Annotated in this window: 50 protein-coding genes (1 of these 50 only partly in view); 25 read left to right on the forward strand and 25 right to left on the reverse strand. The window is 72.1% G+C overall.

The annotated features are described in order from the left end of the window. Positions 1-71 precede the first annotated feature (71 nt). Positions 72-302, reverse strand: coding sequence for a M50 family metallopeptidase (locus BM085_RS09065; RefSeq protein WP_245789215.1), 231 nt, complete (start codon positions 300-302; stop codon positions 72-74). A gap of 74 nt (positions 303-376) precedes the next feature. Between BM085_RS09065 and BM085_RS09070 the strand changes: the two genes are divergently transcribed. From BM085_RS09070 to BM085_RS09080, 3 genes are read left to right on the forward strand one after another with little or no spacing between them, the layout of a single operon-like run. Further along, positions 377-916, forward strand: coding sequence for an amidohydrolase family protein (locus BM085_RS09070; protein WP_093886571.1), 540 nt, complete (start codon positions 377-379; stop codon positions 914-916). Between the two features lie 13 nt (positions 917-929). Then, the gene (locus BM085_RS09075) at positions 930-1,406 is read left to right on the forward strand and encodes a nuclear transport factor 2 family protein (RefSeq protein WP_245789216.1); all 477 of its coding nucleotides are present in this window, start codon (positions 930-932) and stop codon (positions 1,404-1,406) included. A gap of 10 nt (positions 1,407-1,416) precedes the next feature. Then, complete coding sequence (locus BM085_RS09080; protein ID WP_218158664.1) at positions 1,417-2,559, forward strand: magnesium and cobalt transport protein CorA; 1,143 nt, start codon at positions 1,417-1,419, stop codon at positions 2,557-2,559. Between the two features lie 257 nt (positions 2,560-2,816). Here the strand turns inward: BM085_RS09080 and BM085_RS09085 are convergent, their stop codons facing one another. The 3 genes from BM085_RS09085 to BM085_RS09095 all read right to left on the reverse strand — a co-directional run bounded on the left by BM085_RS09085 (position 2,817) and on the right by BM085_RS09095 (position 4,515). Next, positions 2,817-3,506, reverse strand: coding sequence for a hypothetical protein (locus tag BM085_RS09085; protein WP_093886574.1), 690 nt, complete (start codon positions 3,504-3,506; stop codon positions 2,817-2,819). A gap of 218 nt (positions 3,507-3,724) precedes the next feature. After that, positions 3,725-4,033: a winged helix-turn-helix domain-containing protein gene (locus BM085_RS09090; RefSeq protein WP_093886575.1), complete on the reverse strand. Its 309-nt coding sequence runs from the start codon at positions 4,031-4,033 to the stop codon at positions 3,725-3,727. Next, positions 4,030-4,515 (reverse strand): hypothetical protein, encoded by a 486-nt coding sequence (locus BM085_RS09095; RefSeq protein WP_093886576.1) that lies wholly within the window; start codon positions 4,513-4,515, stop codon positions 4,030-4,032. The genes BM085_RS09090 and BM085_RS09095 overlap by 4 nt, the downstream gene beginning before the upstream one ends. 177 nt (positions 4,516-4,692) lie before the next feature. Between BM085_RS09095 and BM085_RS09100 the strand changes: the two genes are divergently transcribed. Next, complete coding sequence (locus BM085_RS09100; protein ID WP_093886577.1) at positions 4,693-5,322, forward strand: TetR/AcrR family transcriptional regulator; 630 nt, start codon at positions 4,693-4,695, stop codon at positions 5,320-5,322. Positions 5,323-5,392: 70 nt separating this feature from the next. Continuing rightward, a complete protein-coding gene (locus tag BM085_RS09105) occupies positions 5,393-8,560 on the forward strand; it encodes a bifunctional cytochrome P450/NADPH--P450 reductase (protein ID WP_093886578.1) in 3,168 nt (1,055 codons plus the stop codon). A gap of 105 nt (positions 8,561-8,665) precedes the next feature. Here the strand turns inward: BM085_RS09105 and BM085_RS09110 are convergent, their stop codons facing one another. Continuing rightward, a complete protein-coding gene (locus BM085_RS09110; protein ID WP_093886579.1) occupies positions 8,666-10,876 on the reverse strand; it encodes a thiamine pyrophosphate-dependent enzyme in 2,211 nt (736 codons plus the stop codon). A gap of 207 nt (positions 10,877-11,083) precedes the next feature. Here BM085_RS09110 and BM085_RS09115 point away from each other — a divergent pair, with 207 nt between their 5' ends. From BM085_RS09115 to BM085_RS09135, 5 genes are all read left to right on the forward strand, one after another. After that, the gene (locus BM085_RS09115) at positions 11,084-12,475 is read left to right on the forward strand and encodes a hypothetical protein (protein WP_143120862.1); all 1,392 of its coding nucleotides are present in this window, start codon (positions 11,084-11,086) and stop codon (positions 12,473-12,475) included. Positions 12,476-12,768: 293 nt separating this feature from the next. Beyond that, a complete protein-coding gene (locus tag BM085_RS09120) occupies positions 12,769-13,473 on the forward strand; it encodes a hypothetical protein (RefSeq protein WP_093886581.1) in 705 nt (234 codons plus the stop codon). 209 nt (positions 13,474-13,682) lie between these two features. Next, positions 13,683-14,003 (forward strand): hypothetical protein, encoded by a 321-nt coding sequence (locus BM085_RS09125; RefSeq protein ID WP_143120863.1) that lies wholly within the window; start codon positions 13,683-13,685, stop codon positions 14,001-14,003. A gap of 163 nt (positions 14,004-14,166) precedes the next feature. After that, the gene (locus tag BM085_RS09130) at positions 14,167-14,529 is read left to right on the forward strand and encodes a TraR/DksA family transcriptional regulator (protein ID WP_037934716.1); all 363 of its coding nucleotides are present in this window, start codon (positions 14,167-14,169) and stop codon (positions 14,527-14,529) included. Positions 14,530-14,835: 306 nt separating this feature from the next. After that, positions 14,836-15,168 (forward strand): TraR/DksA family transcriptional regulator, encoded by a 333-nt coding sequence (locus BM085_RS09135; RefSeq protein ID WP_093886583.1) that lies wholly within the window; start codon positions 14,836-14,838, stop codon positions 15,166-15,168. A 68-nt stretch (positions 15,169-15,236) separates the two neighbouring features. Here BM085_RS09135 and BM085_RS09140 read toward each other — a convergent pair whose 3' ends face one another. Further along, the gene (locus BM085_RS09140; protein WP_093886584.1) at positions 15,237-15,836 is read right to left on the reverse strand and encodes an SACE_7040 family transcriptional regulator; all 600 of its coding nucleotides are present in this window, start codon (positions 15,834-15,836) and stop codon (positions 15,237-15,239) included. Between the two features lie 89 nt (positions 15,837-15,925). On the opposite strand from BM085_RS09140, the gene BM085_RS09145 reads away from it, so the two are divergent. The 4 genes from BM085_RS09145 to BM085_RS09160 all read left to right on the forward strand — a co-directional run bounded on the left by BM085_RS09145 (position 15,926) and on the right by BM085_RS09160 (position 21,695). Next, entirely contained in the window at positions 15,926-17,494 is a 1,569-nt protein-coding gene (locus BM085_RS09145) for a carboxyl transferase domain-containing protein (protein ID WP_012892862.1), read from the forward strand. Positions 17,495-17,549: 55 nt separating this feature from the next. After that, on the forward strand, positions 17,550-19,517 hold the full coding sequence (locus tag BM085_RS09150; protein ID WP_177245040.1) for an acetyl/propionyl/methylcrotonyl-CoA carboxylase subunit alpha: 1,968 nt from the start codon (positions 17,550-17,552) through the stop codon (positions 19,515-19,517). Between the two features lie 70 nt (positions 19,518-19,587). Further along, the gene (locus BM085_RS09155) at positions 19,588-20,535 is read left to right on the forward strand and encodes a hydroxymethylglutaryl-CoA lyase (RefSeq protein WP_031164312.1); all 948 of its coding nucleotides are present in this window, start codon (positions 19,588-19,590) and stop codon (positions 20,533-20,535) included. Between the two features lie 2 nt (positions 20,536-20,537). Beyond that, positions 20,538-21,695: an acyl-CoA dehydrogenase family protein gene (locus BM085_RS09160; RefSeq protein WP_177245024.1), complete on the forward strand. Its 1,158-nt coding sequence runs from the start codon at positions 20,538-20,540 to the stop codon at positions 21,693-21,695. A 107-nt stretch (positions 21,696-21,802) separates the two neighbouring features. Here the strand turns inward: BM085_RS09160 and BM085_RS09165 are convergent, their stop codons facing one another. Both BM085_RS09165 and BM085_RS09170 read right to left on the reverse strand, forming a co-directional pair. Beyond that, the gene (locus tag BM085_RS09165) at positions 21,803-22,387 is read right to left on the reverse strand and encodes a nucleosidase (protein ID WP_093886847.1); all 585 of its coding nucleotides are present in this window, start codon (positions 22,385-22,387) and stop codon (positions 21,803-21,805) included. A 131-nt stretch (positions 22,388-22,518) separates the two neighbouring features. After that, positions 22,519-23,508, reverse strand: a complete 990-nt coding sequence (locus BM085_RS09170; RefSeq protein ID WP_093886587.1) for an LLM class flavin-dependent oxidoreductase — start codon at positions 23,506-23,508, stop codon at positions 22,519-22,521. A gap of 219 nt (positions 23,509-23,727) precedes the next feature. Here BM085_RS09170 and BM085_RS09175 point away from each other — a divergent pair, with 219 nt between their 5' ends. After that, positions 23,728-25,062 (forward strand): glycoside hydrolase family 6 protein, encoded by a 1,335-nt coding sequence (locus tag BM085_RS09175; RefSeq protein ID WP_093886588.1) that lies wholly within the window; start codon positions 23,728-23,730, stop codon positions 25,060-25,062. Positions 25,063-25,492: 430 nt separating this feature from the next. Next, entirely contained in the window at positions 25,493-25,693 is a 201-nt protein-coding gene (locus BM085_RS09180; protein ID WP_177245025.1) for a hypothetical protein, read from the forward strand. Positions 25,694-25,772: 79 nt separating this feature from the next. Here BM085_RS09180 and BM085_RS09185 read toward each other — a convergent pair whose 3' ends face one another. Continuing rightward, positions 25,773-26,294: a MarR family winged helix-turn-helix transcriptional regulator gene (locus BM085_RS09185; protein ID WP_093886589.1), complete on the reverse strand. Its 522-nt coding sequence runs from the start codon at positions 26,292-26,294 to the stop codon at positions 25,773-25,775. Between the two features lie 79 nt (positions 26,295-26,373). On the opposite strand from BM085_RS09185, the gene BM085_RS09190 reads away from it, so the two are divergent. Further along, a complete protein-coding gene (locus BM085_RS09190; RefSeq protein ID WP_093886590.1) occupies positions 26,374-26,805 on the forward strand; it encodes a DoxX family protein in 432 nt (143 codons plus the stop codon). A gap of 187 nt (positions 26,806-26,992) precedes the next feature. On the opposite strand, the gene BM085_RS09195 is transcribed toward BM085_RS09190, so the two are convergent. From BM085_RS09195 to BM085_RS09210, 4 genes are all read right to left on the reverse strand, one after another. Beyond that, on the reverse strand, positions 26,993-28,738 hold the full coding sequence (locus BM085_RS09195) for a hypothetical protein (protein WP_093886591.1): 1,746 nt from the start codon (positions 28,736-28,738) through the stop codon (positions 26,993-26,995). A 64-nt stretch (positions 28,739-28,802) separates the two neighbouring features. Then, entirely contained in the window at positions 28,803-29,753 is a 951-nt protein-coding gene (locus tag BM085_RS09200) for a carbohydrate kinase family protein (RefSeq protein WP_093886592.1), read from the reverse strand. Between the two features lie 7 nt (positions 29,754-29,760). After that, positions 29,761-30,699, reverse strand: a complete 939-nt coding sequence (locus BM085_RS09205) for a pseudouridine-5'-phosphate glycosidase (RefSeq protein ID WP_093886593.1) — start codon at positions 30,697-30,699, stop codon at positions 29,761-29,763. Between the two features lie 117 nt (positions 30,700-30,816). Then, positions 30,817-32,019 carry a YeiH family protein gene (locus tag BM085_RS09210; RefSeq protein ID WP_093886594.1) on the reverse strand — a complete coding sequence of 401 codons (1,203 nt, stop codon included), beginning with the start codon at positions 32,017-32,019 and terminating at the stop codon, positions 30,817-30,819. Between the two features lie 70 nt (positions 32,020-32,089). On the opposite strand from BM085_RS09210, the gene BM085_RS09215 reads away from it, so the two are divergent. From BM085_RS09215 to BM085_RS09250, 8 genes are all read left to right on the forward strand, one after another. Then, complete coding sequence (locus BM085_RS09215; RefSeq protein ID WP_093886595.1) at positions 32,090-33,031, forward strand: LysR family transcriptional regulator; 942 nt, start codon at positions 32,090-32,092, stop codon at positions 33,029-33,031. 177 nt (positions 33,032-33,208) lie between these two features. Continuing rightward, a complete protein-coding gene (locus BM085_RS09220) occupies positions 33,209-34,699 on the forward strand; it encodes a phytoene desaturase family protein (RefSeq protein ID WP_245789217.1) in 1,491 nt (496 codons plus the stop codon). A gap of 72 nt (positions 34,700-34,771) precedes the next feature. Then, the gene (locus BM085_RS09225; protein WP_093886597.1) at positions 34,772-35,482 is read left to right on the forward strand and encodes a response regulator transcription factor; all 711 of its coding nucleotides are present in this window, start codon (positions 34,772-34,774) and stop codon (positions 35,480-35,482) included. Further along, entirely contained in the window at positions 35,479-36,873 is a 1,395-nt protein-coding gene (locus BM085_RS09230) for a sensor histidine kinase (RefSeq protein WP_093886598.1), read from the forward strand. Before BM085_RS09225 ends, BM085_RS09230 begins: the two co-directional genes overlap by 4 nt. A gap of 169 nt (positions 36,874-37,042) precedes the next feature. Further along, a complete protein-coding gene (locus BM085_RS09235; protein ID WP_425443261.1) occupies positions 37,043-38,239 on the forward strand; it encodes a bifunctional glycosyltransferase family 2/GtrA family protein in 1,197 nt (398 codons plus the stop codon). Next, complete coding sequence (locus BM085_RS09240; RefSeq protein WP_093886600.1) at positions 38,236-40,305, forward strand: glycosyltransferase family 39 protein; 2,070 nt, start codon at positions 38,236-38,238, stop codon at positions 40,303-40,305. Before BM085_RS09235 ends, BM085_RS09240 begins: the two co-directional genes overlap by 4 nt. A 129-nt stretch (positions 40,306-40,434) precedes the next feature. Then, positions 40,435-41,067, forward strand: a complete 633-nt coding sequence (locus BM085_RS09245) for a TetR/AcrR family transcriptional regulator (RefSeq protein WP_093886601.1) — start codon at positions 40,435-40,437, stop codon at positions 41,065-41,067. A 443-nt stretch (positions 41,068-41,510) separates the two neighbouring features. Continuing rightward, a complete protein-coding gene (locus BM085_RS09250; protein WP_093886602.1) occupies positions 41,511-42,428 on the forward strand; it encodes a class I SAM-dependent methyltransferase in 918 nt (305 codons plus the stop codon). Here BM085_RS09250 and BM085_RS09255 read toward each other — a convergent pair. From BM085_RS09255 to BM085_RS09310, 12 genes are all read right to left on the reverse strand, one after another. Then, on the reverse strand, positions 42,336-43,625 hold the full coding sequence (locus BM085_RS09255) for a lipopolysaccharide biosynthesis protein (protein ID WP_143120864.1): 1,290 nt from the start codon (positions 43,623-43,625) through the stop codon (positions 42,336-42,338). The genes BM085_RS09250 and BM085_RS09255 overlap by 93 nt on opposite strands. A 23-nt stretch (positions 43,626-43,648) precedes the next feature. Further along, a complete protein-coding gene (gene asnB / locus BM085_RS09260; RefSeq protein ID WP_245789218.1) occupies positions 43,649-45,508 on the reverse strand; it encodes an asparagine synthase (glutamine-hydrolyzing) in 1,860 nt (619 codons plus the stop codon). 47 nt (positions 45,509-45,555) lie between these two features. Continuing rightward, positions 45,556-46,692, reverse strand: coding sequence for a glycosyltransferase (locus tag BM085_RS09265; protein ID WP_093886605.1), 1,137 nt, complete (start codon positions 46,690-46,692; stop codon positions 45,556-45,558). 251 nt (positions 46,693-46,943) lie between these two features. Beyond that, positions 46,944-47,204: a hypothetical protein gene (locus BM085_RS09270; RefSeq protein ID WP_093886606.1), complete on the reverse strand. Its 261-nt coding sequence runs from the start codon at positions 47,202-47,204 to the stop codon at positions 46,944-46,946. Between the two features lie 67 nt (positions 47,205-47,271). Next, positions 47,272-48,186, reverse strand: a complete 915-nt coding sequence (locus BM085_RS09275; RefSeq protein ID WP_245789219.1) for a helix-turn-helix domain-containing protein — start codon at positions 48,184-48,186, stop codon at positions 47,272-47,274. Between the two features lie 81 nt (positions 48,187-48,267). Then, positions 48,268-48,474, reverse strand: coding sequence for a hypothetical protein (locus BM085_RS09280; protein WP_012892818.1), 207 nt, complete (start codon positions 48,472-48,474; stop codon positions 48,268-48,270). Positions 48,475-48,627: 153 nt separating this feature from the next. Beyond that, positions 48,628-49,656 (reverse strand): phosphotransferase family protein, encoded by a 1,029-nt coding sequence (locus BM085_RS09285; protein WP_093886607.1) that lies wholly within the window; start codon positions 49,654-49,656, stop codon positions 48,628-48,630. 217 nt (positions 49,657-49,873) lie between these two features. Next, positions 49,874-51,757 (reverse strand): acyclic terpene utilization AtuA family protein, encoded by a 1,884-nt coding sequence (locus BM085_RS09290; protein ID WP_093886608.1) that lies wholly within the window; start codon positions 51,755-51,757, stop codon positions 49,874-49,876. 157 nt (positions 51,758-51,914) lie between these two features. Then, positions 51,915-52,718, reverse strand: a complete 804-nt coding sequence (locus tag BM085_RS09295; protein WP_093886609.1) for an enoyl-CoA hydratase-related protein — start codon at positions 52,716-52,718, stop codon at positions 51,915-51,917. Next, complete coding sequence (locus BM085_RS09300; RefSeq protein WP_093886610.1) at positions 52,715-54,718, reverse strand: ATP-binding protein; 2,004 nt, start codon at positions 54,716-54,718, stop codon at positions 52,715-52,717. Before BM085_RS09300 ends, BM085_RS09295 begins: the two co-directional genes overlap by 4 nt. Positions 54,719-54,726: 8 nt before the next feature. Further along, positions 54,727-56,310, reverse strand: a complete 1,584-nt coding sequence (locus tag BM085_RS09305; protein ID WP_093886611.1) for an acyl-CoA carboxylase subunit beta — start codon at positions 56,308-56,310, stop codon at positions 54,727-54,729. A gap of 293 nt (positions 56,311-56,603) precedes the next feature. Further along, positions 56,604-56,873, reverse strand: partial view of a serine/threonine-protein kinase gene (locus BM085_RS09310; RefSeq protein ID WP_245789220.1) — the 3' portion only. The gene runs 1,527 nt beyond the window's last position; 270 of the gene's 1,797 nt are visible here — the last part of the coding sequence; its start codon lies beyond the right edge, outside the window — the gene reads right to left on this strand; it ends in the stop codon at positions 56,604-56,606.

The raw sequence follows: 56,873 nt of genomic DNA on the forward strand, positions 1-56,873 counted from the left end.
TTCACTGCCAGCACGCGCAAACTGACTCCTGGTGTCTGAGTGGTGTCACCAGGATATTGAGACGGTTTGGGCTATCGCAAGTCCGACGTGTCGGAGTGCAGCCGGATGCCCTGCAGCTTGCGCCGGGTGAGCAGCGCCGCCAGCGCGTGCCCGCCCTCGTGCGCGATCGTGATCAGACCCCGGGACAGCTGCCACGAGGCGGACCACGTCACCACGGCCAGCGCCGCCAGCGCGGCCAGCAGCACGATCCACAGCGGCGGCCCCGCCTGGGGCGTGGTCAGAGTGACCCAGACCTCGGACAACGATCACTTCTCCTTCACGGCGTCGGAGCAAAGCGTCCCATGACATCCGGTGTGCTGGCGATAAAGTCGTGGATGTGCAGAGCATCATTCCGGAACCGGTCGACGCCGACGTCCCCGCCTGGTGGCGAGGTCTGGGCCTGCCGGGTCTGGCGGACGTGCACGTCCACTTCCTGCCCGAGCGCATGGAGCGCCGGGTCTGGCACCACTTCGAGAACGGCGGACCGCTGATGGGGGCGGGGTGGCCGATCCACTACCGGATGCCCGTGGAGGAGCGGGTCGCGCGCCTCGGCATGCCGGAGTACGAGGAGTTCTTCGGGATGGCGGAGACCTTCGCGAACGTACGGCTCGACACCACGATGACCTTCACCGACTTCGCCGAGCGCCGCATGCCGTTCCCCGCTCGCCTCGGGCCGCGGCTGCGTGACCTCGGCCTGGCGGGTAAGGTCCTGCTCGGCAGCGACTTCCCGAACATCCCCCACCCCTACGCACACCAGATCCACGCGCTGAACCGCCTCGGCCTCGGCGAGGACTGGCTGCGGGCGGTGTGCTGGGACAGCGCCGCCGATCTGCTTGGTCTTTCTCCCGATGACACCCGGTCGCCGGGAGAACGATGATCGGGGGACCCGCGTGAACGACCAGAACGCCGTGCTCATCAGGACTTTCTACGACGCCTTCGGACGCTGTGACCCCGACGCGATGGAGCGCTGCTACCACCCCGAGGTCACGTTCGGTGACCCCGTCTTCCAGGAGCTGGAGGGCCGCGACAGGGTCATGGGCATGTGGCGGATGCTGCTCGGCCGCAACCGTGACATCGGGGTGGCCGTCCGGGACGTCAGCGCGCGCGACCACGACGGCTCGGCGCACTGGACGGCCCGTTACACCTTCGGCAGGACGGGCAGGGAGGTCGTCAACGAGATCGACGCGCTGTTCCGGTTCGAGGGCGGCCTGATCATCCGGCACCACGACGAGTTCGACTTCAAGCACTGGTCCAAGATGGCCCTGGGCCGGCCGGTGGGGCTCTTCTTCGGCTGGACCCCGATGTTCCGGGCGACGATCCGGGGTAGGGCGATGCGGTCGCTGGAGGAGTTCATGAACGTCGGATGAGGAGTGGGACGTGGCTGATCGGCGGATGAGGGGCGTGCGGAGCCTGATGCGCGGGCGTTCCGGAGCGGTGCGGGACTCTCCCGAACGGTCGATGGACCCGCGCTCCGCCGGCGACGAGCCGCCTTCGCCCCGGTCGCACGTCATCGACAACGCGATCTACGTGAACGGGCGGCGGACGGCCACCCCCGGATCGCTGCCCGAGGCGTTCGAGTGCCTGAAGAACACCCCCGACAGCATGGCCTGGATCGGCTTCTACCGGCCCGAGGACGCGGTGATCCTCAACGTCGCGGAGGAGTTCGACCTGCACGAACTGGCGGTCGAGGACGCCATCGTCGCCCATCAGCGGCCCAAGGCCGACCGCTACGAGGACACGCTGTTCGTGGTGCTCCGCCCGGCCAGATACGTCGACGAGGCCGAAGAGGTCGACTTCGGCGAGCTGCACCTCTTCGTCGGCCGGAACTTCGTGATCACCGTACGGCACAGCGAGGCCCCCGACCTGTCCCAGGTCCGCCGGCGCATGGAGGGCGATCCCGAGCTGCTCGGCCAGGGCCCGCAGGCGGTGCTCTACGCCATCATGGACGCGGTCGTGGACGGCTACGCCCCGGTCGTCGCGGGCCTGCAGAACGACATCGACGAGATCGAGGTCCAGGTCTTCGGCAACGAGCCCGGCGTCTCCCGCCGCATCTACGAGCTCTCGCGCGAGGTGATCGAGTTCCAGCGGGCCACGGGGCCGCTGCTCGGCATGATCGAGGGATTCATCGCGGGGGCGGCCAAGTACGGGGTGGACCAGGAGCTGCAGAGATACCTGCGCGACGTCGCCGACCACGCGATCACCGTGGCGGAGCGGGTCAGCGGCTTCCGCCAGATGCTTCACGACATCCTCGTGGTCAACTCGACCATGGTCGCCCAGGCCCAGAACGAGCACATGACCAATCTCACCGAGGCCAGCAACGCCCAGAACGAGGAGGTCAAGAAGATCTCCGCCTGGGCCGCCATCCTGTTCGCCCCCACCCTCGTCGGCACCATCTACGGCATGAACTTCGACGACATGCCCGAGATCCACTGGGATCTGGGCTACCCGTTCGCGGTGCTGCTGATGGCGGGCGTCTGCACGACCCTCTACGTGGTGTTCAAGCGCCGGGACTGGCTGTAGGCCTCCGCCGGGCCGTGGGTTCCGTCCGGGCGCGGGCCTGGGCTCCTCCCGCGTCCGCCGCGCACGCCGTCACTCAGGACACGCGCACGCCGTCACCCATGAGAACGGTGAATCGCAAAAATGCAAATACTGCATTTAGCTGTATTGCGGGCAGTCGGCGCTCTGTCGGCGAATGAAATGCCCTGGAATGCGATATGTCCAGGGCATTTCCGGGTCGCGCGGAGGGGTCTCATCGGACGCTCCTGACAGGAAGGCGGCTACCGCGTCTGGAAGTAGAAGCGGTAGTCGGTGCCGTCGTGCAACATCGCCACCCGGCCGGTGTCGCTGGTGTCGGGGAAGTCCTTCAGATTGAGCTGGGGAATCGAGTTGTGGCCGTACTGGTATTCCGCCGCGTCGCCGTTCCACGAGCCCTGGGAGATCCTGTCGTCGCACCCGTAATGGAAGGCGTAGATCCGGTAGGCGGTGCCGTCGTGCAGCATCGACCAGCGCGACCAGTCGGTGTCGGGCGGGAAGCCGGTGACCCGCAGGGCGGGGGCGTGCTCGCCGTAGGACCACTGGTAGGTCGCCGTGCCCGGCACCCAGACGAACTGGTACAGGGTGCCGGGGTCACCGAGCCTGTGCAGGTAGGCGTGGTAGGCCCCGCCGCTGTGCAGGAGCGAGACGCTGCCGCTGTCGGCGTCCGCCGGCACGCCCGTCAGCGTGAGCACCGGGATCGAGTGGTAGCCGTAGGCGTACGACGTGCCGTCCCAGGCGAACTGGTACAGCGTGTCGCGGCTGCTGCCTCGGAAGGCGTACAGGCGGTAGAGGGTGCCGTCGTGCAGCACTGACCAGCGCCGGAAGTTGGCGTCGGCGGGGGCGCCGGTGATCGGGAGGTTGGGGAGCGAGTTGTAGCCGTAGTGGTAATTGTCGCTGCCGGGAACCCAAGCTCCCTGATTGACGGAAACCATCGACCGACCCTCCGTGTGTGAAATAAAACGACCGACCCTCCATGTGCTTCGTCATGAAACAGTAAATCAATCTGTTGATTTTTTGGGTTGAATCATTCCGGGTTTCCCGGAGGTCCTCGACCGTTCCGGCGTCGGCGGCGAGTTTGGCGGCCAAAAGTGACCGTTCGGATATTTCCGAAATATGAGGCATGGGGGGCGGCAAGCCCGGCCGTGAGATCTCAGCCGGGCAGGACCGAGAGGCCGGACTGGGCGACGATGGCCTGGAGGGCGGCGACGTGGGCGGTGTAGGCCGCGCGCCCTTCGCGGGTGAGGCTGAACCACGTCCTCGGGCGCTTGCCGACGTGTCCCTTGCGGATCTTCACGTAGCCGGCCGCCTCCAGGGCGCTCGCGTGCTTGGACAGCACCGAGTCGCTGATGTCCAGGTTGTCGCGTACGAAGGCGAACTCGGCCTCGTCGGCGGCCGCCAGCAGCGAGACGATCTGCAGCCGGGTCGGCGCGTGGATCACCGGGTTGAGCTGCGGCGTCATCGCTGCGTCGTCCCTGCCCTGCGAGCGGTCCGGGTGGACATCCACCGGGCCAGGAGGGGGGCGGTGACCGCCGCGACCGCGGTCATGATCACGCCCATGAGGGTGCGCGGGTAGGCGATGTCGGTCCCCGTGAACCACCACGCCAGCGCGGCGCCCCCGGCGCCGGTGGCGATCATCCAGGCCGCGAAGCCGGCCCACGCCCATGGATCCACCACGGAGGGGTGAGGGCGCAGGTTCGCGTTCCGGACGTCTCTCACGAACTTGAGCACGGCGACGGCGAGGCCGGCCGTCAGGGCCGGCACGGCGATCCAGAGCCACCGCGCGGGCGTGACCTCGGTGACGAACTGCATGCCGGTGACGAAGAGCCAGACCGCCACCGGGTACCAGGCAGGGAACATCGGCGGTGCGGAGCGAAGGGCTCGGTGCTGCGTCTCGTGGACCTGGGCCAGCGTCCGCGCGGCGTCTTCGGGGGTGATGTGCATGATCTACTCCCTAGTTCTTTCCTGATTGGAAAGTACTTTCTACTTTCCAATCCGTCAAGTATTTTCCAGGGCTACCCCGTTCGAGAGTGCCGCCGATTTGCACATCGTTGAGCAATTTGGTTAACTGCACAGCAGTGTGCAAATACCGATATATGGGCAGTTGAAGGGGGTAGTCGCATGGCCGTCCTGGACACGGTCGCCACGGGCGGTGCCCGGGCGCGGTCGAACAGGCTGCGCATCCTGGCGGTCGCCGCACAGGAGCTGAGCCGTAACCCCCAGGCGAGCATGGACGACGTCGCCCGCGCGGCGGGGGTCGTCCGGCGCACGCTCTACGGGCACTTCCCCAGCCGGGACGCCCTGATCGACGGCATCGCCCAGCAGGCGGCGCGCGAGGTCACCGAGGCCTTCCACCGCGGCCAGGCCGACGCCGACTCGCCCGACGAGGCGATGGCCCGCTTCACGCTGGCCGTCTGGGAGGTCGGCGACCGCTACCGGCTGCTCATCGCACTGGCCCAGCGGAACCTGACCAGCGCCGGGATCCACGAGCTGCTCCGTCCCGTCCGGGAGAAGGCCGCCGAGCTGCTGGAGAACGGGCAGCGGCTCGGCGTGTTCAGCGACCACCTGCCGGCGCCGGCGCTGTCCTACGCCGTGGAGTCGATGACGCTGGGACTGCTCCAGGCGGTGAACGACGGGGCCTGGGAGAACGGCGGCGCCGTGGCCGCGGCGACCGCGTGCCTCATCGCGGCGGGCGTACCGGCCGGCCGGGCGGCCTCGGTGGCGGAGCGGATCGCCGCGGCCCGGGCGTGAGCGCGGCCGGCGTCCCCGTGACGTCGCCGCACCGATCACCACCACTTCTTTCCGGGGGAGAGAAACAGACATGACCGACCACGCCGGATCCACCAGGATCCCCCAGCCTCCGATGCGCCCCATCGTCGGCAACGCGCTCGAGATCGACTCCGACGCGCCGGTGCAGAGCATGATGAGGCTCGCCGCCGACCTGGGGCCCGTCTTCCGCATGAGCGTCCCCGGGAGGGAGATGCTCATCCTGAGCTCGCGCGAGCTGGTGGCGGAGGCCTGTGACGAGTCGCGCTTCGACAAGCACGTGCACGGGCCGCTGGAGCACATCCGCGACTTCGCCGGAGACGGGCTGTTCACCGCCTACGGAGAGGAGCCCAACTGGGCCAGGGCCCACCGGATCCTGATGCCGGCGTTCGGCCCCGCCGCGATGCGGAACTACTTCGACGACATGATCGACATCGCCGACCAGATGCTGACCAAGTGGGAGCGCCTGGGCGCCGACCAGGACATCGACGTGGCCGACAACATGACCCGCCTGACGCTCGACACGATCGCGCTCAGCGGGTTCGGCTACCGCTTCAACTCCTTCTACCAGCGGGAGATGCACCCCTTCATCGACGCGATGGTCCGGGCCCTCAGCGAGGCGGGGGGCCGGTCCCGGCGCGTGCCGCTGCAGAACAAGCTCATGTTCGTCAGCCGGCGGCAGTACGAGGCCGACGCCGCGCTCATGCACGACGTCTGCGACGAGCTCATCGCCCGGCGCAGGCAGGCCGATCCCGGCGAGGCCCCGCGCGACCTGCTCGGCCTGATGCTCAGCGCCGCCGACCCCAGGACGGGGGAGCGGCTCGACGACGCCAACATCAGAAACCAGCTCGTCACCTTCCTGATCGCCGGGCACGAGACGACGAGCGGCCTGCTGTCGTTCGCCGTCCACCTGCTGCTGGACAACCCCGACGTCCTCCGCCACGCCCGCGACGAGGTCGACCGCGTGCTCGGCGCGGAGACGCCGCGCTTCGAGCACCTCTCCCAGCTCGGCTCCATCGACCAGATCCTGCGCGAGACGCTCCGGCTGTACCCGACCGCGCCGGCGTTCGCCGTACACGCCAAACACGACACGGTGCTCGCCGAGCGCTACCCGCTCAAGAAGGGCGACGTGCTGTTCGTGCTCACGCCCTCCCTGCACCGTGACCCCTCCGTGTGGGCCGAGCCCGAGCGGTTCGACCCCGCCCGGTTCGCGCCGGGCGCCCGGGAGAACCTCCCCGACAAGGCGTGGCTGCCGTTCGGCAACGGCAGCCGCTCCTGCATCGGGCGGGCGTTCGCGCTCCAGGAGGCGACGCTGGTGCTGTCGATGCTGCTGCAGCGGTTCGAGTTCTGGACACCGCGGCCGTACGACCTCAAGGTCAAGGAGACGCTGACCCTCAAGCCCGAGGGGCTGCGCATCCGCGCCCGTGTCCGGCAGGCCGTCGAACGGCCGGCCCCCGCGCCCGAGCCGTCGGCCCCGCCGCAGGACAGGCCGGTCACCGCGCACGGCACCCCGCTGCTGCTGCTGTACGGCTCCAACTCCGGCGCGTCCGAGGCGTTCGCCCGGCGCGTCGCGGGTGACGGCGCCGCCCGGGGATACACCGTCCGGGTGGCCCCGCTCGACGAGCACGTGGGCAGACTCCCCGCCGAGGGGGCGGTAGTCGTCGTGACCGCCTCCTACAACGGCCGGCCGCCGGACAACGCGCGCGACTTCGTCGCCTGGCTCTCCGACGTCCCGCCGGGCGCGCTGGAGGGCGTACGGTACGCCGTCTTCGGGTGCGGCAGCCGCGACTGGCTGTCCACCTACCAGGCCGTCCCCACCATGATCGACGAGAGGCTCCGCGACGCCGGCGCCCAGCGGGTCGTCGCCCGGGGCGAGGCGGACGCCGGCGGCGACTTCTTCGGCGACTTCGAACGCTGGTACGCCCCGTTCTGGGAGAGGCTCGGCGAGAGCCTCGGCGTCAAGGAGGGCGAGGTCGAGACCGGCCCGCTGTACGAGGTCGAGGTGATCCCCTCGCCGAGCGCCGAGCTGGTGGCGCAGAACCGGCTCGGGCTGGCCACCGTCGTGGAGAACCGGGAGCTGGTCGACGTGGGATCCCCTCTGGGGCGCTCCAAGCGGCACATCGAGTTCGCCCTTCCCGAGGGCACGACCTACCAGACCGGCGACTACCTCACCGTCCTTCCCGAGAACCATCCCGAGCTGGTCGAGCGGGCGGCCCGGCGGTTCGGGATCCAGGCCGACGCCGCCGTCGTCCTGCACTCCAGCCGGGGCGCCATGGCCGCGTCGCTGCCGACCGGGCAGCCCCTCTCCGTGCGGGAACTCCTCGGCCACCACGTCGAGCTGTCGGCTCCGGCGACGCGCAAGGACCTCGAACGGCTCGCGGAGCACGCCCAGTGCCCGCCGGACCGCGTCCGCCTGTCGGCCCTGGCCGGCGACCCCGGACGGCACCGGCAGGAGATCCTGGACAAGCGGGTGAGCGTGCTCGACCTGCTCGACACCTACCCCTCGCTCGACATGCCCTTCGGGGAGTTCCTGGACATGCTGCCCGCGATGAGGGTCCGGCAGTACTCCATCTCGTCGTCTCCGCGCTGGAACCCGGCGCACTGCACCCTGACGGTGGGCGTGGTGGACGCCCCCGCCCTGTCCGGCGTGGGCAGGTTCCGCGGCATCTCGTCCACCTACCTCGCCCGGCTGCGCCCGGGAGACCGGGTGCCGGTCGCCGTCCGGCGGCCGAACGTCCCGTTCCAGCCTCCGGCCTCGAACGACACGCCGGTCATCATGATCGCCGCCGGCACCGGGATCGCGCCCTTCCGCGGCTTCGTCCAGGATCGGGCCCTGCGGAAGGCGGCCGGCGAGCCGGTCGGGGAGACGCTGCTGTTCTTCGGCTGCGACCACCCCGACGTGGACTTCCTCTACCGCGAGGAGCTGGCACGGTGGGAGGCCGACGGCGTGGTCCGGGTGCTGCCGGCCTTCACCCACCAGCCGGAGGAGGAGGTGACGTTCGTCCAGCACCGCGTCTGGCGGGAGCGTGACCGCGTCCGCGATCTCTTCCGGCGGGGCGCCACGGTCTACGTCTGCGGCGACGGCCGGCACATGGCGCCCGCCGTACGGGAGAACCTCGTCAGGATCTACCAGGACGCGACGGGCGGCACCGGCGAGGAGGCGACCGCGTGGATCGCCGAGGTCGAAAGGAACGGCAGGTACGTGTCCGACGTCTTCGGATGATCCCACCGTCGATCCGGCCGCGCCGACCGGCGGGTCACCCCGCCGGCGACGCGGCCGTGAGCCGGCGATCCCCGCACGACGGCCCGCGGCCCGCCTCGCGAGCGCTCAGCCCAGCAGCTTGCGGGCGGCGTCCTCGATCTCGCCCTCCGACAGCAGCACGTGCCTGGAGGCGTCGCCCAGCGGGATGAAGCTGTCGGCGGAGGTCACCCGGGCGATCCTGCCGGTGAAACCGGCGTCGAGCAGCTCGGCGACGATGCTCTCCGAGACGCCGCCGGTGCGCCGGGTCTCGTCGGCGATCAGCACCTTGCCGGTCAGCTCCGCCGCGTGCAGCAGGTCGTCGATCGGGAGCGGCGACAGCCAGCGCAGATCCAGCACCCGGCAGCTGTATCCCTCCGCGGTGAGCCTGACCGCGGCGCGCAGGCTCATCCGAACGCCGTTGCCGAAGGTCACGATGGTCAGGTCACGGCCGTCGCCGTAACTGCGGGCGCGGCCGATCGGGATGTGCGTCTCCGCCCAGCGGGCCGGCGGCGCGTACGGCGAGAGCCAGCCGTTGTCGCCGTCGTCGAACAGGTCGCGGGTGTTGTAGAGGGCGATCGGTTCGAGGAAGACGCAGACGCTGCCGTCGGTGCGGGCGGCGGCCAGGCAGGTGCGCAGCATCGAGGCCGCGTCGTCGGGGCGGGCGGGAGAGGCGACGACCAGGCCGGGGATGTCGCGCAGCGCGGCGACGGAGTTGTCGTTGTGGAAGTGGCCCCCGAAGCCCTTCTGGTAGGCGTAGGAGGCGACGCGGACCACCATCGGGTTGCGAAAGGCCCCTCGGGAGAAGAACGACAGCGTCGCGGCCTCGCCCCGGATCTGGTCCAGCGCGTTGTGCAGGTAGGCCAGATACTGGATCTCGGGCACCGGCAGCAGCCCGGAGACGCCCGACCCCAGCGCCAGGCCGAGCACGGCCTGCTCGTCGAGGAGCGTGTCGAACACCCGGCCCGCGCCGAAGCGTTTCTGCAGGCCGCGGGTGACGCCGTAGACGCCGCCCTTGCGGGCCACGTCCTCGCCGAAGACCAGCACGTCGGGGTGGGCGGCCAGGGTGTCGGCCAGGGTCCGGTTGATCGCCTGGGAGAGGGTCAGCGGGCCCTCCAGCTCGGGCAGCCTGCCGCCGAAGGCCTTCTCCCTCGAAGCCGCGGCCACGGTGCTGGCCGGGGCGACGGCCTCGGGGGTGCGGGGGGCGAGGGGCTCCATGATCTCGACGGCCGAGGTCAGCCGGGAGCGCCGGGAGCTCTCCATGGCCATCTTGAACAGGTGCTCGCGCGTCGTCTCGTAGCGGGTCAGCAGCTCGTCGGGCGTGGTCAGGCCCGCCTCGACGAGCAGGCGGGCGGTGGCGACGAGCGGGTCGCGCGCCAGGTCGGCGTTGATCTCCCGCTTGGTCCGGTAGGACAGCTCCACGTCGGAGCCGGCGTGGCCCATCAGTCGGACGGTGCCGATGCGCAGCAGGGCGGGGGAGCGGTGCCTGCGGACGTGCTCGGCGGCGGCTCTCGCCACGTCGTGGACGTCGGCCAGGTCGCAGCCGTCGGCCTCGAAGTATTCCAGCAGCCGGTGGCGGGCGGCCGCCACCCAGCCGTCCGGGGTCCGCACGCTGATGCCCAGGCCGTTGTCCTCGCAGACGAACAGCACCGGCATGGCCAGCCCCTGGTAGGAGGCGTAGGCGGCGGTGTTGAGCCCGGACAGGGCGCTGGCGTGGTTGGCCGAGGCGTCGCCGAAGCCGCACACCGCGATCGCGTCGCCGGGCCACGCGCCCGCCAGGCCGAGCTGCCGGGCGCGCTCGATGGCGAAGGCCACGCCCACCGCGCGCGGCAGGTGGCTGGCGATCGTGGAGGTCTGCGGGATCACCGCCAGGTCGGGGTGGCCGAAGACCTTGTGACGGCCGCCCGCCATCGGCTCCTCCGCGGAGGCGGTCAGGCCCAGCAGGACGTCGCGCAGCCCCTCCTCGGGCAGGCGCCCCGCCATCACGGACCGGGCCAGGTAGAAGGCCCCCGAGCGGTAGTGCAGCAGGGCGGGATCGGTGACACGGACCGCCGCCGCCACCGCGACGTTGCCCTCGTGCCCGGCCGAGCCGATGGTGTAGAAACCCTCGCCCTGCTCGCGCAGCCAGCGCGAGGTGACGTCCAGGAGCCTGCTGCCGAGCTGGAACTCGAACAGTTCGCGGCATCGGGCCCCGGTCAGGGTCGTCCCCTCCCGTACGGGCATGCCGGGATCACGCGGGGCCCCGGGGGAGAGGGCGGTCACCGCCTCGGCGAAATGAGTCTCAACAGTGTCGCGCGCCACAGCTCGATTATGTCCCCCCCGACGCTTCCCGTCCCCGGCGTTGAGGTCTTTCGGCCTTAAAGAGGCGATGGACCGGTCCTATTCGACAGTTATTAATAACAACTTGTCAGATCTATCAACCAATTGCCTTCTCTGTACGTCTACTTGAGAGAAGCAACGTGGCACCCTCATGCCGCGTTCAGCCAACGGGGAGGATGGACAACCCGAATGTTGCAACGCACCCGAGCCGTCATCGTCGCGGTGGCCATGGGAGCCGGAGCCTTCGCTCTCGCTCCTTCCGCGACGGCTGCGGCGGGAACCTCAGCGGATCCTGTCGTCTCCAATGTGGAGATCGCCCCCAACCCGGTCGTGGTGACCGGATCACCGGTCACGGCGAAGTTCAGCTTCACCACGACCGCCGCGGGCAAGGCCGAGTTCCAGATCAAGGCGCCGGGCGTCGGCGTCTGGACCTCGCTCGACCTGAAGCCCAGCCCGCACGGCACCGAGACCAAGTGGACCGCGTCCAAGACGTTCGACGCCAAGAGCACCGCCGGGCAGTGGAGCTTCCTCGCGATCGCCCACAGCGGCGACGGCAAGGAGGACTCGGCGCGCGGCAAGTTCGCCGTCGACGTCAGGAAGGCCCTCGACACCAAGATCGTCGACTTCGACGCCTCTCCCGACGACGTCGCCAAGGGCGCCGGCATCGAGGTCTCCGGCAAACTGCTGCGTGACAGCGGTGGCTGGAGCGGATACGGCGGCCAGTCCGTGACGATCACCTTCCGGGAGAAGGGCACCGACGCCTACCGGCACGTCGCCAAGGTCGGGACCGGCCGCAGCGGCTGGTTCAAGGCCAGGGTCAAGGCCGACGCCACCGGCTGGTGGCGTGCGGAGTTCGCCGGCAACGGCGGCGCCCGCGCCTCGGTGAGCGACACCGACCGGGTCGACGTCAAGGTCGCCCCCAAGGTCGTCGACAGCCGGATCGTCGACTTCGGCGCCCGGCCCGACCCGGTGGACGAGGGTGACAGGCTGAGCGTCCGCGGACGCCTGCAGCTCGACACCCGGCACGGCTGGGACGGCTACGCGGGCAAGAAGGTCGCCATCCTGTTCCGCGCCGACGGCTCGTCCCGGTGGGACGACGTGGCCCGCGACTGGACCGACCGCGACGGCCGCTTCGGCGCCGACGTGACGGCCAGGCGTTCCGGTCACTGGCGTGCCGTGTTCGCCGGCGACGACGATGTCAGGGGCAGCAGCAGCGGCGCCGACCACGTGACGGTCGCCCGGCCCCAGCCGGAGCCGGAGCGCGCCGCCAGCCGCGTCGTCAAGTTCAACGCCTCGCCGGAGCCCGGCCGCTACGGCCGCTACCTGAAGTTCACCGGCAAGCTCCAGGTGGACGACTCCTCGGGCTGGGAGGGCTACCGCGGCAAGGTCGCGCTGTACTTCAAGGCCAAGGGCTCGCACAAGTGGAGCTACGTCAAGACCACGCGGTCCAACGGCAGCGGCAACCTCTACACCAAGGCCAGGACCTACAAGTCCGGTTACTGGAAGTTCGTCTTCAAGGGTGACGGCGACTTCTACGGCGACTCCAGCCGGAGTGACTACGTCCGCGTCGTCAGGCGCTGACGGTGAGATCGGGACCCGCTCCCCGTGAGCGGGCCTGACAACAGACGGCGGCCCGGGTGCTCGAGCACCCGGGCCGCTCTCATGTCCCCGTGCGACTGGCCCCGTGCGACGGTGTCGCCCCCGTGGAACGGCATGTCCCGGGCGGCGCGCCTGACGGAAACCTCCGGTGCGACGGCGCCGAGCGGCTCTCGGCAAGCCATCCGGCTTGCTGAGATTCGCTTTGCCCGGAGCAGGCATGGCCGGTGCGAGCATCTCTCTGGAAGTCAGAGCCGATCATGACAACTGGGGGATAAATGCTGCGGAAAGTGATCCTGATCCTGGTCATGGGCGTCGCGGCCGGGCCGCTGACCGGGGTGACCGGCGCCGGGGCGGCCGGACCGCCGCCGGCCGCACCCGCCGAGGCCGTCGCGCCCGCTGAGCCTGTCGCGCCTGCCAAGGCCGCTGAGCCCGCCGTGCCTGCTGCGCCTGCCAAGGCCGCCGATCCTGCTGAGCCCGCCGAGCCCGCCGAGCCCGCCGATCCTGCCGCTGAGCCCGCCGGTCCTGCCGCGCCTGCCAAGGCCGCCGATCCTGCCGAGGTCGCGGAGGTCGCTGATCCTGCCGTGCCCGCTGCACCCGCCGTGCCTGCCGAGCCCGCCGCGCCGGAGGTCACTCCGCCCCCCGTCGCCCCCGCCGTCCCGGGGCCCGAGCAGTCGCCCGCCGCACCCGCCGTCCAGCCGGCCCAGCTGCCGGCCGTCGCCATCGGGTCCGTCTCCATCGGCTCCGTCACCTGGAAGGACATCAAGTTCGGCGGCGGCCTGTGCCCGCCCACGTCGCCGTGCGCGACGGCCGGCTGCGGTCCGGGCCACATCTGCGTGCCCTCACCCAAGCAGTGCGTCACCACGCCGTGCCCTCAGTACGACTGCGTGTCGCTGGTGCCGCTGCCCATGCAGCCCGCCCCGGCCTCCCGGCCGATGGCGGGGGCCCCTTCGGCGGGCAGCTCCGCCCCCCTGCCCATGTGACTTTTCCCTCAGGCTCACCTCCTCCGCGTGGCCGCCCGGGGCGCGGGGCGGCGATCCCCGTCATGTGGGCGCGGTGCCGGGCCGGGGCGCGGGAGAGGGGCGGGGAAACCCGGCCGTCGCGTGGAGTGCCCTTTCGCGGGGGGTGGGCTATGGTCGAGATGATGAGGGAACCGCGGTGGGTCACACCCAGGCCCACTGCCGCAGCGGCCGTGGTGGGCCTTGTTCTCGCGGTCGTGCTGTCGGCCGTGGCCCCTTCCTCGTGGTCCGGCGGGTGGCGTCCCGCCGACGCCGACACCAGCCTCTGGATTCCCCAGACCGCCGGCGCGCACCCGTCGACCGCGCCGAGGCTCGTCCCGGGCGGTACGGAGCACCTGCCGACGGTGGGACAGCTCCGCCATCTCCTCGGCGTGAGCGCCATGGCGGTGGCCTCCGTCCTCGTGCTGCTCGCCTGGCTGAACGCGGGCCCGGCGGCCAACCCCCGGCGCGGTGTCCAGCGGATCGTCACCCTGCGTAGCCCGCCGCCTTCCTAGACTCCCTCCCCTTTTCCGATCTCCGCCGGGCCGTGGGCCCGGTACAGGAGTTCCCCGGGTCATGCGCCGCCGTACGCCCGCGCGTGCCCGAGATCCGGCTTTCACCCCGGCGGGCCGTCACCGGCCCGCGCCACGGTGAGTCATTCAAGGAGTCGATGTCGTCATGGGTGACATCAGATCGGCAAGCAGGCTGCTGGAGGAGTACCGGCGGCACACCGCGCAGCTGGAGGAGTTGCGCGCCCTACTGCACGAGCGGCTCGCCGCCGCGCGGGCGGAGCGGGACTCCCTCACCGAGTGTGACCAGGTGCCGGGACCCGCGACGGCGGACGGGCCGGTCCCGCTCGCCTGGAGGCGTGCCGAGCGCGCCAGGAAGGCCGTCGCCGAGATCGAGGCGGCGATCGAACGGCTGGACTTCGGGCTCTACGGCACCTGCCTCCGGTGCGGGGCGTTCATCGCGCTGGAACGGCTGCGCCGTGCCCCCCATGCCCGGCACTGCGCCGTCTGCGGGCACACCGCGCGGCGCTGACACGCGGCGCTGACACGCGGCGCTGACCCAGGGCGCTCCCGGCCTGCCCGCGCCACAGCCCGTGGCCGGTTCAGACAGCTTCGAGTCGAGTCGAGTCGGTTCGGTTCGGTTCGGGCTGACTCGTGCTGGTTCATGTCGCCCCGGACCGGGGCGGGCCGGGTCTCATCGAGCCGGACCCCGTCCGGCCGGAGCGGTCCCGGCCTCCGAGCCGGTCCGCCGCTGCCGCCATGCCGCCGCCCGGCCCGCCGGCGCGCCTTCCCCACCTCACTTCCCGCATGCCCCATTTCCCGAAAGGACCAAAGCATCATGTCCGTCGACACCCACCTCAGCAGCGTCCAGCTCGACATCGTCCGCGAGGAACTGGAGGGACAGCTGTTCCGCTGGACCAGGCAGCTGACCGACCTGGAGACCGCGGTGAACGACGACGCGGTGGAGGTCTCGACGAAGTCGGGGATCCTCGCCGACATCGTCTCCGCCGAGCGGAACCTCGCCGTCGTGCGCCAGGCACTTCAGGACGTCACCGAGCTGACCTACGGCCGCTGTGACGGCTGTGGGCTGGCGATCCCCTTCGAGCGGCTGAAGGCCCGTCCTCTCGCCCGCTTCTGCATGCTGTGCCAGCGCCGTCACGAGACCCGCTGAGACTCAGGTGCCCGTGGCCGCCGGCGAGGCGGCCGCGGGCACCCGAGACCGATGAACGTTAAAGATCCCTAACTCTGGGCCCGCGCGAGCGCCGCGCGGGCCATGCTCCGCAGCAGCCCGGCCATCGCCTCCGGGTCGAGCTCGCCCGCACTGTGCGGGGTGGAGTTGAGCAGGCCGAAGACGGCGTGGGTGGCGGCGCGCAGGCGTGGCGGGGGGCAGCCCGGGTAGAGCTCGCTCAGCACGGTGACCCACTCCTCCACGTAGAGCCGCTGCAGGCGGCGGATCTGCCGGCGGGCGGGCTCGGGGACGTTGCCGAGCTCGCGGTCGTGCACGGTGATCAGCGCGGGGTGGCTGAGCGCGAACTCGATCTGACCGGTGAGCAGCGCGTCCAGGGCGTGCTCGGCGTCCGGAGCCTCGGTCACGCGGTTGGCCGCCGAGGTGTGCAGGCGCTCGCTGACGTCCAGCAGCATCTCCGCCAGCAGGGCCTCCTTGCCGCTGAAGTGCCGGTAGAGGGCGGGGCCCGAGGTGCCGACCGCGCCGCCGATGTCCTCGATGGAGGTGCCGTGGAAGCCGCGGGCCGCGAACAGCGCGGCGGCCGCCTCCAGGATCTCCGCGCGCCGTGATCCGCGACCGCGGGTGAGTGGCTGGGCAGTCGTCACACCTCGCATGGTAGACGGTGAGGTTAATGATGACTAACATCGGGAGCGGAGTTAGCAACCGTTAACCCACGGCGACGGAGCCGGACAAGGGGGCTCACATGAGTGGCTGGCCGGTGCTGCGGAGCGCCTGCGACCCGGGTGGCGAGGGGTTCAAGGGCAACGCGGAGGTCAACGAGCGCCTGGCCGCGGACCTGAGGGAGCGGCTCGCGGTCGCCGGGCTGGGCGGTCCGGAGAAGTCCCGGGCCAGGCACGTGTCGCGCGGCAAGCTGCTGCCCCGCGACCGGGTGGACGCCCTGCTCGATCCGGGCTCGCGCTTCCTGGAGCTCTCCCAGCTCGCCGCCACCGGGCTCTACGGCGACGAGGCCCCCGCAGCCGGGATCATCACCGGAGTGGGCCGGGTCTCCGGCCGCGAATGCGTGGTCGTCGCCAACGACGCCACGGTCAAGGGCGGCACCTACTATCCCGTCACGGTCAAGAAGCACCTGCGGGCCCAGGAGGTCGCCCTCCACAACAACCTGCCGTGCGTCTACCTCGTCGACTCCGGCGGCGCGTTCCTGCCCAAGCAGGACGAGGTCTTCCCCGACCGCGAGCACTTCGGCCGCATCTTCTACAACCAGGCCACCATGTCGGCGCGCGGCATCCCGCAGATCGCCGCGGTGCTCGGCTCCTGCACGGCGGGCGGCGCCTACGTCCCGGCGATGAGCGACGAGGCGGTGATCGTCCGCAACCAGGGCACGATCTTCCTCGGCGGCCCGCCGCTGGTGAAGGCGGCGACCGGGGAGGAGGTCACCGCCGAGGAACTGGGCGGCGGCGACCTGCACGCCCGCGTCAGCGGCGTCACCGACCACCTCGCCGAGGACGACCCGCACGCGCTCAGGATCGTCCGCGACATCGTGGCCACCCTCGCGCCGCGCCCCCCGTCCCCGTGGGAGCGCGTCCCCGCCGAGGAGCCGGCGCACGACCCGCGCGACCTCTACGGGATCGTCCCCGCCGACACCCGCACGCCGTACGACGTGCGCGAGATCATCGCCCGGGTCGTGGACGGCAGCCGGTTCCTGGAGTTCAAGGCCGAGTACGGCGCCACGCTCGTCACCGGCTTCGCCCACATCCACGGCCACCCGGTCGGGATCATCGCCAACAACGGCATCCTGTTCGGCGAGTCCGCGCTCAAGGGCGCGCACTTCATCGAGCTGTGCGACCGCCGCGCCGTGCCCCTGGTGTTCCTGCAGAACATCAGCGGGTTCATGGTCGGCAAGGCGTACGAGGCCGCCGGCATCGCCAAACACGGCGCCAAGATGGTCACCGCCGTCGCCTGCGCCCGGGTGCCCAAGTTCACCGTGGTCGTCGGCGGCTCGTTCGGCGCGGGCAACTACGCGATGGCCGGGCGCGCCTACTCGCCCCGGTTCCTGTGGATGTGGCCCAACGCGCGCATCTCGGTGATGGGCGGCGAGCAGGCCGCGAACGTGCTCTCCACGGTCGGCAACGCCGACCCCGACGCCATCCGCAGGCAGTACGAGGACCAGGGCAACCCCTACTACTCCACCGCCCGCCTGTGGGACGACGGCGTCATCGACCCTCTCGACACCCGCACCGTCCTCGGCCTGGCCCTGTCCGCCTCGGCCAACGCCCCCCTCGAACCCGTCGGCTACGGCGTCTTCCGGATGTGACCGCACCCATGACTCACCCACCCGCTCCCCAGCCGCCTCGCGGGGGCCGCTCATGATGTTCCACACCGTTCTCATCGCCAACCGGGGCGAGATCGCCCTCCGGATCATCCGCACGCTCAGGAAACTGGGCATCCGCTCCGTCGCCGTGCACAGCGACGCCGACGCCGGAGCGCGGCACGTCCGCGAGGCCGACATCGCCGTACGGCTCGGCGGCGGCTACCTCGACATCGACCGGATCCTGGACGCCGCCGCGGCGACCGGAGCGCAGGCCGTGCACCCGGGATACGGATTCCTGGCGGAGAACACCGCCTTCGCGCGGCGGTGCGCCGAGGCCGGGCTGGTGTTCGTCGGCCCGCCGCCGGAGGCCATCGAGGCCATGGGCGACAAGATCCGCGCCAAGGCCACCGTCTCGGCGGCGGGGGTGCCCGTCGTCCCCGGAGGCGCCGAACCCGGCGACGACCTGGTCGCCGCCGCCGAGCGGGTCGGCTTCCCGGCGCTGATCAAACCCTCGGCGGGGGGCGGCGGCAAGGGCATGGTGCTGGTGCGCGCGGCCGCCGAGCTGCCGGACGCGCTGGAGTCCGCCCGCCGTACGGCGGCCGCCGCGTTCGGCGACGCGACCCTGCTGATCGAGCGGTTCGTGGAGAACCCCCGGCACATCGAGATCCAGGTGATGGCCGACACGCACGGCAACGTCATCCACCTGGGCGAGCGCGAGTGCAGTCTCCAGCGCCGCCACCAGAAGATCATCGAGGAGGCCCCGTCCCCGTTGCTCGACGCCGCGACCAGGGCGAGCATGGGCGCGGCCGCGGTCGAGGCCGCCAGGTCCGTCGGCTACGTCGGGGCGGGGACGGTGGAGTTCATCGTCCAGGGCGCGACCGGCGACTACTACTTCATGGAGATGAACACCCGGCTCCAGGTCGAGCACCCGGTCACCGAGCTGGTCACCGGCCTGGACCTGGTCGAGCTCCAGCTCAGGGTGGCGGCCGGCGAGCCGCTCCCGCTCGCCCAGGACGAGGTACGGCTGCGCGGCCACGCCGTCGAGGCCCGCGTCTACGCCGAGGACCCCTCCCGGGGCTTCCTGCCGACCGGCGGGCGGGTCCTCGCGCTGCACGAGCCCGGCGACGTCCGGGTGGATTCCAGCCTGATGGCCGGCGGTGTGGTCGGCAGCGACTACGACCCGATGCTGTCCAAGGTCATCGCCTGGGGGCCGGACCGGGCGAGCGCGCTGCGCCGGCTGGACGGGGCGCTCGCCGCGACGACCGTGCTGGGCGTGCCGACCAACATCGCCTTCCTGCGCGCGCTGGTCACCCACCCGGAGGTGGCCGCCGGAGACCTCGACACCGGCCTGGTCGAACGTCACCTCGACGCGTTGGTCTCCCGCGAGGCCGTCCCCGGCGACGTCCTGGCCACGGCGGCCCTGGTCCTGCACCACGAGCGCGTGCCTGTGACGCCGGCCGACCCGTGGGAGGTGCCCGACGGCTGGCGGCTGGGTGAGGCCGCCTGGACCACCTGGCGGCTGGAGGGCCGCGACGGCGTGATCGAGGTCCGGGTGCGCGGCCTGCCCGGGGAGGGAGCCGAGGTGGCCCTGCCCGGAGACGACGCCCGGACGGCCCTGCGGGCGAGGCTGTCGGCCGACGGCGACGACCTGCTGGTCACCCTCGGCGGAGCCCGGCGGCGCTACGCCGTCGCCCGGGACGGCGACACCGTCTGGCTCGGCCGGGACGGCGACGCCTGGGCGCTCACCCGCCACCACCTGGGCGATCCCGGTGACCGGGCGGGCGCCGGCGGCGCCGGGGACGGGGTGGTCCGCAGCCCGATGCCCGGCACGGTCCTGGTGGTCAAGGTGAGCGCGGGCGAGCAGGTCGCCGAAGGGCAGCCGCTGCTCATCGTCGAGGCGATGAAGATGGAGCACACCGTGACCGCGCCGGTCGGCGGGGTCGTCGCCGAGCTGCCGGTCCGCACCGGCCAGGCGGTCGACATGGACGCCGTGCTGGCGGTCGTCCACCGGGACGGAGAATCGTGATGCGCGAGCCGTACGGGATCCCGGCGGTGGGACGGGGAGTCGCGGCGGAGCGGCCGGGGACGGAGGAGTCATGATGCGCGAGCCGTACCGGATTCCGGCGGCGGGGCTGCCGGAGCGGGTCACGATCTACGAGGTCGGGCCCAGGGACGGGCTGCAGAACGAGTCGGCGATCGTCCCCGTCGAGGTCAAGGCCGAGTTCGTCGCCCGGCTGGCCGCCGCGGGGCACCGGGTGATCGAGACGACCAGCTTCGTGCACCCCACGTGGGTGCCCCAGCTGGCCGACGCCTCGGAGCTGCTGGCCGGCCTGGAGCGGGTCCCCGGCGTGCGCTACCCGGTGCTCGTGCCGAACCAACGGGGTCTCGACCGGGCGCTGGAGCACGGCGTCCGGGAGATCGCCGTCTTCGCCAGCGCCACCGAGACCTTCGCCCGCAAGAACCTCAACCGGACGCTGGAGTCGCAGTTCGAGATGTTCGAACCGGTGGTCGCACGGGCGCTGGACCACGGCCTCACGGTCAGGGCGTACGTGTCGATGTGCTTCGGCGACCCCTGGGAGGGTCCGACGCCGGCCGGCCAGGTGGTCGCCGTGGGCCGCAGGCTCCTCGACCTGGGCTGCTCCGAGCTGTCGCTCGGCGACACCGTCGGCGTCGGCACCCCCGGCCACGTGAGCGCGCTGATCGAGGCCTTCGGCGGCCCTTCCCGGCTCGCCGTGCACTTCCACGACACCTACGGCCAGGCGCTGGCCAACACCCTCGCCGCCCTCCAGGCGGGTGTGACCGTGGTGGACGCCTCCACCGGAGGCATCGGAGGTTGCCCGTACGCCGAGAGCGCCACCGGCAACCTCGCCACCGAGGACCTGGTGTGGATGCTGCACGGCCTCGGGGTCGAGACCGGGCTGAACCTCGAATCGCTGGTGGAGACCAGCACCTGGCTGGCCGCGAAGCTCGGCCGCCCCAGTCCCTCGCGGGTCGTCCAGGCACTGGGAACGGCCCCGGCGACCGATCAAGACGTCAAGGAGTGACGATGCCCAAGCTCAACGACGAGTACGAGGACCTGCGCAAGACCGTCGAGGCGTTCGCCCGCGACGTGGTGGCCCCGGTGATCGGGGACCTCTACGAGCGTGCGGAGTTCCCCTACGACATCGTCCGGCAGATGGGCGCGATGGGCCTGTTCGGGCTGCCGATCCCCGAGGAGTACGGCGGCATGGGCGGCGACTACTTCGCGCTCTGCCTGGTCCTGGAGGAGCTGGCGAGGGTCGACTCCAGCGTCTCCATCACCGTGGAGGCCGCGGTGTCGCTGGGCGCGATGCCGATCTACCGCTTCGGCACGGCGGAGCAGCGCGCCACGTGGCTTCCCCGGCTGACGTCGGGCGAGATGCTGGGCGCGTTCGGCCTGACCGAGCCGGGCGGCGGCTCCGACGTGCCCGGCGGCATGCGGACCACGGCCGTGCTGGACGGGGACGAGTGGGTGATCAACGGCTCGAAGGCCTTCATCACCAACTCCGGCACCGACATCACCGGTGTCGTGGGCGTGGCCGCCATCACCGGCGAGCGCGCCGACGGCAAGAAGGAGATCTCCACGATCCTGGTCCCGTCCGGGACGCCGGGTTTCACCGTCTCGAAGAAGTACTCCAAGGTCGGCTGGAACTGCTCCGACACCCGGGAGCTCTCCTTCTCCGACTGCCGGGTCCCGGCGGAGAACCTGCTCGGCGAGCGGGGCCGCGGCTACGCGCAGTTCCTGCAGACCCTCGACGAGGGCCGCGTCGCGATCGCCGCCCTCTCGGTCGGGCTGGCCCAGGGCTGCGTGGACGAGTCCCTGCGCTACGTGCGCGAGCGCCAGGCGTTCGGCCACCCGATCGGCCACTACCAGGCCATCCAGTTCAAGATCGCCGACATGGAGGTCCGCACCCACACCGCGCGCCTGGCCTATTACCACGCGGCGGAGAGGATGCTGGCCGGTGAGCCGTTCAAGAAGGAGGCGGCCATCGCCAAGCTCGTCGCCGGCGACGCCGCCATGGACAACGCCCGCGACGCCACCCAGATCTTCGGCGGCTACGGGTTCATGAACGAATACCCCGTCGGCCGCTTCTACCGCGACGCCAAGATCCTGGAGATCGGCGAGGGCACCAGCGAGGTCCAGCGCATGCTGATCGCCCGCGAGCTGGGCCTGTCCGACCTCTGAGCCGCGGACCGCGGGCCTGGCTGCCCTCTGAGCCGTGAACACGCGGGACGGGGAGCGGGCCTGGGCCTGCCGTGGAGACGATCTCGGGGCCGGCCCTGCTCCCGTGGTCAGGGCCGGCCGGTCATGTGCAAGGTGGCCCAGTCGGCCAGGGCCCGGGCGCAGCCGGCCACCGACTCGCGCCAGCTCTTCGCCGCGCCTTCGCCCGCGTCGTCGCTGACGTGCTTGACGATGCGGAGCGGGACACCTGCCCGGGCGGCGGCCGTCGCCAGCGCGTAGCCCTCCATGTCGACCAGGTGGGCCCGGGCCGCGAGGCGTTCGCGCGCCGCCTCGTCGGCGATGAAGGCGTCGCCGGTCGCCAGGACCGGGCCGCCGTCGGCGTTCAGGGTCAGTGCAGCTCCGTAGCTCTCGCCGGTGAGGGTGCGCAGCAGGTCGGTGTCCAGGTCGTGCTGGATCACGGAGCCGACGACATGGGTGCCCGTCCATCCCGGGCGCAGCGCCCCTGCCGTGCCCAGGTTGACGACATGGGAGGGGCGGGGCCCCCGGGCGAGGGCACCGGCCAGCGCGACCGCTGCGTTGACCTTGCCCATACCGGTGAACAGCACCGGTAGGTCCGTGTCGAGGAACTGCGCTTCCTCCTTGACCGCGAGAACGAGCAGCGGGCGGTCAGCGGTGATTCTCCCGACGAGTTCCATGGTCACACGGTAGATCCTCGGTTCGGTGGCTCCGGCGGCGGGGGGACGGGCGGGCGGCCCGCGGTGTAGGCCCTCCGGGTGCCCTCGGGGATGGACCTCCGGCGGCAGGGGGACGGGCGGGCGGTCTTTCGTCAGGCGGGGACCAGTCCGCTGACGTCCGCCAGTAGCTCGTAGGAGCGCAGCCAGGCTTCGGTGTCCCTCGCCTGGGTGGCGACGATGAGCTCGTCGGCCTGGGCGTGCTCGGTGAAACGGTCGAGGTAGTCCCTCACCTCGGCCGGGGTGCCGACGGCGGAGTACTTGGTCATCCGCAGCACCTGCCGCCCGGCGGGCGACTGGAGGATCATGTCCGCCTCCTCCGGGGTGAACGTCCGGTCCTTGCCGAAGAACAGCTGCACCCTGTTGCGGCGCGCCGCCAGGAGCTGCTCCTGCGCCTCGGCGGTGGTGTCCGCGGCCATGACGTTGACCCCGGCGATGACATACGGCCGGTCGAGCTGCCGGGACGGCTCGAACTCGCGCCGGTAGAGGGCGACCGCCTCCTCCAGCGCGTCCGGGGCGAAGTGGGAGGCGATGGAGTACGGAAGTCCGAGCGCGGCGGCGAGCTTGGCCCCGAACAGCGAGGAGCCGAGGATGTACAGCGGCACGTCGGTGCCCTTTCCCGGCGTCGCGTCGACGCCGGGGATCCGGGACTCGCCCCTCAGGTATCCCTGCAGTTCCAGAACGTCCCGGGGGAAGTCGTCGGCGGACCTCGGGTCGCGGCGCAGGGCGCGCATGGTCTGCTGGTCGCTGCCCGGCGCCCGTCCGAGGCCCAGGTCGATACGTCCCGGATGGAGCGTTTCGAGGGTTCCGAACTGCTCGGCGATGGTCAGCGGGGAATGGTTCGGGAGCATGACGCCGCCGGCCCCGAGGCGGATCGTCTGGGTCCGCGCGGCGATGTGTGCGATGAGCACGCTGGTGGCCGAGGACGCGATGGTGGCCATGTTGTGGTGCTCGGCGTACCAGATCCGCCGGTAGCCCCACTCTTCGGCGCGCCGGGCCAGGGACACGCTGGCGTCGAAGCTGTCGCGCGGCGTCTTGCCCTCGGGAATGTGCGCGAGGTCGAGGATGGACAGTGGAACGCTCATGGGCGACAGCCTTTCATCGCGGGAGGCGGCGACCGGCCGGGCCGGCCGGGAAGGCCGGGTCCGGGCGGAGCCGCGCTGTGAAACTTTCAGTGGTCGCAGCCGGTGTCCGCACAGCTCAGAGATGATGCGAGTGGGCGGACGGCAGTTCGGACTATATGCAGGAATTGCCGTGCCGCTATTGTGGGAGCGCTCCCATATCCCCCTCGAAGGAGCCCCTCCATGCCAAGAAGGTCGATTCTGGCCGTGCTCTGCGCGGCCCTGGTCGTCACGACCGGTGCCGCGGTGTCCGTGGCCTCCGGAGCGTCCGCGGCCGACTCCCCGTTCTACGTCGACCCCGAGACCGGCGCGGCCAAGTGGGTCGCGGCCAATCCGGGAGACTCCCGCACGCCGGTCATCCGCGACCGGATCGCCGCCGTCCCGCAGGCGCGCTGGTTCACCACGACCAACACCTCCGCGGTGCGCGGGCAGGTGTCGGCGTTCGTCGGCGCCGCCGCGAGCGAAGGCAAGACCCCCATCCTGGTCGTCTACAACATCCCCAACCGGGACTGCAGCGGCGCGAGCACGGGCGGCGCGCCCAACCACGCGGCCTACCGGCAGTGGATCGACGAGCTCGCGGCCGGCCTGCAGGGACGTCCCGCGACGATCGTGCTGGAGCCCGACGTGCTCCCGATCATGACCAACTGCATGAACTCCTCCCAGCAGCAGGAGACCAACGCCTCCATGGCGTACGCGGGCAGGAAGCTGAAGGCCGGGTCGGCGTCGGCGAAGGTCTACTTCGACATCGGGCACTCGGGATGGCTGTCCGCGTCCGAGGCCGGGGCCCGGCTGAGGGCCGCGGATGTCGCCGGCAGCGCCGACGGCATCTCCCTCAACGTCTCCAACTACCGCTGGAGCTCCACCGAGGTGGCCTACGCCAAGAGCGTCATCTCCGCCAGCGGCGTCTCCCGGCTGCGCGCGGTGATCGACACCAGCCGCAACGGCAACGGCCCGCAGGGCAGCGAGTGGTGCGATCCGGGCGGCCGGGCGATCGGGACGCCGAGCACGACCGGCACCGGTGACCCGATGATCGACGCGTTCCTCTGGATCAAGCTGCCCGGCGAGGCCGACGGCTGTATCGCCGGCGCCGGTCAGTTCGTGCCGCAGCGGGCCTACGACCTGGCCATCGCGGCCCCGCCGCCCACGCCGACTCCCACCCCGACGGTGACTCCCACCGTCACCCCCACGCCGACTCCCACCCCGACCGGCGGGAAGGCGTGCACGGCCGCGTACAAGCTGGTCGGCTCCTGGCAGGGCGGCTTCCAGGCGGAGGTGACGGTGAAGAACACCGGCGGCGCGGCCATCGCGGGCTGGACGGCGAGTTGGTCCTTCCCGAACGGCCAGAGCGTCACTCAGCTCTGGAACGGACGGCACACCCAGAGCGGCGCCGAGGTCTCGGTGCGCAACGCCGACCACAACGGCGCTCTCTCCCCGGGCGCCTCGGCGTCCTTCGGCTTCACCGGCGGCTGGTCCGGGACCAACGGTGTGCCGTCCTCGGTCGGCTGCGCCGCCGCCTGACCCGGCGGCGCGGCCATGCTCATCCCCGCCGAGGAGTTCCAGACGGGCGGGCCAACGGCCGTGCCCTCGCCTACCTCGCCCACGAGCATCCCGGGGAGGTCTTCGGCACCTTCTACGACGTCAGCGCGACGATCATCAGGAACTCCCCAGGAGACTGCTGCCTCGGCCTTGGGGAGGCATGGGGAGGCATGGGGAGGCATGGGAGGGCCGTCACCCCCCGAGGGGTGTCGTGACCTCGTGGTTTCCGCATGCCGTCGTTCTTCTCTTGGTATGGTCTGTGTATTCGGACGGGCTGGCGATGATCAAGTCGGCCTGTCCGGGTTCTGGCCGCCGGGCCGGCGGACAGGTGAAACGCCTGCGGAGCGGGTGTAAGACCTCGGCTTGGGTCCGTCCCGGGGGCTGCCTGCGGCGAAACAGGAAGTTCCAACCCGTGAGGGTGGGAATCCCCGGCTGCAGTCGTGGGGAGGATGTCAACCCGCAGGTCTACTTCCACTGGGCCGAGGGCAACCCGGTGATGGCCCTGCTCGGCTATCTCGTCCTCGGCGGGGGCGACGTCCCGCCGCTGACCCGGGAGATCCTCCGGCGGGCCGAACCCCGCCTGGACCGCCGGCCGCAGGTCCACGTCGGCTGAGCGCCGCCGTACGGCCCGGCCGGGCGGCGGGCATAAGGCGTCGGTCGGCCGGACGTGGTGCGGCGCCCGGCCGCGGGGGTCAGCCGGGCGCGGTGCGGCGCCCGGTCCCTCGGCGTCGGGCCGGGGCCTCGGTCGAGTGGCCGGGCGCCGCCGTCATCACCGCCGCGGCCTTCGACATGATCCGCGCCATGGCCTGGAGCTCCTCGGGGGTGAGCTGGTCGATCAGGAAAGCGCGGACGACGGCCACGTGGCCCGGCGCCGTCCGCTCCAGGCAGCGCACGCCCTCGTCGGTGAGCACGGCGAGGACTCCCCGCTCGTCGGAGGGGCAGGTCGTCCGCTCGACGAGACCGAGTTTCTCCAGCTGGCCGATCTGGTAGGTGAGCCCGCTTTTCGACACGACCACCTTGCGGGCGAGCTCGGTCATCCGCATGCGCCGCTCGGGGGAGGCCGAGAGCTTGGCGAGGATCTCGTACTGGGCGTGGGTGAGCCCGGAATCGGCCTTCAACTGCTCCTCGACGCGCCGTTCCAGGAGGTGGGTCGCGGCGACATAGGCCATCCAGGCGTCCAGCTCGATCTCGCTGAGCCATCTCGTGTCCTTCACCTCGCCATTCTACGGCTTGTTCAAATTTGAACTAATGGCTAGGGTGTAGTTCAAATTCGAACAACTAGAAGGAGTTGCCATGCTTGAGCGGATACGGCCCCTCGCCCTGCTGCTGGGGCGGATCGTCATCGGGGTGGTCTTCTTCGCCCACGGCTGGCAGAAGTTCACGGTGATGGGCCTGGACGGGACGACGGCGTTCTTCGACTCGCTGGGAATCCCGCTGGCGGGGGCGGCGGCGCCGGCGGTGGCCGTGCTGGAGGTCGTCGGCGGGATCGCCTTCATCCTGGGCGCGGGGCTGCCGGTCTTCGGCCCTCTGCTCGCCCTGGACATGATCGGTTCGATCGTGTTCCTCCACGCCGGGAACGGCTTCTTCGTGGAGAAGGGCGGCTTCGAGTTCGTCCTCACCCTCGCCGCGACCAGCCTGGCCATCGCCTTCAGCGGCGGCGGCCCCCTCGCCGTCGACAGCCTGTTGCGGCGGCGACGCGCCTCGGCCTCCGCGTCCGTGGCGTAGCCGAGCTCCTCGGCGTTGCGTGCCGGGTCCCCCCGCCCCCGCGTCCGTGGCGTAGGCGGAGCCCGGCCCTGCCGACCGGGCTGGGACCGGCCCCGGTCACGGCCGGTCGGAGAACCACGGCCGGTCAGGGATTACGGCCGGTGGGAGACCACGGCCGGTGGGGCGGCTCCGTGAGCCGCCCCACCGGTCAGCTGGGTAGCTGGGCGTCCAGGCGATAGCCGTCCACGGTGACGTACACCTGGTCGCCCGGCCGGGCGTTCAGGCGCATCAGCACCGGCTGGAGGGAGTCGAAGACCGGATGGTCACGCCAGACCAGCACCACCGCGTTGTCGCCGGGGCCGGTCACCGACAGCAGCGTGCCGGGACGCATGCCGAGCTGGGTGGCGTATCCCTCCGGGACCGCCACCGGGCCGCCCCGTAGGTGCTCGCTGGTCACCTCGATCCGCTGCCAGCGGCTCGGATCGGTGGCCGGGGTGGTCGGCGGGGGCATCGGGGCGCGCTGGCTGGTGATGAGGTGGGGCCGGGTGTTGCCGCCGGACAGGGCCGACAGCGCGGCCAGCGCGGCGCGGGGATCGATGGAGTCGGCGTTCACCTGGGGGATCGGCTGGCCGCCGCGGTGGTGGTGGCCGTTGGCGCCCGGCGTGCGGCGGGGGAGCTGCTTGCCGCCCTCGGGAGCGGCGTCCTGGACGGTCTCGTCCCGCGTGGCACTGGTGGCGAGCGCGTCCAGCCAGGCCTGCGCGGAGTGGGTGCGGATGCCGAGCTGGTGCTCCATGACCGCGACCATGTCGGCGTCGACGGGTTTGCCCGCCAGCAGCTGCCGGGTGCGGTCGCGCAGGCCCCCCAGATCGCCGACGACGAGCCAGCCGTCCTGGAGCCGCCTGTCGGGCATGAGCGTGACCAGCACCCGCCAGAGCGGGGTGCGGAGCGCGGGGACCTCGACGGGGTGCGCGGGGTCGGCGCCGATGAGCTGATCCTGCGTGGCGGCGGCGCCCAGCCACTCGGTGAGCCCGAACATGTGACCGGTGAGCGGCGCGGACTCGGAGGAGCGCAACCAGAGCAGGATGCGTTCCTCGGCGGCGCGCTGGGCCATGGACAGCGCGTCGCGGTCGGCGTTCAGCTTGTGCGCCAGCGCCCGCAGGCTGATCGGGTCGACGGCGAACAGCCGCTCCACGGCGACCGCGCGCTCCAGCGGGCCCCAGTCGCGGAACATGTTGTCCACCAGGCGGACCAGCGGGTAGTCGTTGAGACTGACCTTGGGCTCGGCTGCCGGCTCGGCGGCCGGAGCCTGCTGCGGTGCGGCGGGGGCCTGCTGCGAGGCGGCCGGCGCCTGCTGTGGCACGGCCGGCGCCTGTTGCGGCATGGCCGGCGCCTGTTGCGGTGCGGCGGGGGCCTGTTGCGGTGCGGCGGGGGCCTGTTGCGGTGCGGCGGGGGCCTGCTGCGGCACGGCGGGGGCCTGCTGCTGCTGCGGGGCCTGCTCGGCCGGCGCCTCTGCGGGCTGCTCGGTGATCATCGGGATCCGGCTGAGCACCTCGCGGAACATCGCGGTCACCACGACCTCGGGAGCGGCGGCTGCCGAGGGGCCGCTCAGGTCTCCGGTGGTCAGGCGGCGCAGCCGGGACCATCCGCCCAGCCCGGCGAGGGCCGAGCGCGCGGGCTCGGGCCAGCCGGGCAGGGTGGGATCGACGGTGTGCACGTGCAGCGCGGGCAGCACGTCGCTCAGCGGCAGGTGATCCCAGCGGGACACCGAGAGCCGGGCCAGCCGGTCGCAGACCCAGTCGAGCCCGGCGACGCCGAGGGCCTTGGGCAGGGTGACCGAGGACCACCAGCCCGCAGGCAGGCGGGGATCGGCCAGGGCTTCGGCGATCTGCTGTGGCCGGCTCCAGCGCAGGGCCGGAACCAGATCACTCAGGCAGATCGATGACTCGGCATCCATCGGCGGACCGCAACCTCCCCAAAGTGACGCATGTGGCTAATGGTGCAGCCTACGCCGCAAGCTATCAATTGGTGTTAAGAGGGTAAAGCTGGTCCGTACCCAATTCGGACGCGAGGATGCGGGGCCGGCCGCCTATGGCTGTCACAGCCTCGGCTCCGGCCCGGCGTCCCGCGTCCAGCGCGGCCTCGTCGTCGGCCCCCCTCAGCAGGGCGGTCAACAGGCCGGCGGCGAACGCGTCCCCCGCTCCGGTCGAGTCAACCACCTCCGTGGCGATTCCGGGAACCCGAGCGGTCAACTTTCCGTCCTTCGCCATCAGAGCGCCCCGGGAACCGAGTTTCACGGCCGCCGCGCCGTACCGGAGGCTCAGCCGTTCGGCGGCCCGCTCGGCGGAGCTCTCGCCGGAGAGCAGCAGAGCCTCGTCCAGGTTCGGGATGATCAGCTGGGCGGCCAGGGTCTCCTGGACGAAGCGCTCGGGGCCGAAGGCGCGCAGGGGGCCGGTCGAGGCCGGGTCGACGCTGATCGTGACGCCGCGCAGGGTGGCCTCGGCCATGGCCAGCCGGGAGAGCTGCAGTCCGGGCTCGGCGAACAGCGTGTATCCGGACAGGTGCAGGTGACGGACCCCGTCGAGCAGGGTGGCGTCCCAGTCGTCGACGCCGATGTGCCCGCCCGCGCCCCGGTTGGTGAGCATGGAACGCTCCCCGGTCGCGTCGACCATGGCGATCACCACCGCGGTCGGGCGGTCGGGATCCATCCGCAGGTGCGGCCGGACCCCGACGCGCCGCAGCTCGGCGGCGTGCCACTCGCCGGTGTCGAAGCCGACCCGGGTCAGGATCCGGACGTCCGCGCCCAGACGCGCGGCCCAGGAGGCCGTGTTGGCCCCCGAGCCGCCTGGGCGCAGCACGATGTCGGCGGCGGTGTCCGTGCCGAGGGCCAGCCCGGCCAGGGCCGGCCCTCCGTGGAGTGCGACGACGTCGGTGACGACGTCGCCGATGACCAGCAGGCCCGTTGGGGTCACGACTTCCTCAGTTTCCCCGGCTCCACGACGCCGCGATCTGCCCGGCTATCCGGACGTTTCCTCGTACGGCGGCCAGGTTCGCCTCAAGCGAGGCGCCGTCGGTGCCCCTCACCAGGTACTCCAGGAGGAACGGGGTGATGGCCTGGCCGGTGATCCTCTCCCGGTCGGCGGCGGCCAGGGCCTCGGCCAGGACCCGGTCGTGCAGGGCGGGGTCGAGCTGCTCGGCCACCGGCACCGGGTTGGCCACGATCAGCGCGGTCTCCGGGCCGCCGAGCGCGTCCTGGGCCCGCATGATGTCGGCGGCCTCGGCCGGGGTCTCGATCCGCCAGTCGATCGGCTCGCCGGAGGTGTGCAGGTAGAAGCCGGGGAACTCGTCGGTGCGGAAGCCCGCGACGCTGACCTCGCGGGTCTCCAGCCGCTGCAGGGTGCCCGGGACGTCCAGAATGGACTTCACGCCCGCGCAGACCACGGTGATGCGGGTACGGCTCAGCATGTCGAGATCGGCGGACTCGTCCTGGCTCTCGGTCCACCCGCGGTGCACGCCGCCGAGACCGCCGGTGGCGAAGATCCGGATACCCGCGCGGGCGGCCAGGAACGAGGTCGCCGAGACCGTGGTCGCCCCGCTGGCCTTCAGCGCGGCGGCGGCGGGCAGGTCGCGGAAGCCCAGCTTGCGCAGGCCGGACTCGGTGGCGATCCGCTTGAGCTCACGCTGGTCCAGGCCGACGTGCGCGACGCCGTCCAGCACCGCGATCGTCGCCGGCACCGCCCCCGCCTCACGGACGATCTCCTCCAGCTCCAGCGCGACCTCGAGGTTACGGGGCTGGGGCAGGCCGTGCGAGATGATCGTGGACTCGAGTGCCACGACCGGGGCGCCCTGCGCCAGTGCCTCGGCCACCTCGTCGGAGGGCCGGAGCACGTTGTCGATGGGCTGCTGGGTGGTACGCATGAGCGGGTTCTGTCTCCTCGTCCGGACCGATGGTCACCCTGTTGGAACGATGTAAACGGGTTTCCCTGGTTCAAAGGTGCACGTTACGGGGGTTGTCAGGAGACGTCCACTTGAAGATCAGCCGATGATGACCACACCCAGCAGTGAGATCACGCCGATGACCGCCGTGGCCACTCCGCCCAGCAGCAGGGACCGCCCGCCGCGTACCAGTTCCCTGAGGTTGACGCCTGTCCCCAGGCCGAAGAGTGCGGCTGCGAGTAACACTCCTGTCACCTCGGGTAGCGCCTGGGTGACCTCGGCGGGGACCAGGCCCGTGCTCCGCGCGATCATCATGGTGAGGAATCCCGTCACGAACAGGGGCATCACCGGCGGGCGCCGCCCGGCCCCCGCCGTGTCCCCCGGCCCGCCCGCGTCCCCTGACGTGTCCGCGTCCCCCGACGTGGCCGCGCCTCCCGCTGTGCCCGGCGTGCCCGCGACGCCGCCTTCCGTGACCGCGGTCCGGGGAGCCTCGGGCGGCCGGGTCGCCGTGCCGCGCCGCAGCGTGACGGAGGTCAGTGCCACGATCGGGGCCAGCAGGACGACCCGGGCCAGCTTGACCACCACCGCGCTCGCCAGCACCCCCGCCCCGGCGGCCGCGCCGATGGCCGCCACCTGGGCGACCTCGTGGACCGACGCGCCGGCCCACACGCCGAACTGGTGCGGCGTCAGACCGAGAAGCCGCGCGAGCAGCGGCAGCGCGACGATCGTGGCGCTGCCGTACAGGACGACCACGCTGATCGCGCTCGCCACGTCGTCGTCGTCGCTGCCGGCCACCTCGTGCATGGCGGCCACGGCCGCGGCCCCGCACACGGAGACCCCGGTCGCGATGAGCAGTGACCTGCGCGGGCTCACCCCGATCCGCCCGCCGATCCACCGCGTGGCGAGGAATGTGCCACCGGTGGCGGCGGCGATCACCATGAGCGCCCGCCAGCCGAGGGCCAGCACCTCCGGCAGGGCGATCTGCAGTCCGAGCAGCACGATCGCCAGGCGGAGCAGCCGCCGGCCCGCGAACCGCAGCCCCGGGCGGAGCGTCCGGTGGAATCCGCCGAGGTTGGTGAGCACGACCCCGCAGGCCACCGCGATGACGGCCGCGCTCATCCCGGGGACGGCCCGGCTCAGCGACGTCGACAGGACCACCGCGACGGCCGCCGTCCCCAGGCCGGGCGCGAGGGCGCGGAGCTCCGCCGCCGCCCGCCGTACCGGGCCGGGCCGGGGAGCGGCGCCCGGGGCATGCCTGTCCGTGGGGTGTTCGGAGGAGCCGGTGAACGGGAGGAAAGCCATGATTCGAGTGTTGCCGCAGGTCGGTGCGGCCAGTAGCCGTCATCTCCCTGGAAGGTCATAGCCTAGGGCTATGAGCGAGTTGCCCGATCTCGGGTCCCTGCGGTTGCTCGTCGACGTGGACCGCCTGGGCAGTCTCGGCCAGGCGGCCCGGGCGGCGGGCATCGCCCAGCCGTCGGCGAGCAAGCGGATCGCGCTGCTGGAGCGCCGCCTCGGGCTGCCCCTGCTGGAGCGCACCCCGCGCGGCTCCACCCTCACCCCGCAGGGCGTGATGGTCTCGGCCTGGGCCGCACAGGTGCTGGCGGCGGCCGAGGAGCTGATGCGCGGGGCGGAGGCGGTGCGGCACGGCCGGGCGGCCCACCTGCACATCGCGGCCAGCATGACGGTGGCCGAATACCTGCTGCCGCGCTGGCTGGGCGAACTGCAGAACCGGGAGCCTCAGGTCCAGGTCGGGCTGGACGTGCAGAACTCCGCCGAGGTGGCCAGGCTGGTCGGCGGCGGGATCGAGCTCGGCTTCGTGGAGGGGCCCTCGGTCCCGCCGGGGCTCGCCTCCCGGGTGGTGGCCACCGACCGGCTCGTCGTGGTCGTCGCCCCCGGCCACCCCTGGGCGCGCCGCCGTACGGCGCTGCTGGCCGCCGAGCTCGCCGCCACCCCGCTGGTCGTCCGCGAGCGAGGCTCCGGCACCCGCGAGACCCTGGACCTGGCGCTGAACGGCCACGCCGCCGCGGCCCCCCGGCTGGAGCTGGGGTCCAACGCCGCGGTCAAGGGCGCCGCGGGTGAGGGCGCCGCCCCCGCCGTGCTCAGCGGCTACGCCGTCGAGGCCGAGCTGGCCACCGGTCGGCTGGCGGAGGTCACCACCCGGGGGATCGACCTCGAACGCCGCCTGCGCGCGATCTGGCGGCGGGGCCGCACGCCCACCGGCCCCGCCGCGACCCTCCTGAAAATCACCCTGTCCACGGCCGCGAGCGAGCGGGGCCCCCGGACCGCTCCGGCCGCGGGCCGATCCGCACCATAGACCGATTTGTCGAGTTCGCTATATGGTGCGGCGCATGGTGTCGATTGACGTGTCATGTGTGCTCCGTCCAGATCCGCACTGGCAGACCGGCCTCTGACCCGGGCAGAGCCCCTCTCGCCCCGTCACGCCCGCACCTGACCCCTGGATGTCCCCGTGTCCCGTTCCCGTCATGACGCAGTGATCATCGGAGGCGGCCACAACGGCCTGGTCGCCGCCGCCTACCTCGCCCGCGCGGGCCGCAAGGTCCTCGTCCTGGAACGCCTCGGCCACGTCGGCGGCCTCGCCGTGTCGGCACAGGCCTTCCCCGGCGTCGACGCCCGGCTCTCGCGCTACTCCTACCTGGTCAGCCTGCTGCCCGCCAAGGTCGTGGCCGACCTCGGGATCAAGGTCGAGCTGCGCCGCCGCCGCTACGCCTCCTACACCCCCGCAGGGGACACCGGCCTGCTGGTGGACAACGGCGACGCCGGCCGCACCGCCGCCTCCTTCGCCCGGGTCACCGCAGGCACCGCCGAGCTGGAGGCGTGGCGGCGCTTCTACGCGATGACCGCCGACGTCGCCGAGCGGGTCGCGCCCACCCTGCTGGAGCCGCTCATGGACCGTGCGGCGATGCGGGACCTCGTCGGCGGGCAGGCGTGGCGGGAGCTGTTCGAACGGCCGATCGGCGAGGTCGTGGACGAGCGGTTCGCCGACGACACCGTGCGCGGCGTGGTGCTCACCGACGCCCTGATCGGCACCTTCGCCGACCCGTGCGACCAGGGCCTGCTGGCCAACCGCTGCCTGCTCTACCACGTGATCGGGGACGGGACCGGCGACTGGAACGTCCCGGTCGGCGGCATGGGCGCGGTGTCCGGAGCCCTGGCCGGAGCCGCGCGCGCGGCCGGAGCCGAGATCCTGACCGGAGCCGAGGTGGTCGCCGTCGACCCGTCGGGCGAGGTCACCTTCCGCGACGCGGACGGGGAGCACACGGTCCGGGGTGAGCGGATCCTGGCCAACGTGCCGCCCGCCGTGCTCGGCCGCCTGCTGGGAGCCGGTGAGCCGGCACCCGAGGGCGCCCAGCTCAAGGTGAACATGGTGCTGTCCAGGCTGCCCCGGCTCAGGGACCCCGACGTGGACCCGGTGGCGGCCTTCAGCGGCACGTTCCACATCAACGAGGGCCGCGACCAGCTCGCCCGCGCCTACGCGGAGGCGGCGGCCGGACGGATCCCGGAGCTGCCCCCGGCCGAGGTCTACTGCCACTCCCTCACCGACCCGTCCATCCTCGGCCCCGGCCTGCGCGACGCCGGAGCCCAGACGATGACCCTCTTCGGCCTCCACATGCCCGCCCGGCTGTTCCGCGAGGACCCGGCCGGGGCGCGTGAGGCCGCGCTGAGGGCCACGCTGGCCTCGGTCGACCGGGTGCTCGCCGAGCCGATCGAGGACTGCCTGCTGCGCGCCCCCGACGGACGCCCCTGCCTGGAGGCCAAGACGCCGGTCGACCTGGAGAACGAGGCGGGCCTGCCCGGCGGCCACATCTTCCACCGCGACCTGTCCTGGCCGTTCGGCGAGCCGGGGAAGTGGGGAGTGGAGACCGCCTTCGAGCGCATCCTGCTCTGCGGCGCGGGCGCCCGGCGCGGCGGCGGTGTCAGCGGCATCCCCGGCCACAACGCCGCGATGGCGCTGCTGTCCTGACCGCCGCGGGCCGGCACGGACATGGCCGAGGGCGTTCATGGGGTTCTCATGGTGAGGCTCTAGCGTTGGGGCATGGGTGACGGTGAGACGGCGCGGGTGCTGGTCGTGGACGACGAGCCCGCGCTCAGGGAGGCGCTGCAGAGCAGCCTGGAGTACGAGGGGTACCGGGTGGGCCTGGCCTCGGACGGGCTGGGCGCGCTGGAGATCCTGGAGCGCGAGCCGTACGAGCTGGTCCTGCTCGATGTGATGATGCCCCGGCTCGACGGGCTGACCACCTGCCGCAGGCTCCGGGCCGCCGGCAACCACGTGCCGGTGCTCATGCTCACCGCCCGCGACGCCGTGGGCGACCGGGTGTCGGGGCTGGACGCGGGGGCCGACGACTACCTGGTCAAACCGTTCGAGCTGGACGAGCTGCTGGCCAGGGTCAGGGCGCTGCTGCGGCGCAGCGCCCTGACCGCGCCCGCCGCGGCCGACGGCGGCGGCGTGCTCCGCTACGGCGACCTGCGGATGGACACCGCCAGCCGCGAGGTCACCCGCGCGGGCGAGCCGCTGGGGCTGACCAGGACCGAATACCTGCTGCTGGAGCTGTTGATGGTGCACCCCCGCCAGGTGCTCACCCGCGAGCAGATCCTCAGCGAGGTGTGGGGCTTCGACTTCGAGCCGTCCTCCAACTCGCTCGACGTCTACGTCATGTATCTGCGCCGCAAGACCGAGGCCGCCGGGCGGCCCCGGCTGATCCACACCGTCCGGGGCGTCGGCTACGTGCTGCGGAGCTCCCCTTGAGGGGGCGCCGCTCCCTGCGTTCCCGGCTCACGGCCCTGATCACGGTGGCGGTGGCCCTCGCCATCGCGGCCTGCGCCGGGACGTGCTGGCTGATCGTCCGCGACGAGCTCTACGACCAGGTGGACCGGACGCTCCAGGGCCACCCGAGGGGAGGGCCGCCCGGGGAGGGGCCGCCGAAGGAGCGGGACCTGTCCCGGGTCCTGGAGCTGTGCGCGGCCGGGCGGACGTCCCCGGCCGGCGGCGACGAGCTGCGCCCCTTCCTGTCCCTGGTGCAGGTGGTCTACCTGGACGGCCGGCAGTGCGTGCTCGGCCCGACGGCGGTCGTGGTGACCAGATCCGACAGGGCGGTGGCGGCGGGCGGTCCCGGTGCCGCCGAGCTGCGCAACGGCGTCACCGACGAGGGCGAACCGGTGCGGGTGCGGACCGCGAACGTCGCGCCCGGCGTCGCGATGATGGAGGCACGGTCGCTGACCCAGACCGAGTCGACGCTGACCTGGCTGGCCGGGATCCTGTCGGGGGTCGCCGCGCTCGGTGTCCTGGGTGCGGCCCTGGCGGGCCTGCTCATCTCCCGTACGGCGCTGCGCCCGGTCGGCCGCCTGACCGAGGCGGTGGAGCACGTCGCCAGGACCGAGGACCTGGCCACCAGGATCCCGGTCGAGGGCACCGACGAGATCGCCAGGCTCGGCGCCTCCTTCAACGCGATGACCAGCGCGCTGGCCGGGTCCCGGGAGCGCCAGCGGCGGCTGATCGCCGACGCGGGGCACGAGCTGCGCACCCCGCTCACCAGCCTGCGCACCAACATCGACCTGCTGCTGCGCAGCGAGAACACCGGCCGCCCGCTCGCCCCGGACCCCAAGCGCAGACTGCTGGGCAACCTCAAGGCCCAGTTCGAGGAGATGTCCACGCTGGTCGGGGACCTGCTCCAGCTCTCCCGCTCGGAGGACGAGCACGAGCCGTACGTCGAGGTGGCCTTCCACGACGTGGTCGAGTCGGCCGTGCGCCGGGCCCGGCTCCGCGCCCCCGAGACCCCGATGGAGGTCGGCCTCGGATCCTGGTACGTCCACGGGGATCAGGCCGCGCTGGAACGGGCGGTGGTGAACCTCCTGGACAACGCGGTGAAGTTCTCCGCGGGCCCGGTGGCCGTACGGCTGCGCGACGGTGAGCTGACCGTCCGGGACCGGGGGCCGGGCATCCCGCAGGACGAGCTGCCGTACGTGTTCGACCGCTTCTGGCGGTCCTCCTCCGCCCGGAGCATGCCCGGTTCCGGGCTGGGACTGGCCATCGTGGCGCAGGCCGTACGGGACGCCGGGGGAGAGGTCGCCCTGGAGAACGCCGTGGGCGGCGGGACCCTGGCCAGGATGCGCCTGCCGGGCTCCCCCCATCGGAGCTGAGAAGATCACCCGAAATTCCCTTATATCTAGTCATTTCCATGAGCCTCCGGCCATCCTGGAGGCTCTTCGGTTTTCTCACCGGCCGTTAACGATCGCCTCAGGATCACTCAAGATCCCCCGGCGAGCCTGAGGGCATGAGACATCCGAGTCGTCACTCATGGGGGGAAGCGTGAAGCAGTTGACGGCACCGCCACGCACCCGGCTGGTCGAGATCGTGGTCCCCGTGTACAACGAGCAGCGGGTGCTCGCCGAGAGCGTCCGCCGCCTCCACGCCTACCTCACCGGCACCTTCCCCTACGGCTTCCGCATCACGATCGCCGACAACGCCAGCACCGACGACACCTGGCGGATCGCCACCGACCTCGGCCGTGAGCTGTCCCACGTGCACGCCGTCCACCTGGACGCCAAGGGGCGGGGACGGGCGCTGCGCCGCGTCTGGTCCGAGAGCGACGCCGACGTGGTCAGCTACATGGACGTGGACCTGTCCACCGATCTGGACGCCTTCCTGCCGCTGGTGGCCCCGCTGCTGTCGGGCCACAGCGACCTGGCCATCGGCACCCGGCTGTCCAGGGGCGCCAACGTGGTCCGCGGGCCGAAGCGGGAGCTCATCTCGCGGTCCTACAACCTGCTGCTGCGCTCGGCGATGGGCGCCGGCTTCGCCGACGCCCAGTGCGGCTTCAAGGCCGCCCGCACCGAGATCGTCCAGGCGCTGCTCCCCGCGGTCGAGGACGAGGAGTGGTTCTTCGACACCGAGTTGCTGCTCCTCGCCGAGCGGCACGGCCTGCGCATCCACGAGGTGCCGGTCGACTGGGTGGACGACCCCGACAGCCGGGTGGACATCCTCAGGACGGCCACGGACGATCTGCGGGGGATGGCCAGGGTGGCGCGGAAGACCCTGTCGGGCGCGGCCCGGATCCCGGTGCCGCCACGTGTCCAGAAGGCCCGGCTGCCCACCGGCATGGCCCGGCAGCTCCCCAGTTTCGCCGTCATCGGCGTGATCAGCACCCTGGCGCACCTGGCCCTGTTCGTCACCCTGCGGCTGGCGGTGCCCGCCGTGGTCGCCAACGGCCTGGCCCTGCTCATCACCGCCGTCGCCAACACCGCCGCCAACCGCCGCTTCACCTTCGGCGTCACCGGCCGCGCCGGAGCCCTCCGCCACCAGCTCGAAGGCGGCCTGGCCTTCCTCATCGGCCTCCTGCTCAGCACCGGCGGCCTGGCCCTGCTCGGCCACCTCGCCCCCGGGGCCTCCACCGGCGTCGAGCTCGCCGCGGTCGTCGCCGCCAACGCCCTCGCCACGCTGGTCCGCTTCCTCCTGCTGCGCGTCTGGGTCTTCAACCCCCGCCGCGCGAAGGAGGGCCTCCGATGACCTCCCGCGTCCCCGGCCCATCCGTTCCCTCTCCCGCCGTACGGCGAGCGGTCCTCGGCGCGCCCGGCGACCCGCGCTGGGCGCGGCCCGGCCTGTGGGGGGTGCTCGCGCTGGCCGCGGTCCTCCACCTGTGGGCCCTCGGGCGCAACGGCTACGCCAACGACTACTACTCCGCCGCGATCCTGTCGGGCACCCAGAGCTGGAAGGCCTTCTTCTTTGGCGCCCTGGACGCCGGGTCGTTCATCACCGTGGACAAGCCCCCGTTCGCGCTGTGGACGATGGGGCTGCCGGCGAGGATCTTCGGGTTCGGGACGTGGAGCATGCTCCTGCCCCAGGCCCTCGCGGGCGTCGCCGCCGTCGCCGTGGTCCACTCGGCCGTACGGCGGGCGCTGCCCGGCACGCCGGGCCACGCCGCGGGGCTGCTCGCGGCCCTGGTGATGACGCTGACCCCGATCACGGTCGCGATCAACCGGGACAACAATCCCGACACCGTCCTCGTCCTGCTGCTGGTCCTGGCCGCCTGGTTCTGCCAGGAGGCGATCCGCACCGGCCGGACGCGCACGCTCGTCCTGTCGGCCGTCCTCGTCGGCCTGGCCTTCAACACCAAGATGCTCCAGGCCTATCTGGTGCTCCCGGCCTTCGCCCCGCTCTACCTGGCCATGGCCCCCGGCCCGGTGCTCCGCCGCCTCGGCCGCCTGCTCGCGGCGGGCGTCGCGCTGGTGGTCTCCAGCGGCTGGTGGATGGTGATCGTGGACCTGTGGCCCGCGTCCAGCCGCCCCTACATCGGCGGCAGCACCGACAACTCCGTCTGGGACCTGGTCATCGGCTACAACGGCCTCGGCCGGATCTTCGGCGCCGGCGGTGGCGGGCGCGGCGGCTTCGGCGGGGGAGGGGGCGGTTTCGGCGGCGAGTCCGGGGCCGGGCGCCTGTTCAACGACGTCATGGCCGGGCAGATCTCCTGGCTGCTGCCCTTCGCCGCGATCGCCCTGGCCGCCGGACTGGTCCTGGCCGGTGGCCGTTCCCTGCGCGGTACCCGCGTCGCCCTGCTGCTGTGGGGCGGCTGGCTCGCGGTCCACTACGTGGTGTTCAGCTTCTCCAGCGGCACCTTCCACCCCTACTACTCCACCGCCATGGCGCCGGCCGTCGCCGCCCTGACCGGTCTCGGCGGGGTGCTGCTGTGGCAGGCCTACCGGCAGTCCCGGACGTGGTCGTGGACGCTGCCGGCCGGCGTCGCGGTCACCGGGGCGTGGGCCTTCGTGGTGCTCCGCCGTACCCCGGACTTCGTACCCTGGCTGGCCTGGACGGTGGCCGCGGTGACGGTGGCCGCGGTGGCCGGGCTGGTCCTGGCCCGGCTCGGCCGGCGCCTCAGGCGGCGGATCGCGGTGGTCGCCCTGCTCGCCGGGCTGGTCGCGGGCCTCGCCGGTCCCGCCGCCTACGCCCTGACCCCGCTCGGCTCGGCCGTCAACGGCACCAATCCCACCGCGGGGCCCGCCGGCAGCGGCGGCTTCGGCGGCATGCGGGGGCCGGGCGGCTTCCCGGGCAGGCTCTCCGAGGGGGCCTCGGCCGGCTTCCCCGAGGGGTTCCCCGGCGATCTCCCGCAGGGGCTCCCCGGCGACGGCCGTGAGGCGGGCACGCCCGGCGGCACCCGGCGGGACGGGCCGGTGGGCATGCCCGGCGGGATGCGGGGCGGTCCCGGCGGGGCCGTGGACCACAAGACGATCGAGTATCTGACGAAGAACCGGGGCGGCGCGACCTGGCTGGTGGCGGTGGGAAGCGCGCAGAGCGCCTCGTCGATCATCCTCTCCACCCGTCTGCCCGTCATCGCCATGGGCGGCTTCACCGGCAGCGACCCCGCCATGACCGTGGACCGGCTCAAGGAGCTCGTCTCCTCCGGGCAGCTCAGGTATCTGATGCCGGGCGGCGGCCGGGGCGGCTTCGACGGTGGCGGCCCCGATGGTGGTGGCGGCTCCGAGGTGACCGCGTGGGCGCAGGCCAACTGCACCGCCGTCGCCCCCGCCGAGTACGGCGGCTCCGAGGAGGGCCAGTCCCTCTACCGCTGCGGCTGAACCCGGCCCCGCGGGGCTGAAGCCCATCCCCGCAGGGCCGGGTGGAACCCACCTGGCCCTGCGGGGTTCCACCCAATCCGAAGGTCGCCGGACCGCGCCGGCGCGGTCTCACGGCTGTAGTCTTGCGCCGTGCAAAGCGGAGGGGCGCGCGGCAGCCGCGCAGACCAGGCCGACCAGCGTCGCGCGGAGCTGCTCGAAGCCACCAGGCGGGTCGTGCTCGAACGGGGGCTGGCCAGCACCCGCGTCGCCGACATCGCCAAGGCGACCAACGTGAGCGGCGGCCTGATCCACTATCACTTCGCCACCAAGGACGATCTCATCACCGAGATGCTCCGCAGCACCAGCGAGTCGGAGGTCCAGCGGCTGAAGGAGATCGCCGCGGACCCGGGCACCGCCGTCGAGCGGCTGGATCGCGTCCTGCGCTTCTACATCCCGGCATCCCGGTCCGACCAGAGCTGGATCCTCTGGCTCGACGCCTGGGCCGTCGGGGTGCGCGAGGCGCACGTCCGGACCATCCTGCTGGAGCTGGAGGGCGCCTGGATCGAGATCCTCGCCGAGGTGATCGCGGGAGGCGTGAGCGGAGGCGAGTTCGTCTGCGACGACCCGCAGGGAGCGGCCGAGCGGATCGACGGCATGCTCGACGGCCTGGTGGTCCGCTACACCCTGCACGCCGGCAACATGTCCCGCGGCAGGCTCCTGCACCACGCCCGGGTCGCCGCCGCCCGCGAGGTCGGTCTCGACCCCGCGATCTTCCCCGCCTGAGCCTCCCGCGGATCGGCCGGCTCCGGCCTGAGGAGCCGTCTGGCCGCCCGCGGTCGTTGATCGCGACTCCGTGAAGGCGGGTGGCGCGAACTGCGCTATCGCGACCGCCCCAGGGATCCCCGCCAGCCGCTGCGCGAGCGAATCCCTGGTCAGGGCATTCGGCCGGGCCGGTGACGCTGGAGACATGGTTCATCGGGGAGAGCCCGCCGATCAGCAGTGGGAGATGATCAAGCCGCCCTTTCCGGCAGGCGGCTTGCCGGCCCGCCATAACAGTGCCGCCTTCACTGTGTGATCGACTGGCTGCGATAAGTTATGGATCATCGTTCGGAGGTCTTCCGACAACACGTCGCTCGGGCCCCGGCGTCGCGGAACGGCGGGCGTGACGGCTCACCGGACATCGCCACATCGCCGCGCACGGAGCACGGCACATGACAGGAGACGCGATGGACGACAGCTCTCTGCAGATCCGGCGGGGCGACAGGTTCGCCTTCGGCCGCAACTGGAACGCCTTCGTCGACCTCGTCGACGAAGGTCGCATCCACAGCGCGATCGGTTCGCTGCGAGCGGCCCTGGGCGTCGAGGACCTCGCCGGGCGCACCTTCGCCGACGTGGGCTGCGGCAGTGGCCTGTTCTCCCTCGCCGCGCATCGGCTGGGAGCGCGCGTGCACTCCTTCGACTTCGACGCCGAGGCGGTGGAATCCGCCGTGCGGCTGCGGCGTTCCTTCGCCCCCGACGCCGCCTGGACGATCGAGCGGGGATCGATCCTGGACGGCGACTACCTCGCGCGGCTGGGGACCTTCGACGTGGTCTACGCCTGGGGGGTCCTCCACCACACCGGGGCCATGTGGAGGGCCTTCGACGCCGCCGTCGAGCTCGTCGCCCCCGGTGGGCTGCTGTTCGTCGCGCTCTACAACGATCAGGGGCGGCAGAGCCGGATCTGGACGGCCGTGAAGCGGCGTTACAACCGGTCGGGCCCGGCGGTCCGCGGCGCCCTGATCGCCGGCAGCTCGGCCTACATCTATCGGGCCTGGCCTCTGCTCGAAATCGGGAGGCTGCTCAGCGGCGGCCCTCGCCGTACGGTCACCCGGGCACGTGGGATGTCACGCTGGCATGACATGATCGACTGGGTGGGCGGCTATCCGTTCGAGGTCTCCAAGCCCGAGCAGGTCATCGCCCGCGCCCACGCGCGCGATCTCAGCCTCCTCCACCTCAAGACGTGCGGGGGCGGACTCGGCTGCAACGAGTACGTGCTCCGGCGGCCGGGCAGGTCAGTCGGCGCGCAGGAGCCCGCGGACCCGGCGGGTGATCTCGTGCACCTCGGCGGCCCCCGGGATCAACCGCCGCAGGGGCATTCCCGCTGAGCGCGCGAACCAGATCACCTGGGTCGCGGCGAGCGCCGTGTAGGCGACCGTGGACGCCAGAGCGCACCCGGCGACGCCCATCCGGGGGATCAGCAGGATGTTCAGGGTGAGGTTCACCAGCAGTGCCGCGCCGTACATCAGCGAGGTGGCGATCGGCAGGTTGAGGCGGAGCAGGTAGGCCGCGGCCGGGCGCGCCGCGGCGGCGGCCGCCACACCCGGTGCGAGCACCAGCATCGGGGTGACGCATCCCCGGAAGGCCGGGCCGGTGGCGGCGATCACCAGGAACGGGCCCGCCAGGTAGAGCAGAGTGATCGACACTGTGGCGAGGACGACGGTGATCCGGATCGTCCGCGCCGTGTACGCCGCGGCCGTCTCCTGACTCGACTCCATCTGCCGGGGCAACGTGATCTGCACCACCGCGTCGGTCATGGCCCGCAGCAGCTCGGCCGGCGTCACCGCCATGGAGTAGATCCCCACCGCCGCCGGCGTGCTCATGGCGTTCAGGATCAGGACGTCGAGCCGGAGCAGCAGGAAGTGGCAGACAGAGCCCGGGTGGTAACGCAGCCCGCACGACAGCGTGCGGCGGACCAGTCGCCGGTCGTACGGGCGGCGGACGGGCAGGGGCGGCAGCAGCAACAGGAGGTTCGTCACGGCGGAGACGGTCCAGATGATCACCACCCACTCGACGGTGAGGCGCCCGAGAGACCCGAGAGCCACCAGCGCCGAGCATTGGAGGGCCGCCCCGGCCAGCGAGCCCCGGTTGACGACCCCGGTGCGGGCGTGCAGGACATGCACGTTGTTGACGTAGACGATCGCCATCATGACGGGCACCGCGGCCAGCCCCCAGACCACCGTGGAGCGGTCCGTGGCGGTACCGGGAAGGAACACGGCGGCGAACGCGGCCACGGCGGCCACCGTGCCCGCGGCGAGTCCCAGCCACAGGGCGTTCGCCGTGACCGCCGGCCGATTGCCCTCTTCCGCCCACAGAGTCGTCTGCGACTTCTCCACCGACAGGTTTCCCGCGGCCGTCGCCGTGGTCGCGATGGTGACGATCACCCAGTAGGCGCCGCGGTCGCCCGGTCCCAGAGCGCGGGCCACGATGACGCTGGTGAGGCCTCCGGCCACGACGAGTGTCAGGCGGGTCAGGAGCAGGTGGGCCAGGCGCGTGACGGTCGCGTCCCGTCCGCGCCCGGTCATGACGGGGGGAAGCGGCGGGGCGCTCACGTGGGCCGCGGTCGCGAGTGGCACTCCGCGGCCGATCGCCCGGTCGGCCGCGCGGGCAGGTGGGTCCGGTGCCAGAGCTCGAACTGCATCAGGGTCCAGATGCGGTTGGAGTGATCCCGGCCGGCGGCGTGCTCGGCGAGTAGGCGGGCGACGGCCCGCGGGGCGAAGATCCCCCGGTCACGGGCGGTGGCGTCGGCGAGCAGGTCATGGGCCAAGGGGCGCAGCCCGGTTCTGAGCCAGGAGGCCAGGGGCACCCCGAACCCCATCTTCGGGCGCTTCAGCAGGTGCGCGGGCAGCCAGTCCGCCATGGCGCGCTTGAGGAGATACTTCGTCGTCCCGCCGCGGATCTTCAACTCGCCGGGCAGACCCGCGGCCCACTCCATCAGGACATGGTCCAAGAAGGGCGAGCGTGCCTCCAGCGAACAGGCCATCGTGCTGATGTCGGACTTCACCAGCAGATCCCCGGGCAGGTAGGTGTTGACGTCGACGTCCATGAACCGGGTGAGGTCACAGCCGGCGGACGACTCCTCGAAGGCCCGCTCGACGATGGCCCCGCTGCGGACACCCGCCACCCGGCCGCGCTGCCACGGGGTGTAGACCTTCCGCTTCTGCTCCTCGGTGAAATAGGACATCAGACGTGTGTACCTGCCGGCCGCCGACAGCCCGGCCAGCTCCATGCTCCACCCCGCCCTGCGCAGCAACGACCCCTGGCGTGACAGGGCTCGCAGGTTCCTGCCCGCCGCGCCCAGCAGCGGCGACGCCGCCGACGGCGCCCGTAGCCAGGAGCTCCGCTGCAGCAGCGCGTAGCGGCGGTAGCCGCCGAAGGACTCGTCTCCACCGTCGCCGTTGAGCACCACCGTCACCTCCCGGCTGCTCATCTTGGCCACCAGGAAGGTGGGGATCGCCGAGGAGTCGGCGAACGGCTCGTCGAAGTGCCAGGCCAGGGCGGGCAGCACGTCCAGCGGGGAGGCGGACAGGACCATCTCCGAATGGTCGGTGCCGTAAAGGGCGGCCACCTCCCTGGCATGCTCCCGCTCGTCGAAACCGGCTTCTTCGAAGCCGACGCAGAACGTGCGGACCGGGTGCGGGGACTGCCGCGCCATCGCCGCGACGACCGCCGAGGAGTCGATCCCCCCGGACAGGAAGGCGCCGATCGGGCGCTCGCCGGCCATCCGCAGCCGGGTGGTCTCCAACAGCAGCTCGCGCAGCCGCTCGGCCTCCTCCTCCGCGGCGGCGGCCGGGCGGGGGGTGGCGTCCAGCCGCCAGTAGCGGTCGACGTGGACGCGGCCGTCCTGCCACACCAGAGTCGAGCCCGGCGGAAGCTTGCCGATGCCTTCGAAGATCGACCAGGGGGCCGGAACGTACTGGAACGTCAGGTAGTGATGGAGGGCGACCGGGTCGATCTCGCCGCGCCACCGCGGGTCGCGGACCAGCGCCTTCAGTTCGGAGGCGAAACGCAGCGAGCCGGAGCGCATTCCCCAGTAGAGCGGCTTCTTGCCCACCCGGTCGCGGGCCAGCAGCAGCCTGCGCCCGCGCCCGTCCCACAGGGCGAAGGCGAACATGCCGCGCAGGCGGTGCACGAAGGCGTCCCCGTGTTCCTCGTACAGGTGGACCAGGCACTCGGAGTCGCCGTTCGCGGTCAGGCGGTGCCCTCGGGCCAGTAGCTCGGCGCGCAGTTCGGCGAAGTTGTAGATCTCGCCGTTGAACACCGCGACGATCGTGCCGTCCTCGCTGTAGACGGGTTGGTCCCCACCGGCCATGTCGACGACGGCCAGACGGCGCATCCCGAGCACGGCCGAGGGCTCCACGTGCAGGCCGCTCCCGTCAGGACCGCGGTGCGCGATCGTCTCGCACATGCCGCGGACCGTCTCCGGATCCACCCCATCCGGGCAGACGGCCCCGGCTATCCCGCACATCGCTCCTCCAGAAGACGCCGGTACAGAACCAGGTGCCGGTCAATCATGGAATCCACGCCGAGGTTGTCCATCGCCCACGCGCGCGCGGCGACGCCGAGGGAGGCGCTCAGGTGAGGGTCGCGCAGCACGCGCTCCAGGGCGTCGGCCAACGCCGGCGGATCCGCGGGCGGAACCAGCAGACCACGCCCGCTCAGCAGCTCGCGGGTCCCGCCCACCGCGGTGGCGACGATCGGCTTGCCCGCCGCCATCGCCTCCATGACCGCGTTGCTCATCCCCTCGTAGAGCGAGGCGAGCACCACCGCCGACGCCCGGTTCATCAGGGCCTCGATGTCCCTGCGCAGACCCAGAAGGCGCAGGTCCACACCCAGGTTCGCCGCCTGCCGCAGCAGGGCGTCGCGCTCGGGCCCCTCTCCCGCGAGCACCAGCGTGCACGGTGTGCCCCGTGCGGCCAGCAGCGCGACGGCCTCGATGAGAAAACGGTGCCCCTTGTGCGTCTTCAGATTGGCCACACAGCACACGACCGGCAGGTCGGTGACGATCCGGGCCGGGGTGCCGGGTACGAAGGCCGACTCGGGCAGGCCGTTGTAGATCACACTGAGTTTCCCGGGGACGATGCCCTCCACCCTCCTGGTGTCCTCGGCCACGGCCACGGCGTTGGCCACCACGTGCCGCGTCAGCCGGGTGGCGACGCGTTCCAGCGCGTAGACCCAGCGCCGGGCCCGCTTGAAGTCGCTCAGGCTGCGCCGCCCCGCCACCACGACGGGCACCCGGGCGAGCCAGGCGATCGGGGCGCCGATCACATAGCCGTGGTACAGGAAGGCGTGCAGCACATCCGGCCTGAGCCGCCGGATCAATCGGATGAGGCGCACCGCCGCGAGCAGATTGCGGGGAAGGGCCATGGGGCCCATCGACATCCCGGTGAACCCGGCGTTGTGCACGTGAACGCCTGCGAGCTCAAGCGCGTCACGGTAGGGCCCGTCCGAGTGCAACGTCACCACATCAACCGCCACACCGCTGCGGAACAGCCCCGTGGCCAGGAGGAAGACCTGCTTCTCGGTGCCCCCGACCCTCAACTGCCCGATCAGCAGCATGACACGACGTGGTCCGCTGGGTGCCGCTGTCATAGATGAGCTCACCTTGTGACTACTCTTCACTTTCGTGATCTTACTTTGAGTGATCGCCGCTGGTGTGCGGGAACCGCCCAGACCGGCGAGCGTGTCACGGAGAGGAATTCCGGATGCGTCCACTCCCGTGAGGAACGCCGGAACGGAGGCCTGCGACCTCCCCGCGAACGGCGCGATTCAGCCCGTGCGGCGCACCGGCGTGGCGCTGACCAGGGTGGTGCGCCGCGCGCGGGCGATGGGGGCCGCGGAGCTCAGGCCGGCAGGGCCGCGAGCAGGAAGGCCAGCCGCGCGGCGGCGTCCTCGATGTTGTCGGTGCTGCCCAGCCGGTAGCCCCACGAGGTGATGAAGCCCCCATCCTGGGAGCACGTCACGGTCTCGACGAGCGTGTTGCTGAAGCGGTTGCGGACGCACACGTAAGCGGGGTCCCCGAACGACATCCTCTGCACGGACAGGTCCGCGTGCCGCCGTGTGGCAGCGGCGAACCTCTCCAGACAAGACAGCGTGTCCAGCATCGTGTGTCACCTCCGTCTCGACAGAGAATTGCACGATCTTGGGAGGTTAATCAAGCAATTGCGGGGATTAATCCGCGGATTGTCGCGCGAAGTCCTCCAGCACCCGGACGATCACCGCTCTGGCGGCCTCCCGGAAGGCCGCGATCTCGTAGAACTCCTCGAAGGCCCGCTCGTAGAAGGCGATGTCGTCCGGGTCGCGCAGGATCAGGTCCCGGGTCCTCGTGGGCACCGCGACCTGATCGCTGTCATAGATCCAGAAGCCGTTGAGCAGGGCGGAGGGGAGAGGGGCCTCGAAGGGGACCACGCCGAACTCCACGTTCGGCAGCGCGGTCACCGCGAGCAGCCGGTCGAGCTGGCCGCGCATCACGTCCAGCGGGGCCAGGCGGTAGCGGAGCACGGCCTCGGGCAGGATGAACCGGAACTTCTTGGTCTGGTCGTAGAGGATCTCCTGGCGCTGCATGCGCACCCTGATGGCGGCGTCGATCTCGTCGGGCGCGTTGTAGAGGCGTTTGATCCGGGTGAAGATGCTGCGGGCGTACTCGGTGGTCTGCAGCAGGCCGACGACCACCCCCGGCTCGAACACCCGGAACAGGGTGGTCCGCAGCTCCAGGTCGCGGATGTCCTCCTGGAGCGCGGCCAGCCCGCTGCGGTGCCGCTGCCGCCAGGAGTCCTGCCGCTCCAGCAGGCCGGACGCCTGCTCGATCAGCTCCTCGACGATCTCGGGGGCGGCCTGGACGGCCCGCCCCCACTGGGTGATGTCGTCCTCGGTGGCGGTCTGGCGGGCGTTCTCGATCCGGGAGACCTTCGAGGCCTGCCACCTCAGCCGCTCGGCCAGCTCCTTGCCGGACAGATGGGCCGCCTCCCGCAACTGCTTGAGCTGTACGCCCAGGTCGGCCCTGACCTGCTGGAACCCGCTCACCCGATCTCCTTTGCCGGACATGTGAGCGCCGGCGCCGTCGTGCTCGCGGGTCCGCTCGCTCACGCGACCTCCCGCATGGTGCGCATGAGGCTAGCCCCGGGCGGCGGGTCATGCCATAGAGGTCTCCTCAATCGTGATCAATATTTACAGAAGCACCCGGCGGGCGATGTCCACGAGAAGCTCTCTGGGGACCTCCACCGCGCTCTCGCCGTCCAGGACGTGACGCAGGTCACCCAGGGCCTCGGCGTCGGTGACGTGCAGGCCCTGGACGACGATGGTGCCGTGGTCGGTCTCGTAGAGCGACGGGCAGGCGCCCGCTTCCGAAGTGGAGCCAAGAAACCGCAAACGCATGACTGATTCCTTCCCCGAGCCAGCCTCATGATGCAATTGCGGGCAATCCTAGAGTTCGGAAGGTTACATGGGGGTTTCAATCACCAAATTATGCATATTTCGCCCATCCGGTAGTGGGCGGCGGCTCGGAGGCGGGGTCCGTACGGCGCGCCCTCACATGAGACTCCGGGCACGGGCGAACAGGCTCAGCGTGGTCGCGTGGAGCAGGTCTCCGATGTCCTTGGGGGCCTTGCCCCCGCACGCCCGGGCGTGGGTGCCCTCCAGGACGATGCCGAGCTTGAAACAGGCCAGCACCGTGTACCAGTCGACGGCCGACACATCCCGGTCGGACAGGGCCGTGTAGCAGTCGACGATCTCCCCCGCGGCGGGCAGCCCGGGGACATGGCCGGCGAGCATGCCCCCGCCGTCCGGGGCCGGCCAGGTGGCCAGCAGCCACCCGAGGTCCAGCAGCGGATCCCCGACCGTGCACATCTCCCAGTCCACGATCGCGGCGACCCTCGGTCCGTCGTGGGCGAACATCAGGTTGGCCAGATGGTAGTCCCCGTGCATGACGCCGGGGGAGAAGCTCCGCGGCCTGTTCCGCTCCAGCCAGCCGGCGGTCTCGGCCAGGCCGGGGATCTCGGGCCCCGGATAGCCGTCGAGCGCCGCGTAGCCGTCCAGCTCGCCCATCCACCGGGGCACCTGCCGTTCCAGGAACCCCTCGGGCCGTCCGAAGCCGTCGAGGACGCGATGGTCCACCCTGCCGAGCTCGGCCAGCGCGGAGGTCGCCTCAAGTCCCATCCGGTGGCGGATCGCGGGATCGCCGGCGTGCGGCTCGGGCAGCCCCACGGTGGGGTTGAACCCCCGGACCGGCTCCATCAGATAGAAGACCGCGCCTCCCATGACCGTCTCGTCCGTGCAGGCCGCGATGAGGCGGGGCGCCGCGACCGGGGTGTCCCTGAGCGCCGCGAGCACCCGGGCCTCCCTCCGGAGCACCTCGTTGCTTGCGGCCCGCGGGTGCAGCGGCGGCCTGCGCAGAACGTAGGGCGACCCGCCCCGCTCGAAGCGGACCATGATGTTCTGCGTCCCGCCGGTCACCGGCTCGACGCACTCGAACGGCCCGTCCGGCAGCCCCCGGCCGTCCATCCACGTCCCCAGCGCGTCGAAGTCGATCGCGTTGACGTCGAGGTGCGTGGAGGTCATGCGTCCGCCCTAACCGAATGATGTTCTGTCAATGGTGAATCTACGAGCTCCCCCCGTGGGGGTCAATAGCCCGCCGCCGCGGCGACCGGCCCTTCCTGCCTGCCCGTCGAAGGCGGCTTCCGCGGCCGCGGGCCCGGTGGCGCCGCCGGGGGAAGACCGGTGCCGGACGGCACCCGTGGCGTGCGCTGCCCCCATCCCGCCCGGCCGTACGGAGCGGTCACAGCAGGGAGCGGGGAATGTCGGCGTGCCTGGCGCGGAGCTCCTCGCCGAGAGCCTTGGCCTGGGCGTCGAGGCGGGGGCTGGCGGCCACGCCCCGCCCGAGCAGGCCGTGGACGACGAAGTTGAGCGCGTGGAGGTTGGGGAGGTCGAAGCGGTCGATCTCCAGGCCGGCCGTGGCCGGGAGGAGCTCCCTGAGCCGCTCGACCGTCAGGTGGCCCGACAGCCACGCGAACTGCTCGGCCGTGCGGACCCAGACGCCCAGATTGGCGTTGCCGCCCTTGTCCCCGGAGCGGGCGCCCATGATCGTGCCCAGCGCGGTCCGCACGGCCCGGTCGCCGGCCTCGGGCCCCGGGCCGATCGGGCCCGCCCCCGGCGGCTCGGGCGCCTGGACCGGCAGCGGTGACGTGGCGGTGGCCGCCCGGGGAGCCGGGTGCTCTCCGCTGTCAGGATCGCCGCCGGGTGCCCGGTCCCCGGGCGGCCCATCGCCGGACTCCGGGCCGCCGGGCTCGCGCTCTCCGGGCGTCCCACGACCGGGCTCGCGCTCTCCGGGCGTCCCACGGCCGGGCTCCGGGCCGGCGGGTTCCGGGCCGGCGAGCTCGCGGCCGTCGAGCCAGACGCGCGCCCGGACGGTCTCCGCCGGCACGAGGGTGGGCCAGTAGACGCCGTAGGGGGAGGCGTCGCCGGGCGGGGTGAGGCCGTAGAAGCCGGGATAGCTGGCCAGGCCCGTCTCCACCACGGCGGAGGAGAAGGCGCGTCCCGCCTTCTTCCGGTCGGCGTCCATCACGGTGACGCGGAGCAGGGCGGTGCCAGGCGACGAGGGGGTGGCGCCCAGCGGGGTCAGCTCGACGTCGACCCGGTCGAAGGACTCCCTGGGGACGCGGGACCAGATGGCCTCCTGGGCCAGCCGGGCCTTGGCTTCGATCTCCAGGCCGGTCAGGACCATGGTCATGGTGTTGCGGTAACCACCCACGTAGTTGACCGCGACCTTGAGCGTGTCCGGCGGGGCCTCGCCGCGCACCCCCGAGATCCGGACCCGGTCCGGGCCCTGCTGTTCCAGGCGGATCGTGTCGAACCGCGCCACCACGTCGGGGCCCGGATACCGGGGCGAGGCGATCTCGTACAGCAGCTGCGCCGTGACCGTGCCCACCGAGACGAGCCCGCCGGTCCCGGGATGCTTGGTGATCACGCTGGATCCGTCGGACTCCAGCTCCACCAGGGGGAAGCCGCAGTGCGCCAGGTCGGGCACCTCGCCGAAGAACGCGTAGTTCCCGCCGGTCGCCTGGCAGCCGCATTCGATGACGTGCCCGGCCACCACCGATCCGGCCAGCGCGTCGTGGTCGCCGGGCCGCCAGCCGTACCGCCAGATTCCCGGCCCGGTGACCAGCGCGGCGTCCGTGACCCGGCCGGTCACCACCACATCCGCCCCGGCGGACAGGGCGGCGGCGATCGGCCGGCCCCCCAGGTAGGCGTTGGCGGTCAGCGGGGCGGCGGCCAGCCTCTCCCCGGTGTCCAGGTTCGGCGCGCCGTCCAGGTCGTGCCCCGACAGGTCGTCTCCGGTGACATGCGCCACCTTCACCGGCAGCCCGAGGCGGCCGGCCAGCTCGGCCACCGCGCCGGCGCACCCCGCCGGATCCAGCCCGCCCGCGTTGGACACGACCTTGATGCCCCGCTCCAGGCACGTCCCCAGGACCTGCTCGAGCTGCCGCAGGAAGGTCGGCGCGTAGCCGGGACGGCCCTTCAGCCGGTTGCCGGCCAGGATCAGCATGGTCAGCTCGGCGAGCCAGTCGCCGGTGAGCACGTCGATCGGACCGCCCTCGACCATCTCCCGGGCGGCCGACAGCCGGTCGCCGTAGAAGCCGGAGCAGTTGGCGATGCGCAGCATCGAGCCTCCTAGGCTTGGGGGTCCAGGGCCCGCCCCGCGGCGGGGCGGGGGGCTACGTCAGGCCTCCGGAACCGGCACGCGGCGGGGCGGGGGCGATGTCAGGCCTCCGGAACCGGCGGGCGGCCTCAGGCCCTCAGGCCCTCAGGCCCTCAGGCCCTCAGGACCCGGGGATCCAGGACGCGGGCCGTTTCTCCATGAAGGCGGCGATGCCCTCCTGGCCCTCGGCGGAGGTGAAGCGCCGGGCCGACAGCTCGGCCATCCGGCGCAGGCCCTCCTCCACCGGCAGCGCGGGCACGGTCCGCACGAGCTGCTTGGTCAGCGCCAGCGCCTCGGGCCCCCCGCGCAGCAGCATGCCGGTGTAGTGGGCGACCGTCGCGTCCAGGTCCTCCTCCGGCACGGCACGGGTGAGCAGGCCGATCTCCTGCGCGCGGGCGGCGTCGAAGGTCTCCCCGGTGAGCAGGTACTCGGCCGCGGCCCGGGGGTCCAGCCGCCGCAGCACGGTCACCGAGATCATCGCGGGGACGACGCCGAGCCGTACCTCGGTGAACGCGAACGACGCCGTGTCCGGCGCGATCGCGAAGTCGCAGGCCGCCACCAGGCCCAGCCCTCCGGCGCGCGCGGTGCCGTTCAACCGGCAGACGACCGGCTTGGGGCTCTCCCAGATCAGGTTCATGATCTCCGGGAACGAGGCGGTCACCGGAGCCTCGTGCGCGCTGCCCGGCTCGATCCGCTGCTCCTTGAGGTCCGCGCCGGCGCAGAACACCGGCCCGGTCCCGGTGAGCACGATGACCCGCACACTCTCCTCGGCGAGCGCCCAGTTGAGCCGGTCCTCCAGGTCGCCCAGCAGCCGCACCGACAGCGCGTTGCGGTTGCGCGGGGAGTCCATCGTGATCGTCGCGACCCCGCCGGACACCTCCCTGTGCACCAGGCGTTCCACTGGCCAGCCCCCGTCGGTGTTCATGCTCGCTCCTCGATGACGGCCAGTACGGCCTCCGCCTCGACCTGCCGGCCCGGCGCCACGTTCAACGCGGACACCGTGCCCGCCGCCGGGGCGGTGATCTGATGTTCCATCTTCATGGCCTCCAGCACCACGACCACCTGGCCCGTGGTGACGTGCTCGCCCGATTTCACCTCGACGCGGAGCACGGTACCGGGCATCGGCGCCAGCAGGGAGCCCGGCGCCACACGTGTGGCCGGTTCGGGGAGCCGGTCCAGCGGCGTGAGCCGTACGGGGCCGAGAGGGGAGTCCACGTGGGTCACGCCGTCATAGCGGGCCACGGCGAACCTGCGCCGCACGCCGGAGGTCTCCAGGACGACCAGGTCGGGCGTGGCGCCGACCAGGACCGTGTCGGGGAAGCCGTCGGCCCGCAGGCCGTCACGGGTGATCCGGTAGGAGACCTCCGCCTCCTCGAAGGCCGCGCGCTGCGGCTGTGACACCACGTTCCGCCACCCGCTGGGCAGCCCGGCCTGCACGGTCGCCGCCGCCCGGCCCGCCGCCGCCTGGGCGAGGGCCGCGGCGAGGGCGGACAGGCGTACGGCGCCCGGCCCGGCGGCCAGAGCGTCGCGGTGTTCGGCGAGGAAGCCGGTGTGGGTGTCTCCCGCGAGGAACGCCTCATGGCGCAGGACCCCGACCAGGAGGTCCCGGTTGGTGACGGGCCCGTGGATCCTCGCGTTCGACAGGGCGGCGGCGAGCCTCCTGACGGCGTCGGCACGGCAGGCTCCGTAGGAGATGACCTTGGCGAGCATCGGGTCGTAGTGGACGCCGATCTCGGAGCCGTCCTCGACACCGGAGTCCAGCCGGAGGCCGTGGGAGGCCCCGCGGGGCAGGGGGGAGAAGCGGGAGCTCACCCCGGGGACGTCGAAGCGGTGCAGGGTGCCGCTCTGCGGCAGCCAGTCGCGGGCGGGGTCCTCGGCGTAGAGCCGTGCCTCGACGGCGTGGCCCGACGGGGCCGGCGGAGTCTCGGGGAGCCGGGCGCCCTCGGCGATCCGGAGCTGGAGCTCGACCAGGTCGACGCCGTAGACGCACTCGGTGACCGGGTGCTCGACCTGGAGCCTGGTGTTCATCTCCAGGAAGGCGACCGTGTCGTCCTTCACCAGGAACTCGACGGTCCCGGCCCCGGCGTATCCGATCGCCTCCGCCGCCCTGACCGCCGCGTCGAACAGCCGCGTCCGCATCGCGGGGGAGATGGCCGGGGAGGGGGTCTCCTCGATCACCTTCTGGTGCCGCCGCTGGATCGAGCACTCCCGCTCGCCCAGCGTCCACACCGTCCCGTGCAGGTCGGCCAGGATCTGGACCTCGATGTGCCGGGCGTTCTCCAGCAGGGGCTCGACGAAGACCGTGCCGTCGCCGAACGCCGACTCGGCCTCCCGCCGGGCGGACTCGACCGCGCCGGGCAGGTCGCCGGCCGGCTCCACGATCCGCATCCCGCGCCCGCCGCCCCCGGCCGAGGCCTTCACCAGCAGGGGCGTCCGCCGGCCGGGCGCCGATCCGTCCGCCGGGGCGGACATGGTGTCCAGGCCCTGTTCGAGCTCGGCCGCCGAGGAGCCGGGTTCGGCGGTGAAACCCGGGAGCACCGGGACGCCGGCCCCGGCCATCAGGGCCTTCGCCCCGATCTTGGAGCCCATCGCGGCGATGGCCTCGGGGGAGGGGCCGACCCAGGTCAGGCCGGCGTCGAGCACGGCCCGCGCGAACGCCGCGTTCTCCGACAGGAAGCCGTAGCCCGGATGCACGGCGTCGGCCCCGGTCGCGAGGGCCGCGCCGACGATCGCCTCCACCGACAGGTAGGTGTCGGCGGGCCTGACCCCGGCGAGCCGTACGGCGTGGTCGGCCTCCGCCACGTGGGGTGCGGCGCCGTCCGCGTCGGAGAAGACCGCGACGGTCTCGATGCCGAGGTCGCGGCAGGTGCGGAAGACGCGGCGGGCGATCTCCCCCCGGTTGGCGACGAGAAGCCGGCTGATCATGGGCGCGCTCACATCCGGAAGACGCCGAAGCCGGCGGGCTCCGGGGCGGGGGCGTTGTTGACGGCCGACAGGCACAGGCCCAGGACGGTCCGGGTGTCGCGGGGGTCGATGACCCCGTCGTCGTAGAGCCGCCCGGACAGGAAGAACGGCAGCGACTCGGCCTCGATCTGCGCCTCGACCATCTGCCGCATCGCCGCGTCGCCCTCCTCGTCGTAGACCTGGCCCCGGGCCTCGGCGGCGCTCCGGCCGACGATGGACAGCACCCCGGCGAGCTGCGCGGGGCCCATGACGGCGGACTTCGCGCTGGGCCAGGCGAACAGGAAGCGGGGGTCGTAGGCGCGGCCGCACATGCCGTAGTTGCCCGCGCCGTAGGAGGCGCCCATGACGATCGTGATGTGCGGGACGGTCGAGTTGGACACCGCGTTGATCATCATGGCGCCGTGCTTGATGATGCCGCCCTGCTCGTAGTCCTTGCCGACCATGTAGCCGGTGGTGTTCTGCAGGAAGACCAGCGGCGTGCGCGCCTGGCCGGCGAGCTGGATGAACTGCGCGGCCTTCTGCGCCTCCTCGCTGAACAGCACGCCGCGGGCGTTGGCCAGGATGCCGACCGGGTAGCCGTGCAACCGCGCCCACCCGGTCACCAGGCTCCCGCCGTACAGGGGCTTGAACTCGTCGAAGACGCTGCCGTCCACGATCCGCGCGATCACCTCGCGCGGGTCGAAGGGGATCTTCAGGTCCTCGGGCACGATGCCCAGCAGCTCGTCCTCGTCGTACAGCGGGTCCCGTACGGCCCGGGGGAGGAGGCCCAGCTTGCGCCAGTTCAGCCCCCTGACGATCTGCCGCCCGATCCGGAGCGCGTCGTGCTCGTCGGCGGCCAGGTAGTCGGCCAGGCCGCTGACGCGGGCGTGCATCTCGGCGCCGCCCAGCGACTCGTCGTCGGACTCCTCCCCGGTGGCCATCTTGACCAGCGGCGGCCCGCCGAGGAAGACCTTCGCGCGCTCCCTCACCATGACCACGTGGTCGCTCAGTCCGGGGACGTAGGCTCCGCCGGCCGTGGAGTTGCCGAACACCAGGGCGATCGTCGGGATCCCGGCGGCCGACAGCCGGGTCAGGTCCCGGAACATCCGGCCGCCCGGGATGAAGATCTCCTTCTGCGTCGGCAGGTCGGCCCCGCCGGACTCCACCAGGTTGACCAGCGGCAGCCGGTTCTGGAAGGCGATGTCGGCGGCCCTGAGCGTCTTGCGCAGGGTCCACGGGTTGGACGCGCCGCCCCGCACGGTCGGGTCGTTGGCGCTGATCACGCACTCGACGCCCTCGATCACCCCGATCCCGGTGACGACGCTGGCCCCGACCGGGAAGTCGCTGCCCCAGCCCGCCAGCGGCGACAGCTCCAGGAAGGCCGAGTCGGGGTCGACCAGCAGCTCGATCCGCTCCCGGGCGAGCAGCTTGCCCCGCCGGCGGTGCCGCTCGACGTATTTCTCGCCGCCGCCCGCCACCGCCCTGGCCTGCTCGGCGTCCAGTTCGGCCAGCTTGGCCAGCATCGCCTCGCGCCGCGCCAGGTAGTCGTCTCCGGATGTGTCCAGCCGGCTCATGCGCCGCCTCCCTCGGTTGACGCGGACGCGGCCGGTGCGGGTCCGCCCGGCGCCGGCCCGGCCGGTGCGGCCGACGCCGGCCTCAGGCCGACGCCCCGTGCCGGGAACGTGGTGAGCGGGGCGACGCCGGCCTCCGCGCCGGCCCGCCGCGGCCGGTCGGCGCCTCGGACTTGACGATCACGTCAGTCAACGTAGCCGACAACCCGCTCCGCTGCCAGGGGGCGGTTCCGCCGCACGTCCTTCACGGCCCCGGCTCCGGGGGACGGGCGTGGAGCCGGGGCCGGACAGCCGGGTCAGCCGCAGTGGCTCCAGCCGCTCTTCCACGACAGGGAGCCGTGCGAGCCGCCCCAGATGACGCACTTCTTGACGGCGGAGAGCCGTACGGGGCCCGCGTAGGCGGTGAAGGAGCCCGGGTTGCTCCCCGACGAGCCGCCCTTCACCTGGAGCGTCGCGTTCATGCTGACCTTCGAGGGGATCACGTACTTGGCCATGGTGACGACGCAGTTCTTGCCCGCGCCGGCGCTGTAGAGCAGGTAGATGGTCGCGGCGGAGCCGAGGGCCTT

This window comes from Streptosporangium canum (assembly GCF_900113865.1).
Taxonomy (GTDB): domain Bacteria; phylum Actinomycetota; class Actinomycetes; order Streptosporangiales; family Streptosporangiaceae; genus Streptosporangium; species Streptosporangium canum.

What these genes read in the sequence shown, in the direction of transcription:
- BM085_RS09085 (WP_093886574.1), bottom strand. Translation starts at nt 3,506, where the DNA reads ATGGTTTCCGTCAATCAGGGAGCTTGGGTTCCCGGCAGCGACAATTAC.
- BM085_RS09090 (WP_093886575.1), bottom strand. Translation starts at nt 4,033, where the DNA reads ATGACGCCGCAGCTCAACCCGGTGATCCACGCGCCGACCCGGCTGCAG.
- BM085_RS09095 (WP_093886576.1), bottom strand. Translation starts at nt 4,515, where the DNA reads ATGCACATCACCCCCGAAGACGCCGCGCGGACGCTGGCCCAGGTCCAC.
- BM085_RS09100 (WP_093886577.1), top strand. Translation starts at nt 4,693, where the DNA reads ATGGCCGTCCTGGACACGGTCGCCACGGGCGGTGCCCGGGCGCGGTCG.
- BM085_RS09105 (WP_093886578.1), top strand. Translation starts at nt 5,393, where the DNA reads ATGACCGACCACGCCGGATCCACCAGGATCCCCCAGCCTCCGATGCGC.
- BM085_RS09115 (WP_143120862.1), top strand. Translation starts at nt 11,084, where the DNA reads ATGTTGCAACGCACCCGAGCCGTCATCGTCGCGGTGGCCATGGGAGCC.
- BM085_RS09120 (WP_093886581.1), top strand. Translation starts at nt 12,769, where the DNA reads ATGCTGCGGAAAGTGATCCTGATCCTGGTCATGGGCGTCGCGGCCGGG.
- BM085_RS09130 (WP_037934716.1), top strand. Translation starts at nt 14,167, where the DNA reads ATGGGTGACATCAGATCGGCAAGCAGGCTGCTGGAGGAGTACCGGCGG.
- BM085_RS09135 (WP_093886583.1), top strand. Translation starts at nt 14,836, where the DNA reads ATGTCCGTCGACACCCACCTCAGCAGCGTCCAGCTCGACATCGTCCGC.
- BM085_RS09140 (WP_093886584.1), bottom strand. Translation starts at nt 15,836, where the DNA reads ATGCGAGGTGTGACGACTGCCCAGCCACTCACCCGCGGTCGCGGATCA.
- BM085_RS09145 (WP_012892862.1), top strand. Translation starts at nt 15,926, where the DNA reads ATGAGTGGCTGGCCGGTGCTGCGGAGCGCCTGCGACCCGGGTGGCGAG.
- BM085_RS09150 (WP_177245040.1), top strand. Translation starts at nt 17,550, where the DNA reads ATGTTCCACACCGTTCTCATCGCCAACCGGGGCGAGATCGCCCTCCGG.
- BM085_RS09155 (WP_031164312.1), top strand. Translation starts at nt 19,588, where the DNA reads ATGATGCGCGAGCCGTACCGGATTCCGGCGGCGGGGCTGCCGGAGCGG.
- BM085_RS09160 (WP_177245024.1), top strand. Translation starts at nt 20,538, where the DNA reads ATGCCCAAGCTCAACGACGAGTACGAGGACCTGCGCAAGACCGTCGAG.
- BM085_RS09165 (WP_093886847.1), bottom strand. Translation starts at nt 22,387, where the DNA reads ATGGAACTCGTCGGGAGAATCACCGCTGACCGCCCGCTGCTCGTTCTC.
- BM085_RS09170 (WP_093886587.1), bottom strand. Translation starts at nt 23,508, where the DNA reads ATGAGCGTTCCACTGTCCATCCTCGACCTCGCGCACATTCCCGAGGGC.
- BM085_RS09175 (WP_093886588.1), top strand. Translation starts at nt 23,728, where the DNA reads ATGCCAAGAAGGTCGATTCTGGCCGTGCTCTGCGCGGCCCTGGTCGTC.
- BM085_RS09190 (WP_093886590.1), top strand. Translation starts at nt 26,374, where the DNA reads ATGCTTGAGCGGATACGGCCCCTCGCCCTGCTGCTGGGGCGGATCGTC.
- BM085_RS09195 (WP_093886591.1), bottom strand. Translation starts at nt 28,738, where the DNA reads ATGGATGCCGAGTCATCGATCTGCCTGAGTGATCTGGTTCCGGCCCTG.
- BM085_RS09205 (WP_093886593.1), bottom strand. Translation starts at nt 30,699, where the DNA reads ATGCGTACCACCCAGCAGCCCATCGACAACGTGCTCCGGCCCTCCGAC.
- BM085_RS09210 (WP_093886594.1), bottom strand. Translation starts at nt 32,019, where the DNA reads ATGGCTTTCCTCCCGTTCACCGGCTCCTCCGAACACCCCACGGACAGG.
- BM085_RS09215 (WP_093886595.1), top strand. Translation starts at nt 32,090, where the DNA reads ATGAGCGAGTTGCCCGATCTCGGGTCCCTGCGGTTGCTCGTCGACGTG.
- BM085_RS09225 (WP_093886597.1), top strand. Translation starts at nt 34,772, where the DNA reads ATGGGTGACGGTGAGACGGCGCGGGTGCTGGTCGTGGACGACGAGCCC.
- BM085_RS09240 (WP_093886600.1), top strand. Translation starts at nt 38,236, where the DNA reads ATGACCTCCCGCGTCCCCGGCCCATCCGTTCCCTCTCCCGCCGTACGG.
- BM085_RS09250 (WP_093886602.1), top strand. Translation starts at nt 41,511, where the DNA reads ATGGACGACAGCTCTCTGCAGATCCGGCGGGGCGACAGGTTCGCCTTC.
- BM085_RS09255 (WP_143120864.1), bottom strand. Translation starts at nt 43,625, where the DNA reads ATGACCGGGCGCGGACGGGACGCGACCGTCACGCGCCTGGCCCACCTG.
- asnB (WP_245789218.1), bottom strand. Translation starts at nt 45,508, where the DNA reads ATGTGCGAGACGATCGCGCACCGCGGTCCTGACGGGAGCGGCCTGCAC.
- BM085_RS09265 (WP_093886605.1), bottom strand. Translation starts at nt 46,692, where the DNA reads ATGACAGCGGCACCCAGCGGACCACGTCGTGTCATGCTGCTGATCGGG.
- BM085_RS09270 (WP_093886606.1), bottom strand. Translation starts at nt 47,204, where the DNA reads ATGCTGGACACGCTGTCTTGTCTGGAGAGGTTCGCCGCTGCCACACGG.
- BM085_RS09280 (WP_012892818.1), bottom strand. Translation starts at nt 48,474, where the DNA reads ATGCGTTTGCGGTTTCTTGGCTCCACTTCGGAAGCGGGCGCCTGCCCG.
- BM085_RS09285 (WP_093886607.1), bottom strand. Translation starts at nt 49,656, where the DNA reads ATGACCTCCACGCACCTCGACGTCAACGCGATCGACTTCGACGCGCTG.
- BM085_RS09290 (WP_093886608.1), bottom strand. Translation starts at nt 51,757, where the DNA reads ATGCTGCGCATCGCCAACTGCTCCGGCTTCTACGGCGACCGGCTGTCG.
- BM085_RS09295 (WP_093886609.1), bottom strand. Translation starts at nt 52,718, where the DNA reads ATGAACACCGACGGGGGCTGGCCAGTGGAACGCCTGGTGCACAGGGAG.
- BM085_RS09300 (WP_093886610.1), bottom strand. Translation starts at nt 54,718, where the DNA reads ATGATCAGCCGGCTTCTCGTCGCCAACCGGGGGGAGATCGCCCGCCGC.
- BM085_RS09305 (WP_093886611.1), bottom strand. Translation starts at nt 56,310, where the DNA reads ATGAGCCGGCTGGACACATCCGGAGACGACTACCTGGCGCGGCGCGAG.